This is a genomic window from Shewanella sp. ENK2 (genome assembly GCF_043568515.1).
Lineage (GTDB): Bacteria > Pseudomonadota > Gammaproteobacteria > Enterobacterales > Shewanellaceae > Shewanella > Shewanella japonica.
Window position 1 is genome coordinate 2,875,829 of sequence record NZ_CP171406.1, and the last position, 57,671, is coordinate 2,933,499.

48 protein-coding genes and 1 pseudogene (2 of these 49 running past the window's edge) are annotated in these 57,671 nt (G+C 41.3%); 17 read left to right on the forward strand and 32 right to left on the reverse strand.

What is annotated here, in order from left to right; genetic code table 11:
• The 6 genes from ACGEDC_RS12530 to ACGEDC_RS12555 form a co-directional block, all read right to left on the reverse strand.
• On the reverse strand, positions 1 to 385 hold the 5' portion of the coding sequence (locus tag ACGEDC_RS12530) for a DUF6765 family protein (protein ID WP_394493557.1). It extends 689 nt beyond the left edge of the window; the window shows 385 of its 1,074 coding nt (coding positions 1–385); it begins with the start codon at positions 383 to 385; its stop codon lies off the left edge, out of view.
• A 49-nt stretch (positions 386 to 434) separates the two neighbouring features.
• A complete protein-coding gene (locus tag ACGEDC_RS12535) occupies positions 435 to 734 on the reverse strand; it encodes a hypothetical protein (protein ID WP_394493559.1) in 300 nt (99 codons plus the stop codon).
• 285 nt (positions 735 to 1,019) lie between these two features.
• The gene (locus ACGEDC_RS12540; RefSeq protein ID WP_394493561.1) at positions 1,020 to 1,526 is read right to left on the reverse strand and encodes a DUF2726 domain-containing protein; all 507 of its coding nucleotides are present in this window, start codon (positions 1,524 to 1,526) and stop codon (positions 1,020 to 1,022) included.
• 124 nt (positions 1,527 to 1,650) lie between these two features.
• Entirely contained in the window at positions 1,651 to 1,839 is a 189-nt protein-coding gene (locus ACGEDC_RS12545; RefSeq protein WP_394493563.1) for a hypothetical protein, read from the reverse strand.
• A 13-nt stretch (positions 1,840 to 1,852) separates the two neighbouring features.
• Positions 1,853 to 2,287 carry a DUF6795 domain-containing protein gene (locus tag ACGEDC_RS12550; protein WP_394493565.1) on the reverse strand — a complete coding sequence of 145 codons (435 nt, stop codon included), beginning with the start codon at positions 2,285 to 2,287 and terminating at the stop codon, positions 1,853 to 1,855.
• A 533-nt stretch (positions 2,288 to 2,820) separates the two neighbouring features.
• On the reverse strand, positions 2,821 to 3,513 hold the full coding sequence (locus tag ACGEDC_RS12555) for a transposase (protein WP_394493567.1): 693 nt from the start codon (positions 3,511 to 3,513) through the stop codon (positions 2,821 to 2,823).
• A gap of 367 nt (positions 3,514 to 3,880) precedes the next feature.
• On the opposite strand from ACGEDC_RS12555, the gene ACGEDC_RS12560 reads away from it, so the two are divergent.
• On the forward strand, positions 3,881 to 4,447 hold the full coding sequence (locus tag ACGEDC_RS12560) for a hypothetical protein (RefSeq protein ID WP_394493569.1): 567 nt from the start codon (positions 3,881 to 3,883) through the stop codon (positions 4,445 to 4,447).
• A gap of 234 nt (positions 4,448 to 4,681) precedes the next feature.
• Here the strand turns inward: ACGEDC_RS12560 and ACGEDC_RS12565 are convergent, their stop codons facing one another.
• Positions 4,682 to 4,861 (reverse strand): hypothetical protein, encoded by a 180-nt coding sequence (locus ACGEDC_RS12565; protein WP_394493571.1) that lies wholly within the window; start codon positions 4,859 to 4,861, stop codon positions 4,682 to 4,684.
• Between the two features lie 162 nt (positions 4,862 to 5,023).
• A complete protein-coding gene (locus ACGEDC_RS12570; protein ID WP_394493573.1) occupies positions 5,024 to 5,458 on the reverse strand; it encodes a DUF6795 domain-containing protein in 435 nt (144 codons plus the stop codon).
• 1,088 nt (positions 5,459 to 6,546) lie between these two features.
• On the opposite strand from ACGEDC_RS12570, the gene ACGEDC_RS12575 reads away from it, so the two are divergent.
• Together ACGEDC_RS12575 and ACGEDC_RS12580 are read left to right on the forward strand one after the other, a co-directional pair.
• A complete protein-coding gene (locus tag ACGEDC_RS12575; RefSeq protein ID WP_394493575.1) occupies positions 6,547 to 7,005 on the forward strand; it encodes a hypothetical protein in 459 nt (152 codons plus the stop codon).
• Positions 7,006 to 7,305: 300 nt separating this feature from the next.
• Entirely contained in the window at positions 7,306 to 9,420 is a 2,115-nt protein-coding gene (locus ACGEDC_RS12580; protein ID WP_055022577.1) for a TonB-dependent siderophore receptor, read from the forward strand.
• A 539-nt stretch (positions 9,421 to 9,959) separates the two neighbouring features.
• On the opposite strand, the gene ACGEDC_RS12585 is transcribed toward ACGEDC_RS12580, so the two are convergent.
• From ACGEDC_RS12585 to ACGEDC_RS12665, 17 genes and pseudogenes are all read right to left on the reverse strand, one after another.
• Entirely contained in the window at positions 9,960 to 11,747 is a 1,788-nt protein-coding gene (locus ACGEDC_RS12585) for a tetratricopeptide repeat protein (RefSeq protein ID WP_394493578.1), read from the reverse strand.
• Positions 11,720 to 12,196, reverse strand: a complete 477-nt coding sequence (locus ACGEDC_RS12590) for a hypothetical protein (RefSeq protein WP_394493580.1) — start codon at positions 12,194 to 12,196, stop codon at positions 11,720 to 11,722. Before ACGEDC_RS12590 ends, ACGEDC_RS12585 begins: the two co-directional genes overlap by 28 nt.
• Before the next feature lie 9 nt (positions 12,197 to 12,205).
• Positions 12,206 to 12,844: a response regulator gene (locus ACGEDC_RS12595; RefSeq protein ID WP_394493582.1), complete on the reverse strand. Its 639-nt coding sequence runs from the start codon at positions 12,842 to 12,844 to the stop codon at positions 12,206 to 12,208.
• Positions 12,845 to 13,102: 258 nt separating this feature from the next.
• Positions 13,103 to 22,147: a PKD domain-containing protein gene (locus ACGEDC_RS12600; RefSeq protein ID WP_394493584.1), complete on the reverse strand. Its 9,045-nt coding sequence runs from the start codon at positions 22,145 to 22,147 to the stop codon at positions 13,103 to 13,105.
• Positions 22,148 to 22,640: 493 nt separating this feature from the next.
• A complete protein-coding gene (locus tag ACGEDC_RS12605) occupies positions 22,641 to 23,114 on the reverse strand; it encodes a Fur family transcriptional regulator (RefSeq protein ID WP_055022573.1) in 474 nt (157 codons plus the stop codon).
• Positions 23,115 to 23,420: 306 nt separating this feature from the next.
• Positions 23,421 to 25,121 carry a Na(+)/H(+) antiporter subunit D gene (locus ACGEDC_RS12610; protein WP_080914963.1) on the reverse strand — a complete coding sequence of 567 codons (1,701 nt, stop codon included), beginning with the start codon at positions 25,119 to 25,121 and terminating at the stop codon, positions 23,421 to 23,423.
• Complete coding sequence (locus tag ACGEDC_RS12615) at positions 25,108 to 25,458, reverse strand: hypothetical protein (protein ID WP_394493587.1); 351 nt, start codon at positions 25,456 to 25,458, stop codon at positions 25,108 to 25,110. The genes ACGEDC_RS12610 and ACGEDC_RS12615 overlap by 14 nt, the downstream gene beginning before the upstream one ends.
• Entirely contained in the window at positions 25,448 to 26,938 is a 1,491-nt protein-coding gene (locus tag ACGEDC_RS12620) for a proton-conducting transporter membrane subunit (protein ID WP_394493589.1), read from the reverse strand. Before ACGEDC_RS12620 ends, ACGEDC_RS12615 begins: the two co-directional genes overlap by 11 nt.
• Positions 26,935 to 28,413, reverse strand: coding sequence for a monovalent cation/H+ antiporter subunit D family protein (locus ACGEDC_RS12625; RefSeq protein ID WP_080914964.1), 1,479 nt, complete (start codon positions 28,411 to 28,413; stop codon positions 26,935 to 26,937). The genes ACGEDC_RS12620 and ACGEDC_RS12625 overlap by 4 nt, the downstream gene beginning before the upstream one ends.
• Positions 28,413 to 28,775: a cation:proton antiporter subunit C gene (locus ACGEDC_RS12630; protein WP_055022568.1), complete on the reverse strand. Its 363-nt coding sequence runs from the start codon at positions 28,773 to 28,775 to the stop codon at positions 28,413 to 28,415. The genes ACGEDC_RS12625 and ACGEDC_RS12630 overlap by 1 nt, the downstream gene beginning before the upstream one ends.
• Positions 28,756 to 29,751 carry a Na(+)/H(+) antiporter subunit B gene (locus ACGEDC_RS12635; RefSeq protein WP_269454733.1) on the reverse strand — a complete coding sequence of 332 codons (996 nt, stop codon included), beginning with the start codon at positions 29,749 to 29,751 and terminating at the stop codon, positions 28,756 to 28,758. The genes ACGEDC_RS12630 and ACGEDC_RS12635 overlap by 20 nt, the downstream gene beginning before the upstream one ends.
• A 26-nt stretch (positions 29,752 to 29,777) precedes the next feature.
• Positions 29,778 to 30,119: a monovalent cation/H(+) antiporter subunit G gene (gene mnhG, locus ACGEDC_RS12640; protein ID WP_055022567.1), complete on the reverse strand. Its 342-nt coding sequence runs from the start codon at positions 30,117 to 30,119 to the stop codon at positions 29,778 to 29,780.
• A complete protein-coding gene (locus ACGEDC_RS12645) occupies positions 30,116 to 30,412 on the reverse strand; it encodes a monovalent cation/H+ antiporter complex subunit F (RefSeq protein ID WP_055022566.1) in 297 nt (98 codons plus the stop codon). Before ACGEDC_RS12645 ends, mnhG begins: the two co-directional genes overlap by 4 nt.
• Complete coding sequence (locus ACGEDC_RS12650; protein ID WP_055022565.1) at positions 30,412 to 30,912, reverse strand: Na+/H+ antiporter subunit E; 501 nt, start codon at positions 30,910 to 30,912, stop codon at positions 30,412 to 30,414. The genes ACGEDC_RS12645 and ACGEDC_RS12650 overlap by 1 nt, the downstream gene beginning before the upstream one ends.
• 80 nt (positions 30,913 to 30,992) lie before the next feature.
• Positions 30,993 to 31,445, reverse strand: a complete 453-nt coding sequence (locus tag ACGEDC_RS12655) for a hypothetical protein (RefSeq protein WP_394493593.1) — start codon at positions 31,443 to 31,445, stop codon at positions 30,993 to 30,995.
• A gap of 486 nt (positions 31,446 to 31,931) precedes the next feature.
• Positions 31,932 to 33,454: pseudogene (locus tag ACGEDC_RS12660) on the reverse strand (DUF3360 family protein).
• 314 nt (positions 33,455 to 33,768) lie between these two features.
• A complete protein-coding gene (locus tag ACGEDC_RS12665) occupies positions 33,769 to 34,743 on the reverse strand; it encodes a methylenetetrahydrofolate reductase (protein WP_394493595.1) in 975 nt (324 codons plus the stop codon).
• Between the two features lie 486 nt (positions 34,744 to 35,229).
• Here ACGEDC_RS12665 and ACGEDC_RS12670 point away from each other — a divergent pair, with 486 nt between their 5' ends.
• The 5 genes from ACGEDC_RS12670 to ACGEDC_RS12690 all read left to right on the forward strand — a co-directional run bounded on the left by ACGEDC_RS12670 (position 35,230) and on the right by ACGEDC_RS12690 (position 39,311).
• Entirely contained in the window at positions 35,230 to 35,868 is a 639-nt protein-coding gene (locus ACGEDC_RS12670; RefSeq protein WP_055022561.1) for a trimeric intracellular cation channel family protein, read from the forward strand.
• Positions 35,869 to 36,248: 380 nt separating this feature from the next.
• Complete coding sequence (locus ACGEDC_RS12675) at positions 36,249 to 36,962, forward strand: YrhK family protein (protein WP_394493598.1); 714 nt, start codon at positions 36,249 to 36,251, stop codon at positions 36,960 to 36,962.
• 96 nt (positions 36,963 to 37,058) lie between these two features.
• Entirely contained in the window at positions 37,059 to 37,490 is a 432-nt protein-coding gene (locus tag ACGEDC_RS12680) for a CBS domain-containing protein (RefSeq protein WP_055022559.1), read from the forward strand.
• 73 nt (positions 37,491 to 37,563) lie between these two features.
• Complete coding sequence (locus tag ACGEDC_RS12685; RefSeq protein WP_282168054.1) at positions 37,564 to 37,932, forward strand: DUF333 domain-containing protein; 369 nt, start codon at positions 37,564 to 37,566, stop codon at positions 37,930 to 37,932.
• Between the two features lie 602 nt (positions 37,933 to 38,534).
• Positions 38,535 to 39,311 (forward strand): glycoside hydrolase family 11 protein, encoded by a 777-nt coding sequence (locus ACGEDC_RS12690; protein ID WP_080914968.1) that lies wholly within the window; start codon positions 38,535 to 38,537, stop codon positions 39,309 to 39,311.
• A gap of 178 nt (positions 39,312 to 39,489) precedes the next feature.
• Here ACGEDC_RS12690 and ACGEDC_RS12695 read toward each other — a convergent pair whose 3' ends face one another.
• From ACGEDC_RS12695 to ACGEDC_RS12715, 5 genes are all read right to left on the reverse strand, one after another.
• Positions 39,490 to 41,400, reverse strand: coding sequence for a methyl-accepting chemotaxis protein (locus tag ACGEDC_RS12695; protein WP_394493601.1), 1,911 nt, complete (start codon positions 41,398 to 41,400; stop codon positions 39,490 to 39,492).
• A gap of 576 nt (positions 41,401 to 41,976) precedes the next feature.
• Positions 41,977 to 42,789, reverse strand: coding sequence for a heavy metal-binding domain-containing protein (locus ACGEDC_RS12700; RefSeq protein ID WP_394493603.1), 813 nt, complete (start codon positions 42,787 to 42,789; stop codon positions 41,977 to 41,979).
• 114 nt (positions 42,790 to 42,903) lie between these two features.
• Positions 42,904 to 43,323 carry a hypothetical protein gene (locus ACGEDC_RS12705; RefSeq protein WP_394493605.1) on the reverse strand — a complete coding sequence of 140 codons (420 nt, stop codon included), beginning with the start codon at positions 43,321 to 43,323 and terminating at the stop codon, positions 42,904 to 42,906.
• A 242-nt stretch (positions 43,324 to 43,565) separates the two neighbouring features.
• On the reverse strand, positions 43,566 to 44,117 hold the full coding sequence (locus tag ACGEDC_RS12710) for a hypothetical protein (RefSeq protein ID WP_055022552.1): 552 nt from the start codon (positions 44,115 to 44,117) through the stop codon (positions 43,566 to 43,568).
• A 10-nt stretch (positions 44,118 to 44,127) separates the two neighbouring features.
• A complete protein-coding gene (locus ACGEDC_RS12715) occupies positions 44,128 to 44,952 on the reverse strand; it encodes a cytochrome c3 family protein (protein WP_055022551.1) in 825 nt (274 codons plus the stop codon).
• Between the two features lie 496 nt (positions 44,953 to 45,448).
• On the opposite strand from ACGEDC_RS12715, the gene ACGEDC_RS12720 reads away from it, so the two are divergent.
• From ACGEDC_RS12720 to ACGEDC_RS12735, 4 genes are all read left to right on the forward strand, one after another.
• The gene (locus tag ACGEDC_RS12720; RefSeq protein ID WP_394493608.1) at positions 45,449 to 46,198 is read left to right on the forward strand and encodes a winged helix-turn-helix domain-containing protein; all 750 of its coding nucleotides are present in this window, start codon (positions 45,449 to 45,451) and stop codon (positions 46,196 to 46,198) included.
• Positions 46,199 to 46,261: 63 nt separating this feature from the next.
• A complete protein-coding gene (locus tag ACGEDC_RS12725; RefSeq protein WP_394493610.1) occupies positions 46,262 to 46,780 on the forward strand; it encodes a hypothetical protein in 519 nt (172 codons plus the stop codon).
• 228 nt (positions 46,781 to 47,008) lie between these two features.
• A complete protein-coding gene (locus ACGEDC_RS12730) occupies positions 47,009 to 47,257 on the forward strand; it encodes a DUF3297 family protein (protein WP_055022548.1) in 249 nt (82 codons plus the stop codon).
• A 279-nt stretch (positions 47,258 to 47,536) separates the two neighbouring features.
• On the forward strand, positions 47,537 to 48,178 hold the full coding sequence (locus tag ACGEDC_RS12735) for a LysE family translocator (protein ID WP_394493612.1): 642 nt from the start codon (positions 47,537 to 47,539) through the stop codon (positions 48,176 to 48,178).
• A gap of 178 nt (positions 48,179 to 48,356) precedes the next feature.
• Here ACGEDC_RS12735 and ACGEDC_RS12740 read toward each other — a convergent pair whose 3' ends face one another.
• Together ACGEDC_RS12740 and ACGEDC_RS12745 are read right to left on the reverse strand one after the other, a co-directional pair.
• The gene (locus tag ACGEDC_RS12740; protein WP_055022546.1) at positions 48,357 to 49,409 is read right to left on the reverse strand and encodes a flavin-containing monooxygenase; all 1,053 of its coding nucleotides are present in this window, start codon (positions 49,407 to 49,409) and stop codon (positions 48,357 to 48,359) included.
• A gap of 177 nt (positions 49,410 to 49,586) precedes the next feature.
• The gene (locus ACGEDC_RS12745) at positions 49,587 to 50,195 is read right to left on the reverse strand and encodes a protein-disulfide isomerase (protein ID WP_394493615.1); all 609 of its coding nucleotides are present in this window, start codon (positions 50,193 to 50,195) and stop codon (positions 49,587 to 49,589) included.
• 154 nt (positions 50,196 to 50,349) lie between these two features.
• Here ACGEDC_RS12745 and ACGEDC_RS12750 point away from each other — a divergent pair, with 154 nt between their 5' ends.
• The 5 genes from ACGEDC_RS12750 to ACGEDC_RS12770 form a co-directional block, all read left to right on the forward strand.
• A complete protein-coding gene (locus tag ACGEDC_RS12750) occupies positions 50,350 to 51,750 on the forward strand; it encodes a TolC family protein (RefSeq protein ID WP_394493617.1) in 1,401 nt (466 codons plus the stop codon).
• Entirely contained in the window at positions 51,747 to 53,039 is a 1,293-nt protein-coding gene (locus ACGEDC_RS12755) for an efflux RND transporter periplasmic adaptor subunit (RefSeq protein WP_394493619.1), read from the forward strand. The genes ACGEDC_RS12750 and ACGEDC_RS12755 overlap by 4 nt, the downstream gene beginning before the upstream one ends.
• Positions 53,039 to 56,233, forward strand: coding sequence for an efflux RND transporter permease subunit (locus tag ACGEDC_RS12760; RefSeq protein ID WP_394493621.1), 3,195 nt, complete (start codon positions 53,039 to 53,041; stop codon positions 56,231 to 56,233). Before ACGEDC_RS12755 ends, ACGEDC_RS12760 begins: the two co-directional genes overlap by 1 nt.
• A gap of 164 nt (positions 56,234 to 56,397) precedes the next feature.
• Positions 56,398 to 57,105, forward strand: a complete 708-nt coding sequence (locus ACGEDC_RS12765; protein WP_394493624.1) for a response regulator transcription factor — start codon at positions 56,398 to 56,400, stop codon at positions 57,103 to 57,105.
• 117 nt (positions 57,106 to 57,222) lie between these two features.
• Positions 57,223 to 57,671 carry the start of a sensor histidine kinase gene (locus tag ACGEDC_RS12770; protein ID WP_394493626.1) on the forward strand. Its footprint extends 685 nt past the window's final position, so the window shows 449 of its 1,134 coding nt (coding positions 1–449); it begins with the start codon at positions 57,223 to 57,225; its stop codon lies off the right edge, out of view.

A 57,671-nucleotide genomic window follows, 5' to 3' on the forward strand; every position in this document is an offset into this window, starting at 1 on the left:
GATGCAATGCGTATGGTTTACTATGATCAGCTACGGCGAGTCTAAGCATATCGCGAGCTACGTAACTATCTGGTTGACAGATTAATTTATTAATGAAGCTTCCTGTAGGGTTTTGACCTGCTGGTAAGCCAGCATTACCTGGTAAGAAGTGAAATGGTGCCCAAACTTGGTGATTAGCTAATTCTTCTGAATTTCTATAATCCAGCATTTTATGTGCAGATGAGATTCTGGAGTACATTGCGCCATTAGTGAATTTTATTACACCAGAGTTCGTCGCGTCATCGACATATTGAGCACTATAAGCAATCACTTGTGCTTCATTGTCATTAAAACCAGCGAACCTTGCTGCTATGTAAGTTAGTGTATGGTGTCCGTCAATTTGCATATAACTTCCTTATTTACCATTAATGTTGTGATAGAACCCTATTAAATGGTTATTTATTGGAGTTGAGTTCATCGAGTATGTCGTAGCCATAACTTTTAAACCTACTTCCCAAAAATGCAGACATAGTTAATAGGATTAAAAGAAAATATATGGCAGCGTAATTAGTCTCTATAAATACAATTATTCCTGCGAATCCCACAATTTTAGATTCAACTAACTGTTGTGTAAGATAAATACTAGGTGCAACTAAAACAGTTATAATGATAGATGTATGAAGGTTTTCACCAATTTTTATCATCGATTCAGCATGACGTTTTTGAGATTCAGCACTTCTTTTTTCATTCATCATCTTCTCAATGAGTGAGGAGGAGTCAACTTTTCTCTTTGTGCTTGCGTGGTTCAAATGAACTGGCTTTTACAAGCGAATGATTGGCTTCTTCTTCCCTGAAAGGCGTTCTCTTATTGGATTAAGAGCTTGGCCTGCGTTTGTTTGTGTTGGCTCTACAATACGCCATTTTTTTAATCAATTGCAATGGGTTAGCGCACTGTTTTGCCCGAAAGTTTGAAATTAATTCATTTAAAAAGCAGGATGTTACAATATGTATCACTAATTGTGTTTTGGTGGTGCCGATTGCTAAAGACTACCTTTGATTTCAGGCGTTAAAGACTGCTCAATGACTTGTTTTACTTCTTGCACTGAATATCTCGCTTTGGCTGGAAATCGTATGAGTGGCAGTTGGGCGCTTTCACAAGCATCATTAATGAGTGCATCACGTTTTTGAGCTTGTTTACTGTTATGGCTTTTATCATCTAGCTCTATGGCTGCAACAAACTCCATGGTGTCGGGTTTACACAATATATAGTCGAAGTGCTTGGCTGAAATCCGATTAAATGCGGTTTGCCAGTTGCTACGGTTTAAGCCTTTTTCAGGGGTAAGCACATCGGCGACACGTACTTTTGCAAATACACGATATTCATTCGAACAGGCTGTATCAAGCACACCCAAGAATGAACGTTCAGCATGACTGAATAACTTGGTTTTACGGCGATAATTTAATTGCTGTGGGCGGCTAATAAGGGCGGTAAATAGCCTAATAAGCACCATAAACACCAATGCTAAAATAAGGTAGGTGAAATCCATTATTCATTCTTGAATTGACAATAGGTGAACAGTGTAACAAGAGTGAGCAGAGTAAACTTAATTTTTATCTTTAATAGGGGCGTATTACTGAGCAATCACTACTATCAAAAAAGCATCACGACTTTTAATTTTTTGCTTTAGCAACAAAACCGCCTGATGTACCGATAATCGCAGTTTTACAAATATTGAAAGTGAAGTGTTTATCTAAGCTTATACTCGTATCAAGTCTTAATTGGCCATTCATAAGTGGAGCCATTGCTTGGTATGCAACACTGGATAGTTCGGCTACCAATTTGGGGCTTAATGCTTTCATTTTAACATCTTTGTTATTTCAAATTACAAATAGAGAAAACCTTATAACTCTTTTCACCTTCAATATTCGTCTCAATTCTATAATCTTTTTCAGGATTAGTAATTTCAGCAATAAGGTTATTTAACTTAGGCTTAAATGCCTCAATGGTGCTAATACCATCTTGATACGCATACCAAAGTAAGTAATTATTTGACTCAACATCTAAGTATATTGCTTGTCTAACAACGGGTTCATGCAGAATATTACCTGGTAAGCGCGATTTGATAGATTTTGCTTCAAAGCTAAACTCACCATTAGCATTCGTTATGCAGTTATCTAGATATTCTTCGTCAGCGTAGGTTAGGCTGCGTTCTATAAGTAGGTTTTCAATAGGGGTACCATTATTAGAGATTTTGCCATTAACCTCTGGGCATAATTCGACAGTATATTTCTTAAGCATTCCTAGCATACTTTTGCTCCTTGCAAGTAAGGTGAACGATTATAATCTTCATATATAATAAGTAAACTACTTGAAGCAAAAGTCGAATTTGTGATTATAAGTTATTGATTTATTTGTTTTTAAGTGTGTATCTTTGCTTTTTGAGTAGTTAATTCTGGCGTGCAGGGAATAAGTGGGGGCAAACTTTGCCCTCAGTTATCCGTATTCAGCTCAAGTACGATATAGAGCGATTTAAAAATTAACCTTAAATAAGTGTACGTCGGGATGAATTGTTCGGTAATGTTATTCTTATAGGCTATATACAGCTTTAAAATTCTTTGAACACGATTAGGAAGAAAGTACCTAATATCTCAGGGAAAATGCAAATAAGTGGCAAATAAGTGGGGTCAGAGTAAACTTAATTTTTTGCTTTGTAGGGGCGTCCCATTGTCTTTGGTTTCATGCTGTTTCCTGTGAGTTTTTCTATCTCGTCTTTAAATTTATCATTCCCAATCGCCATGCCTTTGTTGGTTGCTTGGCGAATAAGTGCGGTCAGAGTAAACTTAATTTTTTGCTTTGTAGGGTCGTCCCATTTTCTTTGGTTTCATGCTTTTTCCTGTGAGTTCTTCTATCTCATCTTTAAATTTATCACTCCCAATTGCCATGCCTTTGTTGGTAGCTTGGCGAATATCCTCAATGAGTTTGCTATCTAGGTGATGCTTAAACAAAGCTCGGTAATTCGATAGTCTTTTTTCTGGTTCTAGATGAGTTGATAGATAAACCTGATGTGGGGTGCAAAGTTGTGAAGCTTTACCAAGTGCATTAATTCGATAGCTTGACCAAGGATATTCAGCTGGGTCATTCACCATATTTGCCCTAACAGGATTGAGTTCTATATAACGGTAGAGTTGAATTAAATAATCCTCACTTTGAACCAAGCAGGATTTAAACCTTCCCTCCCAAAGTGTGCCTGTTCGTTTATACGTGTGATTGAAGTATCGAACATATTGTCGGCCGAGTGCTTGCATCATCTGGCTTATGGAGTTTGGGTAAAGCGGGGTACATAACAGATGCACATGATTAGTCATGAATACCCAAGCGTGTATTTCTACATGAAATTTATTAGCATAATCTTTTAACCAACCACTATATGCTTTGAAATCCTGTTCTGATGTAAAACAAGCTTGGCGATTATTGCCACGTTGAATGACATGTTGAGGGATTCCGATTGGACTAACTCTAAGTTTTCTAGGCATGTGCAAGTTCCATTTGCAAAAGCGAATAAGCTACTGAGTATAGTTGATTCATTTAAGTTTACTCTGACCCCACTTATGTATGACCCCACTTATGTAAGTTTACTCTGACCCCACTTATGCACTTATGCAAGTATAGTTGATTCATTTAAGTTTACTCTGACCCCACTTATGTAACCCCACTTATGTATGACCCCACTTATGTAAGTTTACTCTGACCCCACTTATGCATATTATTGGCTATTACAGCCAAGTTAGGCCGCATCAATATAATGGCGGTTTAACACCAAACGAGTCAGAGAAAAGGTACTGGCTAAACTATAAAACCGTGGCCAATTTAACTTGACCACTACACTCGATGAGCAAAACATTGAAAGAGAATGAAATCAGAATTAGCCCTACGCAAGGCCTATTCTTTATTGCTGTATTACTGTTATTTATCCTTGGTTATTTCTACGGATTGATTCAAGAAATAAGTATGTTAAGCCGCATTGAGGAAGGGGCTGCCTTAGTTAAGGTTAGACCCTCAACACCGGCATTGTTGGTCATGGTACCTGCGTTGATGGTACTCATCGCAGGGATTGTTTTACGCTTATTAAATAAAATGACAGCGAAGCGTCAGAAGGTTGGGCTTGTCATCATTTTTGCTAGTTTCCCATTATTTCTAATGACTTGGTTTATTTTTTCACTACAACTCTCTGACAGACTCGAAACACATGGTTATAGCGAGTGTGGTTGGTATTCTGGAGCGTCTTTTGGTGCCCCCCAAGTCATGGTGTTAAACGAGCAGTTTTGTATTAAAGAAGGTTACCAAGTTCGTATCGATCTTTTAGATTGGTTTGAGCAACAATATCGAACTGGAACGGAAGTCTCAGTTGAAATGGTGTCGAAAAAACAACAGCAATTATTAGATGATTTTCAGCGAAAGTTTAATTGATTATTCCATCAAAGGTCTGGCTAATTATAAAGAGCAAACTGTTCATATTTGTGCCGTAAAAAAACAGTTTTTCATAGCCTAAAGGTAAATTTATCTGCTTGTTGTTTGCATTTTCAACAAACGCTCAGCAGGCTTTTTGTAAGCTCAAGCTCAACTAAATTAATATATTCACTTAACTCAGTTTTCATTGATTCAAATACAGAGTTAAAACCTGCATGTACTAAAGCACCGCGCTCAGTTTGATCTGGTAGAAGCTCGTGCGTCAGTAGATAAATCATTTAAGCTTGCAAAGTTAGTCCCACGAACGGCGATAACAATATCATTTTTATATTCTTGAATCTTGCCTTGGCCAACTAATGCAAAACCTGTTTGTTGATTTTTAGTTTTAGCAACAAAACCGCCAGATGTCCCCATTACAGGTTTAGAAAATGAATCAAAATTGAAGTGACGTGCTAAATTATTGCTTACATCAAAAATGCTTCTGTTTAAGATTGCTTTTTTTGTATGCAGTAAGCTGCAGAGGACAGTTCCCTAACCATAAACGGTGTTAATTTACTCATAAAATCATCCTTGAAATTATTTTAATAAACAGATAGAACTGGCTCTAAATGGTGAAGCTGAAAACTCAATATTTTCGAACTCGTAAACTTGTTCGTCGTTAGTCAGTTCACCTTCCAAATTACTCATTAATTGAATAAATATTTCAGGAGTATATATCTCTCTCTGATTTGCAAACCAAATAAGAAGCTCCTGATCCTGAAACTCAGTAAATATAATTTGTCTTATAACTGTTTCGTGTAAAACATTACCAGGAAGTCTCGATTTAATAGACTTAGCTGGAAATGTGAACGTTCCATCTAAACTCGTTACGCACTTTTCGACAATTTCGTCGTCATTGTATGTCAGGCTTCGAGTAACAGTTTTATTATGAAATGGTAGATTGTTATATGTTAATTTTCCATTAACCTCTGGGCATAATTCGATAGTGTATTTTTTAAGCATTCCTAGCATGCTTTTGCTCCTTGCAAGTAAGGGGAATGATTATAACTTCCGAAATAAATTAGTGAAATATTTCATTACTAAGTCCTTAATTATATTTTGCTGTTTTAGTGTTATCGGTTAAATAGTCTCAAGCTCTGCCAAACATACGTTTTAATCATTTGTGAAAAGCAGAATTGTCATAAAGTCAACAATGTTCCACTTTAACACTTTTCAATTTAACGTTATATATAGCTAATAGTGATGTAGTTGATTATTTTTAGCTGGTATAAGATAAGGCAATATCAACTGATAGTTAGATTGACACAATAAATGGGATTATTAATTAATATTCATCAGATTCCTTATTATTTACCTATGAGATAAAAATATGGAAGTTTTTATCTATTTGATAATTAAATTTTTTATGTTAAAAAAATCAAATGCAAAGATGAATTAGAAGCTCTGGCAGGTGTAATTTTATACCGTCACTTAACAAAAGAAGCAAAATACCAGTCTATGTTAATGATTCATCGTCTACAAAATCTTCCTTTAAAAGGGAGACTCATTGAGAAAATCACAGATGTAACTGTGAACCCACAATGGGGAGTTTGGTCATTCTCAAATACCGAACTATTAAAAGATCAAAAGTTTCATGACACAATTAATACATATGCAAGCACTCTAGGGGGATCAGCTTCAGCGCTCAGTAGCAAAGATTTTGCGGTTACATTGTGGAAGACGTGTAAGGTATCTAAAGGCGGGTGGGTAAGTTTGGTTATATGGGGTTCTGTCTATTTTAATGCTAGTGAATTAAGTAAGGCCAATAAGGAATTATCCAACAGAAGTCGACTTTTAGATTCGGCACATTATTAGTTATGAATATTTTTATAGCTTCAATCATATATATAATTAATTTCGCTGGATGTGCGTGGGTTTATTATTCTGCGAATGAATCTAATAGAGAAATATTCTTTTATGTAGTTTTGTTTTTTGCCAATGTTCAAGGGGTTTACCTTGGTTACAAAATTTCGAAGCTGGAAAAAGACTAAGTATATACTTGTACTTTTTTATTTTTTAGTTTGCTGTTTTCAATTTCACTTTCAGCTGCAAATGAGGAAATGTGCTCTAAAGATAACTTTAAGGACGTCTTTCATCACTTTGAGGTATCTAAAAACATTGATGGAACCAAATTAAAAGTTTCGGCTGAAAGCAGCAAGTTTTCTTGGAACTTTTCTGTGGCTCCCCTTAACAATGAAGACCCTTTGTTAGTTAATAAAAATCATATTAAACAGAATGCTATGCATAACCTTGTCGTAGATAATTTTGTATTTATGCTCGAGGATGAATTATTTTATACTACTGAAAAAATTGAAAAGTTTAACTTTGAAAATTGGCAAGGGGCGTTAATTTTTTCAAATGCAGGTATGACTGGTTCAGAAGTTATCTTTATTTTAGGAACCAAAAAGAAATTTGATACTTATTATTTTACTAAACAAGTGGTTATAGGTAGTGACGAACTTTCTTGGGAGCCAAACGATACCCATATTTATAAAGAATTTTTGAGGCTTTGTGCTTAGGTACTTAATGCTTAGTTTTTGTATTGATTCTATTCAACTTTTATGGGTTAAACTGCTAAATCCAAGACGACTTATTGCTCACTATTGTCCGCACCTTTCAAATATTATCTATTGAACCGCTAATTTTATCGTTATGCATTCTTTTTGAACATAAAAAACTTCAAGCCTTTTTAAAAGGTTTATTACCCAATATTGCGGTTGATCTTATTTTGACGATTTGTTGTGAGACTTGGCTTTGACGAAGATAATGATATGTTGTAACATTGCGTTTTTTTAATCAGCCCTCATCGAGAAAAGCACGTGAAAAAGCATTTTCTATACTCAATACTTATCATTTCTAATGGTGCAATTGCACAAGATAATATAACCCCAACGTCAGAAAACCAAGATGACATTGAGCGTATTGAGGTGAACAGATTATGGCAGCCTTACCGAGGTAATGTGCCATTGATTGAAACGCCGCAAGCCGTAGATAGAATTAATGCAGAAACCTTACAAAACGAGGGCATTACTCGTTTTATGGATGCCTTAGATTACTCGCCTAGTGTGGTAAGACAAAATAATTCTGGCGGTATGTTTGATAGTTTTGCTATCCGTGGTTTCTCTGGCGACGAGAATAACCCAACGGGTTATTTAGTGAATGGCTTTAATTCACGTGGCTACAACGGTAATCGAAACACGGCTAACATCGAAACTATTGAAGTGATGAAAGGGCCAGGGTCAGCGTTATATGGTCAAGGTGAGCCAGGTGGTACTGTCAATATTATTACCAAAAAGCCTCAGTTTGTTGAGCAGGGTTATATTCAAGGTACTTTAGGTAATTACAATACCAAGCAAGTTGAGTTCGACCATACGAAAGGGATAAGCGATGATGTTGCTTACCGTATTAATGGTTTCTATGAAGATTCAGAGACATTCCGTGACCATGTTGATGTTGAAAGCTTAAACTTAAGCCCATCTTTATTGTGGAATATTTCTGATGCGACAAGCCTAAGCTACGAAATGGAAATCTTAGATCAAAGCAAACCATTAGATCGCGGCGTGTATGTACTAGATAACGACTTTGATTCTGTTGATACATCGGCTTTTTATGGCGACACGCGTGACGGCGCTCATGAAGTGAAAGCCTTAGGTCATCAGTTATTGTTAAACCATCAATTTAATAACCAGTGGCATTTATTAACGGGCTTAGCGTACAGAGATTCATCTTTTAAAGGCCAATCGTCTGATACTGAGCTATCTGACGGTCGACAGCTGATTTATACCAACCCAGACCTGTTATCAAGACAGCGACGAGAGCGAGATTATCAAGCGCAGGATTTTTCAGCTCGCTTTGAAGTTAGCGGCGACGTTACGTTAGGCGGCGTTAAGAATAATCTATTAATCGGGTTAGATTACTATAACTTCCAACTTGATACTGATTACCGAGTGTGGAGAACGGCTTGGGGATCGGGTGATACGACTTATGCCATCGATCCGAATAATCCTGATTACACAATGGATCAACCTGAAACCTCACCAACTACATTGACCTCTGAAGAGCAAAAAGGCTTGGGCTTTTATGCACAAGATTTAATTGAGTTAACTGACAGAGCCAAACTGTTACTTGGCTTTAGGGTAGATAAATTTAACCAACATATTTTGAATAAGATTGATAACGAATCACAAGAACAAGATCAAACAGAAGTGTCTTCTCGTTTTGGCTTTGTCTATGAGTTAGATAACAATATCAACCTATATACAAGCTATGCAGAAGGTTTCAGACCCAATCCAGGTTTAGATTCAGACAGAAACCCATTCGAGCCAGAGCAAACCAAATCGTTTGAAGTGGGCCTTAAGTGGCAAGATGTGGCGGACAGGTTTTCAGGTAGCTTAGCGCTGTATGATGCGAGTAAAACCAACATGCTAACAGCTGAGCCAGACACTGGTTTATCTGCAACGCTAGGTGAAGTAGAAAGTCAGGGCGTTGAGTTTCAATTAACCACAGCACTCACCGCCGATACCAGCATTGAACTCGCCTATGCTTATACGGATGCAAGAACTGCCAAAGACTTAATTGATAACGATTGGGGCGTGCCTATTCCTAAAGGTTCTCGCTTAATTAACGTTGCAGAGCATGTCGGTCACGTTGCATTAAGACATTACACTGACATCATGGGTAAAGAAGCTTACTTTGGTGCGACGGTAAACTATGTTGGCGATCGTTTGGGTGAGACCACTGATCCAGACTACATTTTGCCAGCATACACATTAGTGAACTTGTCAGCAGCAGTCGATCTAACGAGCCGATTTAGTCTAATGATCGATGTGAACAACTTATTTAATGAGCAGTATTTTGAAAGCTCGTATCATAAGTTGTGGACTATGCCAGGTGAGCCGATTAACTTTACGGCGAGTGTTAAATATCAGTTCTAACTTATTGTATTAATTGCTGCTTAGGCTTGTTATTACATCGTTGAACCTCGACTCTAGTCCTCATTGACACCAGTCAACTCCGGGCTAGAGCCATCGGTTCGCCTTGTACTAACATCGCCAGCGACGCAATTTCAGGTGTATAGCTAGTAAGACTGCATCAGCCGCTACTTTTTGCATAGCTCGAAATAAGGAGTTTGACACCAGTCAACTCCGTGGCAAAAAGCAGCGGCTTTTTTGTCTTACTATCGGCAGTAACGCTACTCGGGTTAATTGGGTAGGCACCGGCGACGCAATTTCAGGTGTTTAGTTAGTCATACTGTATCAGCTGCAGTTTTTCGATACTCATTGACAGCAGTCAATATCGTGTCGAAAAACAGCGGCTTTTTTGTTTTACTTTCGGCATTAGCACTGCTTAGGGTTGGGTTTACCAGCGAAGCAATCAATGTAAAGTTATTAATAAGCGACTGTCGAGTCGCTTTTTTCTTGGCTGGAATTTTATAAAGCTTGAGTGGGTTTATTCAGTGATAATCTGAGTAAAATTATTGCTGACATAGTGGAATGCGAATAGTGACGGCTAGGCCGCCGAGGTCACTTTTGGAGGCGAAGATAGTGCCTTCGTGAGCTTCGATGATGTTTTGGCTGATAGACAAGCCAAGGCCTGAGCCGCCTGTGCGTCTATTGCGAGACTTCTCCACTCGATAGAGTCGTTCAAATATCTTTTCGAGTTCTTCATCTGGTACGCCAGGGGAACTGTCTTTTAATACTAGTATTAAGTTGTTTGAATTAACCGCTAGACTCAATGAAATTTGACCGGGTGCGTCCGTGTATTTAATGCTGTTAGTGAGCAAGTTAGATAGCACTTGTTTGATGCGGTCAGTGTCGATATTCACCAGCGCTGTATTGGCGTTAATAGCCAGATGCCACTCAAAGCCTTTGGCGCTAGCGTAGTGTTCAAATTCTTCGCCCCAGTTCATTAAGATAGGGACAAAGTCGACTTGGCTTGCTTCAAACGATAAACCATTGACATCAGACAAGGCGAGCTCGTATATATCGCTGATCAGGTGGTTTAAATCATCGATTTTAGTACCGAGTTTTTGATAACTTAAGTCAACATCATCAACCAGTTGATATTTTAGTGCATCTACCTGTAATTTGAGTGCGGTTAACGGGGTACGCAGCTCGTGAGAAACATCCGCTAGAATCTGATTTTTTTGATTTAAGGCATCTTGGTAAAGATTGGCTTTTAATATTGCCAATTTACGGCGTTGATAGAAAAAATAAATCAGAACCGTAAACAAAAAAAGCAACACCAAGGCGATAAATATCACGCCTTGAGAGATGGTTTTATGGACCTCAGCTTCCGCTTCAACCGCTATATTTTCTTCCTGTAATTTAGCGACTTTAATCTGTTCTTCGAGCAGGTCAATATCACGCTTATGTTTCTCGATTTCTCTAATTCTTTGCTCCGAGTGAAGCTGGAGTTTTATCTTAAACGCTGACTCTAGATGCTGGTGGGCATCATCGTATTCACCTAGTTCGTGGTGAATATTACTGAGTAATTCATTGTCACTGAGTTGATGATCTAGCAGGCCAAGTTTATTTGAGATAACGAGTGATTTTTCTAGATATTGTTTTGCTCTAGGGTAATCAAAGTTTTCTAAATAATAAGCGCCTAAGTCATGCCAGACCTGCCTTAATTGATGATCTGTTGGCGCCAGTTTGGCGGTATCTACCGCTATGGTTAAATGTTTAAATCGTTGAATATTGTCGTTAAGTTTGTTGTAGATTTTAGCCATTTGCAGGTGAGAGCGAGACAGCAATTGATTGGCAGACTCGCTTGTAAAAATAGCGATGGCTTTATCGGTGTAGTCAATTGCTTTATCAAAGTCATTGGTTTCAAGATAGATGCTGCCGATTCGGTGGTAATCAAATCCCATATCTTGAATGCTATTAAGTTGTTTATCGTAATCCAGCGCTTTGAGGTAAAAGCTCAGTGACTTGGTGTAGTCGTGAGCGCGGTAATATAATTCACCTAGGTTAAAATAGTTGCCAGCGAGTTCTTCAATGTCGTTTGTTCTTTCAAAATAGCGCATGGCTTTAATTTGATATTCTGCGGCTAACACTAAATCACCTTCTGATTCGTACAACACGCCTAGTTGGCTGAATATCTGGGCTTCACTGTTGTAGTCTTCGTTTTGCTGAAAAATCTCTAGTGCAATTAAGTAGTATTCTTTCGCTTCTTTAAGTTTCATTTGCAATCGAAGAAATACGCCAGCGAGTTGATATAAACGCCCTAGTTCTATGGCCTCGGGTAATGCGATAGGCAAGGCCTGATTGACGATGATATCAGCGGCTTTGGCATAGTTATTTTTGCGCCTTTCAAAAATGCTGCGCTGATCAGTACTTTGATTTTAAGTTCATCGTGATAAGTGGGAAGCGCTGTAACTAACTCATTTAGTAACTGTTCCGATTTGGCTTGTTGGCCGCTTTTACGATAAATGGAGACCAATTTTAATTGAGCGCGCACAAGATCATCGCCTGTCGCGGTTTTGATGATGTCTTTAACTTGCCACTCTGCCTTTTTAGATGATGACGTAATGTCATTTAGTTGAGCTTCGATATCAGAGGTGGAGATAGGCTGACCTTGTGCTTGCACAATACTGATACTGTGAATACAGCCAACAACCAGCAGCACTTTAATGAATAAACTTAAAGTGCTGCTGATGAGTTGGATAGTGCTTGTTTTAGCGAAGACAGAAGCGATAGCCTGCTCCATAAACCGATTCTATAGGATTTTCAGTAATGCCAGCCTCTTTAAACTTATTGCGAATTTTTTTACGTGACTGTCGATCGTTCTATCTGTGATATGACGATATTGAGGGTAGGCCAGATCTAATATTTCATCGCGTGAATAGATCCTGTCAGGTTTGTTATATAGCAGTGAAAATAAGCTTGCCTCAAGAGTAGATAGCTCGACCTTTTTGTCTTGATAAACCACTTTGCCTTTTTCTGGGTCGACGGTGAGCTTTGAAAAGCTAACCGTTCCGTGAGTGCGGGCTAACAGTGATTTTGAGCGGAGGATAAGTTCCATCGTGTCAAAAGGTTTGCACAGATAGTCATCAGCACCCGTGCTAAGGCCAATATTTTTATCAGATTGATTGACCTTGGCGGTGAGCATGATGATGGGCACATTGCTAAATTGCCTTATTTCTTCACAGCATTCTATCCCTGTTTTATTGGGTAGCATGATATCTAAGACGATAAGGTCAGGTTGGTATGTTGAAACCGCTTGAATCACATTAGCACCATCATCAATATGAAGCGTTTCTAAGTTATGGTGGTGATAAAATAATGCCAAGCTTTCGGCAATATCAAGATCATCTTCAACAATTAAAATTTTTTGTTTTTCTTGTGTTTCGTTCATGTGGTATACCGCAGCTGGTCGTTCCTTGTTCCAGCACTACCCCTTTTAGTTATTACAAAACAGCTAAGTATTGTAAAACGTCCATGGCTATTACAAGTTTAGATTTCATTCTCCCATAGTAAATAACTTATTGCTATCTTGTTGATTTGTTGTGTCACCATCTTCTTTTGCGGTAATAAAGAAGATGGCGACGTTGTTAAGGCGATCCGCTAGGTTTTATGCAGTACTGTCGGCTTGTCTACGCTTATTTGTACTTTCTTATTTGTACCTTCTGCGACTGAAGCTGATTAGCATCAATAACATGAACCAAATACCAAAGGCACCACCACTGCTCGAGTTTGACTCTGGTTCAGGCTGCGTAGGTTCTTCAGTTTCTACCTCAGTTTTATTGGTAACGGTTAAACTGGTCGTTACTGAATAACTGAGTTCGCCATCAGATACCGTCACTTGAACCTCAATCAATTCATCAGTGTTGACTTCTGGTGTTGTCAGAGTCAGTTGATTGGTTGTTTGATTTTCAAGTACAGCAGCGGGGCCTGATAACTGCTGCCATTGATAACTCAGTGAGTCATCCTCTGCATCACTACCGACAGCTATCAGGGTAATACTGCTGTTTTCTTCAACTTCACTGTTGTGGCTCTCAAGCACTAGTGATGGCGCAGTATTAACGGGTGGCGTACCGTTTTGCACCGTCACGACTCCTGGATCTTCAATCGAACCATTTGCGAGGCCATCAATATCGTTAGGGCCACCGTCTTCAATGAGTAATCGAATACAGTTGTTACCTTCAACTAATCCTTGCGCCGAGGCTTGAGCATAAGTTGCATCATTAACAAGTGGGCAGTTACCGTTTTCATCAGCCAATGCAGAGCTGATGTTGTTATTGGCATCAACAACAAAGCTATACCAGCCTAGTGATGGGTTGTACTTACGGTATATAGCATCAGCTGGTAATGTTTGACCTTCTGCTAATGGAATCACCACTGCAATAGATTCACCTTGCTCACTTAATCCATTAACGATGAAGTTATAAACAGGCGTGATAGTCTCAAAATACGAATCTTGAGGATCGGCATCGCCAGCTTGTAATAACGCGATTAAGTCTTCAATTGAAAAGCTTGCTGAATCTGCGGTAATACCGAGTCGAGACACAAATAATCCAAGCGTCATTGATAAGCCGTCTTCGGTGTGAGCTGGCTCTGCATCGTTCTGCGTCGGTAAGCGGGTGTCGTTAGCATCATTATCTAAATAATCAGCAATACCGTCACCGTCACTATCAGCATATCCTTCATCGCTATCTGGGATACCATCATTATCTGAGTCAACATCACTGCCTAACGTTGGCAAGTCGGCAATCACCAATTGCGCCGTGCGAGAGACAGAGAAGACATCAGAAGTATTGGTTTCAGTAGCAATAGCATTAACTTGATAAACACCAGACTGCAATAAGCTTGGGTCTATTTCGAATGTCATTAGGTTTTCGTCAATGGCTGCATCAACGAGTCCATCAATACTTGACCAGGTGAGGTTGTGAGTATCGTTTTGGTTAATATCACGCACATTTGCAGTGATGGTAACCATGCCATTATTGGCATCGATAACACTAATTACTCGGCCATTTTGACGCAGAGTGAGGTTCATTCTAGGCGCAACATTTCGTTCTATCAGGGTTAATTCAGTTATGTTGGCATCACCAATAAATGCATTTACACCATAATCTAACTGAAGCTGCAATTGATCTTCGTTAGTCACGCTTTCAGGAATCGCTATGTCGAGCTGCCCAACTTGACCTGCTTCAATATCTGCAACCAGTTGATTATTAACAAACCCATTAACGAGTAAGCTATATGAAATCTGCACTGGGTAGTTCGCCGCTTCACCATTTAAGTAAGCATTAATAGTGTATTCGCCGCCAGCTTCAACAGGGCGCTTAGAAGGCAAGGTTAGCATTGGCACAATGTCGAGATTAAATGACGATACAGCCATATTACCAAGGGCATCAGTTGCTTCTACTTCGACAATATGACTTCCTGAAGTCAGTAAAGTGTCACCCATAATATTTACACTTATGTCACCGTCGACCAAGTCAGTTGCAGATAGCGACACTAAGTTGGCAATATTAGTTAAACGCCCCTGAGCGTTAATTGACATATCGATTAAATCGTCAAAGCTTGGCGCTGTAGTGTCTACAATGGTGATAACTTGTTCAGCACTAGAATGATTGCCTGACATATCAGTCGCAGTCCAAGTGATGACATGCTCACCTAAGCTAAAGGTGAAGTTATCCGTATCCACTGTTAGTTCAGGTGAAGCATCGTTATCATCCACCACTGATGGCTGAGGTACTTGCACTTGAGTTAACTCACCTGTTGCTTCAAATGTCATACTTTCAACATGACTGATCACAGGTGCTTGTGTGTCTGAGTCATTAGGATCGAGCGGGTTAGGGTCATTCGCATCAATAACACCATCACCATCATCGTCATTATCAGCATTGTTACCAATACCGTCGTTATCCGTATCTACCGTTTCAGTTGGATCCGTTGGGAACGCATCCGTGTTATCACCCACGCCGTCATTGTCGGTATCAACGGTTTCAGTTGGATCCGTTGGGAAAGCATCAGCGTTGTCACCGACACCATCGTTATCTGAATCTGCCGTTTCAGATGCGTCATTCGGGAATACGTCTGCATTGTCACCGACACCGTCGTTGTCAGTATCTAAGGTTTCAGTTGCGTCATTCGGGAATGCATCTGCATTGTCACCGACACCGTCGTTATCTGAATCTACCGTTTCAGAGGCGTCATTTGGGAAAGCATCCGCGTTATCACCCACGCCGTCATTGTCGGTATCAACGGTTTCAGTTGGATCCGTTGGGAAAGCATCAGCGTTGTCACCGACACTATCGTTATCTGAATCTGCCGTTTCAGATGCGTCATTCGGGAATACGTCTGCATTGTCACCGACACCGTCGTTGTCAGTATCTAAGGTTTCAGTTGCGTCATTCGGGAATGCATCTGCATTGTCACCGACACCGTCGTTATCTGAATCTACCGTTTCAGAGGCGTCATTTGGGAAAGCATCCGCGTTGTCACCCACGCCGTCATTGTCGGTATCAACGGTTTCAGTTGGATCCGTTGGGAAAGCATCAGCGTTGTCACCGACACCATCGTTATCTGAATCTGCCGTTTCAGATGCGTCATTCGGGAATACGTCTGCATTGTCACCGACACCGTCATTATCTGAATCTAAGGCTTCAGAGTCGTCATTCGGGAAGGCATCAGCGTTATCACCGACACCGTCGTTATCCGTATCTACCGTTTCAGATGCGTCATTCGGGAAGGCGTCTGCATTGTCACCAACGCCGTCGTTATCTGAATCTAACCACTCATTACTGTCGTAAGGAAAGGCATCTGATTGGTCACCATAGCCATCGTTGTCAGAGTCGATACTTTCGTTTGAGTCAAATGGGAAAGCATCCGCGTTGTCACCGACACCGTCGTTATCTGAATCTAACGTTTCAGTTGGGTCAAGAGGGAAGGCATCGCTGGTGTCTTCAACGCCATCAGCGTCATCATCGAGATCATTAGCGTTGGTTAAGCCATCTCCATCTAGGTCATAATCGTTAAGCATGTTGACTAGGTGAATGCCAAAACCATTCCAGTCAGAACCGGCGATTAACAAGTTACCATCGTCTTGAAGGATTAATTTGATTGGGTCGTAATCTTGTACATCTAAGCGAACATAGCCTACGGTATTGAATTGACTATCTAATTCACCATTTTCAGTAAAGCGAACAACGTGGGCATAATCAGCCGTTACACCACTCAATACGAGTATACGGCCGTCACGTTGAATCTGAATATCTTGAACATTCCAGACGCTAACATCTTCGTCAAAATCGTTGGCCGAATAACCATTGTCTGCAAATGTGCTGTCAAGTTGGCCATCAACAATTTTCAGCACACTGAGTCGTTTAGCAACGTTTGATGTTGTACCCGCAGCGTAAACATTGCCTTCTGCGTCTTTAGCTAATTTAATAGAACGGGCAAACATATCGCTATCAAGTGCTAGCTCGCCATCCGTACCAAAGCTAGTATCAATGTTGCCATCAACGTCAATTTTGGTCAGATAGAAAGTGCGATCTTGTTTCTGCATTGCCAGCATCTGGCTATCGTCATCAAGTGCAATGGCATCTTCAACATAGATGTAGCTACCCATTGCAGGGTTGCCAATTGTCAGGCTGCCAGCATTACCAAAACTGGTATCAAGCGTGCCATCGGCGCTAAACTTATGACCAATGTTTTGATAGGTGTATTTGCCGAAAACTACCGTGCTTCCATCTGACAATGTTGAAGCAACATCAACACCACGAGTAATGAAGCCGTCTTCATTATCGTAAACACCAGTCTCGTTAAAGCGAGTATCTAAAGCACCAGTTGCATCATACTGAGCGATAAATACTTGATTATCTTTTTCACCGGCCACTTTAATGCCGCTATCACTTGTCAGTGCTAGTTTAAAGTGAGTTGCTAGACCTTGATTTAATGCATAAAGAACGCCGCTTTCAGCAAAATCGGTGTTAATGGCACCTGAATTATCCATATCAATGATCACACCGCTATCATCAGTATGGGCGTCGTAATATGCACTACCGACAAGGTACAGACCATTATCGTGAGCAATGGCGTCAGTAATATAAATTTCTCTATCGCCGTTATGCACATAAGCTGAAGCAATACCGTTTAAGCCATAAGTAGTGACTAAGTCACCGGCATCATCGTTATCAGTATTGTTACCAACACCATCTGCATCGGTATCGTATTGTTCATTACGATCATTAGGGAAGGCGTCTGCGTTATCACCTACGCCATCGTTATCAGTATCTAGCCATTCATTACTGTCATAAGGGAAGGCATCTGATTGGTCACCATAGCCGTCGTTGTCTGAGTCAACACTTTCGTTTGCATCTTCAGGGAAGGCATCTTCACTATCTGGCACACCATCAAAGTCATGATCGTAAGGATTCGCCATGGCTATCGTGGCGACAAGATGGTCAGTCTCATCATCGTCACCTGCAAAAATTACGCTATGGTTGTCTAGCTTGGTTGCAAAATCGATGGAAATATCTTCGCTATAAACGGCTCTTGCATAACCTGCGCTATAAAAGCGTGTATCAAGTTGACCATCATTGGTTACCTGTACAAGTTGTGTACCATAATTATTGCCCCTGTAATTAAATTTACTGGCAATTAATAATGTGCCATTAGCTTGTTCAAATACGTTAAGCGCTTCAAAGCTTGATAACTCTTCAGTGAAGCTAAAGTAGCCATTAAGACCAAAACTGGTATCTATTTCACCTTCTGGCGTATACATAACCAAATGAAGACCAGCTTCATCATTATAATTGCCGTCGAATAGGATGATATAGCGGCCATCGGCTAACTGGATAACGTCGTTATAGCTTACCTCTGGGTTTAATAAACCATCTTCGCCAAAGTCAGTATTCAATTCACCTGATGAGGTAATTTCAATGAAACGTAAATTACCACTTATGGAAAAAGCAATCAGAATATTGCCATTAGCTTGTTCGAAAAAATGCCTAACGGATTCAACTTTATAATTGCCTGCATAGTTGAAACTGAGCTTACCATTGATACCAAAAGTCTCATCTAAGGTGGCATCAGTGGTTAATTTTTCGATGTAAAATTGGGTGTTTATACCGTCGCTCTGGCTACCAATGTAGAATTCATTTTGACTTGTTTGGTATACGATGGGGGCATATCTTTTGCTGCCAGTTGCATAATAAAACCCAGGGTTAGCTTCAGTAGAGAAAACGCTAGTATCGAGCTGACCGTCAGAGGTGATAGCCGCGATGGTCGCATTGCTTCCGTAGTAGCTTACACCTGCTAAATAACCACCGTTGCTGATCTTAATGATATTTTCTATGTAGGTGCCAATTTCATCTTCACTACCGGAATAAATACCATCATCACTAAAGCTGTTATCTAGCTCACTGGTGGCGTTAATTCGACCAATTGCGCCATAATCTTCATCTGAGTATTCATCATAATAATAACCTGTCAGTAAAAACTGATTACCGTCTTGAGCAATACCATGTAGTTCAAAGTCATCAGTTGAGCCATCATTTAAGTCATAGTAGGACACTTCACCATGATTAAAGTTTTCATCTAAGACGTTAACATAATCGTCTGCATCATTAAGTTCGGTACCTTGTTGTAATTCATCAATATTGATAATACCGTCCCCGTCAAGATCAGCGAAAGCGTCGCTGTCATCTAGAGGATCTAATCCATAAAGAAGCTCATCGCTATCAGAAATGCCGTCGCCATCATCATCAAGATCGCTGTTGTTACCAACACCATCAGCATCGGTATCGTATTGTTCATTACGATCATTCGGGAAGGCGTCAGCGTTATCACCCACGCCATCGCTATCAGAATCTAGGTATTCAGATGCATCGTTATCAAATGCATCTTCAAATGCCCAGTAACCGTCAGCATCAGCATCGCGGTATAAATTGCCACTTAATAATAATGCTGGATATTGCTCGGACGTGCCGAAATCCCAGTTGGCTGAAGACCAGTCATTTGTATAAGCACTGCTGTTACAATTAACATCAACAGGTGTTGTAGGGCATTTTAGTTCTTCAGATGAATAACCCGCGCCTGAACTGTTGAATGTGCTCGATATGCCAGTTGCATCGGTATCCCAAAGGGCATACACAACAGATAATGTATTGGATGCGCTGTAACCTAAAAGGCCACCTGTATCAGTATTTTGATCATCATTGGTGTTAATAGCACCATATGCCAAGACACGCTCAAATGTTGAATCTGCATTTAAGTCACCTGAGATACCACCAATAATCGAGTCACCTAACAGTGAAACATTAGCGTATGAGTCAACCACCTCTGTCGCACCATCAATATCACCAATTAAACCACCTAGAATCTTGGGGGCAGTAATGCTGCCTTGGGCAAACACTCGAGTTAACACGCTTGTGCCTTCAACTTTACCGATAAGACCGCCTGCGACTTCAATATCTGTCTCAATGCCGGCTTCATCAATCAGGGTAATATCTACAATCGCGTAACTATCGTTAATAGTGACACTTTCAGCATCACCAATTAAGCCGCCTGCAGACGTCACGGCCTGAATATCGCCTTCAAAACTCACGTTATCTAATGTGTTGGTCCCTGATAATTGACCAAACAAACCACCGGTATCAGAACCTGCATCACCAGTAATAGAAATCGACGTGATATTACCTTGTGCATGAACTTGATCCGCATCTAAGTTATAAAGTCGACCTGCAACTAAACCGCTGTCATCATTACCAAGGATGGTACCTTGCACGTTAATATTGCTCAGCACCGCTGAATCAGCGCTGCTGTTTCGGGCAATTAAGAATGCTGAGTTATTCAAGCCTGTGACGCTAGTTAAATCACCGTCGATATTAATATTCGTGACACTAACCGTGGCTACATAACCAAATAGCGCTTGATAGTCTTCATCTGGGCGATTGATAAATAGGTTATGAATGGTGAAGCCATTACCGTTAAAGTTGGCGGCAAAGCGGTCATCGGAAGTACCAATAGGCTGCCAACCTTCACCTGCGTTGTAGTAGGTTTCATCTGACAGATCGCCGTCAGAATCAGTATCGAAGTCTAAATCTGTGGTTAATTCGTAACCTATGCAACCTGTACCGTCAGTTAAACCGGCACAACCTGCGGTAACACCACTTAAGCTATTACCGGCTAAGTCATCACGCATCGCGTGTAACTGGGCCAATGTTGAGATTTCAATTAAGCCATCATCGTCAATATCAACATCGTGCGCAGCAGTTGATCCTGTCGCATCAAATGGGTATAGATCTGATTCATTGGCAACGCCATCGTTGTCGGCGTCAGGATCTGAATTATCACCAATTAAATCGCCGTCAGTATCTGACCATTCTGTTGGATCATTAGGAAAAGCATCAGCATTGTCACCGACATTATCGTTATCAGTATCTGCCCATTCTGCGGCGTCATCAGGGAAAGCGTCTAATGAATCTGGAACGCCATCGTTATCTCTATCGTGAAAAGCAACACCGTTGATAATAGGTGAAGGGTACTGACTAGATGTACCAAAATCCCAATAGGCTTCATCCCAATTGGCATAGATACCAGCGTTAGTAACCGGCGCTTGTAACTCAGTTGTGGTATAGCCAGTACCTGAGCCACTTGTCGCGTTGCCACTGGCTTGGGTATCCCAGTATGAATCTGTCACAGTCCCAAGTGCAGAGCCTGTTAGTCCGCCTTTATTAAATGCTTGCTTAGCAGAGCCTGTTGAGAAGCTATTTGTGATGGTTGACGATGAAGAAGCAACGCTGCCAATTAAGCCGCCCACTGCATTATTCGCCTCGGCTTTAGCATGAGAGGCGACATTAGTGACGTCTGCACTTGAAAGGTTACCAATAAAACCGCCGCCGACTGTGCCAGAGGTAATGACAGAGCCATTGACTAGACAGTTTTCAACGCTACCATTTACGAGCTCTCCTGCAAATGCACCGGCATCACCTTGGCCTGTTACATCAACCGTGGCTAAACATTGCTTAACCGTTGCTTGACTCACACGAGCGGCAATACCGCCGGCATAAGCCCCAGATTGATTGCTTTGTACTGTTCCGGTAAACGAGATATTAGCCATGACACTTGGGCTGCTACCATAGATGTAACCAACAAGGCCGGCTACGTAATAACCGCTAGCTGTTACCTGACCATTAACATGAAGGTTTTCGATAGTGGTATTTTCAGCATGACCGAATAAGCCAAGACTGTCGTCATCGCCTGTTAAAGACGTATTGTTGATGTATAGGTTTGCAATCGTGAAATGATTACCGTTAAACGTACCAGTAAAAGGTGCAGCGAGGGTGCCAATAGGTGTCCAACCTTCACCCGTATTGTAGGTGTCGTTCTTAACACCATCATCATTTTCATCAAAATCTAAGTTAGTGGTTAACTCATAACCAAAACAAGCAATAATGTCGTCGTTATTACCACAACCTGTTGTGTTCTCACTAATACCGTTGTCATAAGCTGTGCCCGCTAAGTTATTACGGATATTGTTGAATTGCTCAAGGCTATTGATTTCGATTAAACCATCGCCATCAATGTCCACATCAACTGCGTCGGCTACACCATCATCGTCAGAGTCGATTCCACTGGCTTTTACTGGTGAGGTTAAACTAATAACACCAAAGAAAGTGGCTAACAGAAGGGATAATTTGAACTGCATAATTGACACCAAGGTTATAATTATTTTGAAAAAATGTTGGGTTATTTTGATTGTATTTAACAAATAAGGAAGAAATAAGGAACAAATATGCAAGTTGGTTGTATTTTAACTTTTTAACACCACATGAATCTGTGTTGTCGTTGGGAGCAAGCGCGTTTTTATAGGGAAGAGCAATTGTGACAGGAGTCGATGAACAGGAAAATATGAACGATGTTAAAGGGCAAAATCAGTTAAATAGAGGGGCAATTAAGTCAACGAAAGAAGGGAGATTTAGCTAGGCTTGGGTAAGCTCTAGTTACTTTTTTGTTTAGAAATTGCCAGCTTAAGGCTTGATTAGCTTAGATGTTTGTTTAATTTGGACGTTGACACAAGCGTTAAGCAATCGTTGGGCTCACGAGGTAAAAGCCTCGTTAACCGTTATACAGTTATTATCAATGTAACGAGGTCATCACTGTTTTTTAGTATGACTGGCAGAATGCTACCTTGTGAAGAATTAGCCTTTCTCGCTTGGATTAGCACAGTCATTACAGAGGCACTGTAATTCTATTTGAGAGTTAAGAAGCTGAAAGTCGGCTTGGTTAATACTTTCTTTTAATGCTTCGATTACACTGGTTTGAATGCCTTTTTCTGCAACTTTGCCACAGCTTTTACAGATTAAAAACTGCGGGACTTGATGCTCATGAGTACAAGTGATGTGTGAGCAAGCAAGGTATTTGTTTTCGGATGATAGTTTATGAACCAGTGCCAATTCACTCAATATATCCAGCATTCGGTAAACAGACATTGGCGCTAATGATTCATTATGAGTCGTGCGATATATATCGACAATTTCATAAGCAGATAATGGCTTACTAGAATCAAGTAACACACCTAATACATTTTTTCTTTTCGCTGTAAGTTTAACGCCTTTGTTGTGACATATTTGTTCTGCCTTAGCAAAAATTTCAGCGTTATTAGTAGTAGACATAGTTCAGCTCAAGAGAAATCATAATTGGCGTTATTATTTATTGTCGTGATGACATTGTAAATGATAAAGAGTGAAACATTGCTTCTAAAGCACAACCAGAATCGAAATTGTGTGAGCAGATTAACTGATATCGACTTAATCGGCGTAAGATCAATGTTCAAAACAGAGGCTAAAAATACGAAAGGCTTAAGGATATGCAAAGTGAAAAATGGCAAATGAAAAATGACAAGTGCGCTAGCCTGTATGTAACTCTTGTTAGCAAAACAGGCTAGCGTGTTCTTTTTTAAATCAACTCTAGCAGTTAGGTTAATTTACAAAGCCAATAAACAGATAGGTTGCAAGAATAACAGCAACCCAAAGCACCATGTTGCCAGACGGATAGTCGCTTGAGATAAAGCTACCACCTTCTTTGTATTGGCGGGCTAAAAATGCCTGACATTGACTTAGTTTGCCACGAACTGACTGACGTACATCAGCATCGACTTTCCAAATAACCGCAAACATACGTTGCAATATATTAGGGACTAAACGTCTATACACCCAATCGACATCAAGGTGAGTTGAGCGCAATTCTGGCGGATATTTACCTTTAAGATTTAACCACACAAAGGCCAGCGCCGAGAACAATAACAGCTGTGTTTGTGCGAGTACGTGGGTCGCATCATAAGGGTTATAACCCGTATCATATGGCAATAATGAGTAAAGCGCCGCTGGGTAAATACCAATCCCAATACACAGGCAGGCAGCAATGAACATTGCCAGTAGCATGTTGTTTGGCGGATCGTTTGCTCTAATGCCTGAATCATGGGCGAAGAAGGCAAAATAAGGAATTTTAATACCAGCATGATGGAACACACCTGCAGAGGCGAACAATAGCATTAACCAAACCCAATCATGGCCCGTTTCCATTGCTGCCGTCATCACCATCGATTTACTGACAAAGCCGCTAAACAGAGGGAATGCTGAAATAGAGGCCGCACCCACAATACACAGTATGGTGGTCTTAGGCATGGTTTTATATAGACCACCAAGATCAGAGCCGTTTATTCGCCCTGTCATATGCAGCACTGCGCCCATGCTCATAAACAGTAAGCCTTTGAATATCACATCATTAAAGGCATGTGATACCGCGCCATTTAGTGCAAGCGAGGTGCCGATACCAATACCGACCACCATAAAGCCCACTTGGTTAATCAAGCTATAAGCCAGTACGCGACGTAGGTCGTTTTCAATGACGGCAAAGAAAATTGGGAAGCAGGTCATCGCAGCGCCAATATATACAAGTAGCTCTGTGCCAGGATAGGCTCGAGCCAGTGCATAAACGGCTACCTTAGTGGTAAATGCACTAAGCAGTACAGTGCCTGTTGGTGTCGCTTCTGGATAAGCATCGGTAAGCCAAGTATGAGCAAAAGGAAAAGCACACTTGATGCCAAAAGCGATAAAGATAAGCCAGCCCGCTATGCTGTCTAAGCCGATAAAGTCAAAGGCGATACTGCCAGTCTCACTGATATAAAACAGTGCGCCAGCCAGTAAAATAACGCCCGAGAGAACTTGCATAATGAGGTAACGCATCCCAGCGCTATAGGCAGCAGGGGTTCTACGAGCCCAAATCAAAAAGACTGAAGTAAAGGCTAATAACTCCCAAAACACAAATAGGGTTAGCAAGTCACCGGCGAACACCGCGCCGATGGCGCTACCCGCATAAAGCATGGCGGCAACTTGCTGCACTGTGTCTTTAACGTGCAATGAGTAAACTATGCCAATAAATGCGGCGATATGGAAAATATAGCCAAACATCAGGCTTAATTTATCCGCTCGATAGGGGATGAGTTCATAGTCTAAAAACGTTAATTGCAGGTGGATGCCTTCTGGCACTGTCCATAAATGCAATCCACTGATGATTGGAATCGCAATCATCAATGCGCCACGAAGCTTTCCTCGCGTCGTTGCAGCGATTAATCCGCCAATCAAAAAGAGTACAAACGGCGGTAACTCAAGCATCCACATTGCGATCACCTTCATTGTTATTGTTAGCTTCTTTGGCATGGCCATCGCTGACGTCGATAATTTCTATCTTGCTGTTATCAGGCGCTTCAACGGGGCCATAATAGTCTTCAGGTCGCATCAAAAAGGTACGCATCCAGCTGGCGATTAATACCAAAATGACACAGCCGACAAAGCCATAAATAGGATAGAAAATGGGGAGGTTTTCCCAGCTATGATAAACGTGGCGATGGATCACAAAATCAAGCACCACAAGCACACCGCAGCATGCGTATAGCAGATATAAAATAAACTGAATGTTTTTGGGCTTATCGAAAAAATACTGCTTCTCATTGTCCATGGCTAACTCCAGATACAGTCAAGATAGCTTTCGCCAATTCATAAAAGGGCTGAGGATGGATAAACATAATCAAGCAGCCTAACGTAGTAATAGTTAATGCGATCAAAGAAGGTAAAGGCGCTTCTTTTATGCCGCGATGTTCAGGTGCCTCACCTTTACCAGGGAAAAATGCGTGATAAGGGATAGGCAGTAAATACGCGATATTGAGTAGAGAACTGAGCATTAAGGTTACCATCACGAACCAGTAACCTGTTTCGATGGTGCCCATTAGCAAGAACCATTTACTCCAGGTCCCTCCAGCGGGTGGCACACCAATAATACTCAAGCTAGCAATGAAAAAAGCGGCCATAGTGACAGGCATGGTAAAACCTAGCCCACGCATTTCACTGACTTTAGATTTATGACTGGCCACCAAAATGGCGCCAGCACAGAAGAATAAGGTGATTTTGCCAAAAGCGTGAGAGGCAATATGCATTGAGCTGCCGATCACTCCCGACTGTGTGGCAAGGAGTGCTCCTATGGTGATATAACCGAGTTGGCTCACCGTAGAGTAAGCTAGTCTGGCTTTTAAGTTGTCCTGCCTCATTGCTACGATTGAGGCTAACAATACTGAAATAGCCGCTAGATAAAGTAAAAATTCAGTGGTTGGCAATGTCGGTAGTAGGTCGAGACCAAAAATAAAGATACAAACTTTAAGTACAGTAAATACCCCAGCTTTTACCACAGCAACCGCATGGAGTAGTGCACTGACTGGGGTCGGAGCAACCATCGCTGCAGGTAACCAGCGATGAAACGGCATCATTGCAGCCTTACCAATTCCGAAAATAAACAACACTAAGATGGCGCCAGCAATTGTGGTATCTACATTGGCATCAAATACGCCGCCAGCAGTAAATTCAAGTGTGCCGCTGATTAACCAAGTTAATACAATAGCGAGCAAGAAGAAGGCGATAGAGGTACTGAGTAAGATCCCTAAATAAACACGACCACCTTGTTTAGCCTTATCTGTGCCAGCATGGGTCACTAACGGATAAGTTGATAGGGTTAACACTTCGTAGAAGATAAATAGAGTAAATAAGTTCGCAGAAAAAGCGAGCCCCATTACTGCGCTAATCGCCAAAGCAAAGCAGATATAAAAGCGGGTTTGGTTATCTTCATTATGACCACGCATATAACCAATGGCATAAATGGTGGTAATTAACCAAAGGAAGCTGGCAATCAGAGCGAATAGCATGCCAAGCGGCTCAATCATAAAGCTGACTTCTAAGCCAGGCATGAGCTCCCACCATGACACCTCAATGTTCGCACCAGCTTTAAGTGCTTGATAGAGGTTAACAACGCAGTAAAGCACCACAAGGCTGATACTGATGGTAACAGCCTCTCGAAGATTAGGTTTACTACCTGTTGCTGCAATAGCAAGTGTTGCCAGCAGAGGCAATAATATAGTTAGCTGTAACATCAGCGCCAAAGATGGATTCATGGGTTTATTCCAAACAAGCTTTGAGAAGCCGCCTGTGCAACTTGCACACTCAGGCGAGTATCGATACCGAAATAGATATTAGCGATGACAAGAGCCCAAATAGGACCAAGGAAAGTCCAAGGAGCTTCTTTAACCGTTTCACGTCCAGCTAATGGCGGCTTAAAGTAGGCCATTTCTACAATGCGCCAGATATACACAATGGCCAATAACGAACCTAAGAGGATCAGGGCGGCAACTGGCCACATACCTGCTTCAACACTGGCAATGAGCAAATACCACTTACTGACAAAACCGACCGTCAATGGCACACCAATAAGGCTTAATCCACCAATGACAATTGCAGACATGGTTAATGGCATTTGTCGGCCTAGCCCCTGAAATTGGCTTAGTTGAACACTACCAATGCGGTACATGACGGCGCCTAATGCTAAAAATAATGCACTTTTCATCAACGCATGGTTAAACAGGTGCAGTAAGCTTGCCATGACACCCGTGCTGGTATTGATGGAGTAACCGATAATCATATAACCGACTTGAGCAACACTTGAGTAAGCTAAAATGTGTTTGACGTTTTGCTGATAAATCGCAGTGATAGAAGCAACAAAAACACCTACGAGTCCAAGTACCATTAGAATGTCTTGTAAAGGCAAACTGGTAAATGAGAAGCTGATGCCAAATACGGTAAAGGTAAACCGAATTAATAAATACACTGCCACTTTGGTTGAGGTTGCTGCTAAAAAGGCGGTTACAATTGAAGGTGCATAGGCATATGCGTTTGGTAACCAAAGATGAAGCGGAAAAAGCGCCAGTTTTAAGCAGATGCCAACAATCAAGAAGGCAAAGGCGGCAAACACAGTACGGGTATGGCCAACATCAACTAAGCGAACTGCAAGGTCACTCATGTTTAAAGTGCCAGTCATTTGGTACAACATACCAATGCCAATCAAGATAAACGTGGCACCAATCGTCCCCATAATCAGGTATTGAAATGCAGCCCACAGTGCGCGTCTGTCTTTACCTAAAGCAATTAACGCATAGGCAGAGAGTGAAGAAATTTCTAAAAAGACAAAGACATTAAAAGCATCGCCGGTTGCAACAATCCCGAACATACCTGTTAGTGATAATAGGTAGAGGCTATAAAACAGGGTGTGGCGATCTTCGCTCAATTCTTTTTGTATGCTGGTATTAGCGGCAAACAGGACGACAGTGCCAATGGTTGAGATAATGAGCAACAATAAGGCATTCAGCTTATCTATGCGGTATTCAATCCCCCAAGGGGCTTCCCAACCTCCAAGTTCATAGATGATGGTCCCTGATTTCATCACTTCTATCAGCAATAGTATGCTGTTGACACAAGTTGCAGCACAGACCAATAAGGCAAATATCCACACCAGTTTTGAACGGTTTAAAAACCAACATAGTGGGGCCGCCATTAGCGGCAGCACGACTTGTAAAATAGGCAGGTGAGCTAGCACTATGATTTTTCCTCGTTTAGCTGATCTTGTTTTTGGATCTCATCTTCTTCAATACAGCCATACGACTCTTTGATTCTGATGACCAGCGCAAGCCCAAGTGCTGTGGTTGCAATACCAACCACAATCGCGGTTAGGATCAGAACATGGGGCAAAGGATTAGAGTAATCACTGATCCCTTCAGCTAGGATGGGGGCACTGCCTCGTTCGACAACGCCGACACTGATATAAAAGATAAACACCGAGGTTTGGAAAATAGTGAGTCCGACTAACTTCTTCACTAAGTTACCGTGGGCGATGACGATATAAAAACCAATCATCATCAACAGGACTACAATCCAGTAGTTATAGAGTCCGAGAAACATCTTGCTCCCCTTTTTGCTTGTTATTGTTTTGCTGGGCTTGTCTGCGGGCATCAAAATTAAAAAAGATACTCAGCATGACCGATGCAACCGTGATACCGACTCCTAGTTCAATCAATAGGATCCCGATATGTTGACCATCGAGCGGATTTTCGGCTAAAACGTTATAATCTAAGAAGTTTGCGCCATTAATCATTGAAACAACCCCAACGGAGGCGTAAAGCAATAGTCCAACAGCGGCAAGAAGTTGAATGAGGGCTGGATTAAATACCTTTTGAGCAGTTTCTAAGCCAAATAACATGGTGTATAGAATAATCGCAGCAGCAAAAATTACCCCCGCTTGGAAACCACCACCAGGGCCGAAATCACCATGGAACTGCACATAAAGGGCAAACAATAAGATGAAAGGAATGAGGGCTTTACTGACAATACGCACGACCATATGACGTTCGTGCATTTGCTCTTCAGTCGCTTCATCTGATTGAGGATTTTTACGACGACGTGGTAATCTGAGTAATGACAGCACACCAATACCAGCGGTAAAAATAACCGCAACTTCGCCTAAGGTATCAAAGGCACGGTAACTGCCTAACACTGAGGTCACAATATTAGGAACGCCGACTTCTTCCATAGAGTCATGGATATAGCGAGGGGCCACATGCTGGTGAACTGGAGCATCAACGGCGCCAAAGTAAGGCATATCCATTGTGCCATATATCAACATGCCACCTGTAACCAGTACGACAAATAATGATAAAAGAGGCTTATGACGCCTTGGCGCTTCTTTTCGGCCTGTCATTGTAATGGCCGCTAACATGAGTAACCCCGATATTCCCGCACCAACAGATGCTTCGGTAAAGGCCACATCTACTGCATCGAGTACAACAAAGAAACAGGCAGATAATAAGCCATAAATACCGCTTAACATGACAACGGCTAATAGGTCAGTCATGCGCACGATTGCAATGGCAATCACCACTAAAAATACTAATAGTATGATATCAACTAAAGCTTCGATGACTTGTTCCCTCCCAGATTTGCACGCTTAGCTTCCTTTGGTATTAAGCCATTATGTAGTGCCGCTTTTGCTAATGCATGACTGGCAGATGGGTTAATGAACAGCGTACAAATTAAAATCAATATCAGTTTAATTAAGACCATACCATTGGGGCTTTGCAGCATAAGGCCGATAAGAATTAAGCCTGCGCCTAATGTGTCGGTAACACTTGCAGCATGCATGCGGGTGTAAAAGTCTGGGAAACGTATAATTCCTATCCCACCCGAAAAGCATAAAAAACTTCCTATTAGCAGGCATATACCGCTGCTGATTTCGAGTAACAAGCTCATTCTTTAGTCTCCTTGGTTGGATGAGATTTATAAGGAGCGACTTTAAATTCGGCAGAATCTGAGTAACGTAATACGCCGATAACGCTGATAAAGTTAATGAGGGCGTAGACGAGGGCGATGTCGAGAAACTCTGGGCGACCCATTAAAAACCCTAAAACGGAAATCAACAAAATGGCTTTAGTGCCAAAAAAGTTGAACGCTAATATTCGATCGTAAAGGGTGGGGCCGACGATACAGCGAATTATCGCAAGTAACATAACAACTAGAATGGCGATTGTGGCTGCGGCTAACATTAGTTTTCAAGCTCCCTTACCCGGCGATCCATCTCTCCGGTTTTAAGTGTGTCAATATCAGCATTATCTAAAGCATGAACGGTGAGTTGGTCATCAATTAAGTCTATCGCTACGGTTCCTGGGGTTAAGGTGATAGAGTTAGCGTAGATCACTTTATTAATATCTGAGCATTGTTGCGTGTCTATGGTGGTCAGTACTGGGGTAATACTTTTATTACCCATCCAAATATGTTTAACCACACTGATATTCGACAAAATGACCTGTTTAACTAGCCATAGTGCGTAACTGGGCATGTGGGCATTAAGGCGAATAGGATGAGTTTCTTGATCGATTACATCCATTTTTTGCGCAATATAGAGCACCAGCATGATTGAACCAGCCCCTAAAGATAATAATAAAGGGTTGCTGTAATTGGAGTTAATCCACCAAAATAGCGCCAGTGTTAATATCAAGCTAAGCCGATGGCTTGGCACGACGCTGCGTTTAATTTCTTGTGTCATATTAATCAATACTTAGTGTGAGTTATTGCTAGCTAAAACTTAGCCTGCCGGTAAAAGTTATTTTTTAATTTCTGTTGCCGTTAATCTTGCTGCTCGCACGACGATTCGTTGGCGATTGCTTGATAAATCTGACTGTGCAGCCCTTGTAATGAATCTGTAGTCGGTGACAATTGCTCAATTGTTCTATCGACGATACGCCCAACTAACTGCTCTTTGGTTTCATTTGCAGGTATGCACACCTCAGTTGGAAGTATTTTTGATGTCTGTTTACCGACTCGGGTGCGATAGGCTCTATCGGTGAATCCTCCCGATGTGTTCTTTAGTTCATACTGTTGAATGGTGTTGAATGAGCCAGCAAGAAAGCCTTGAATATAGTAGGAACATGCTTGAGTCGACATCTCAGATGCGGTTTTATTAACTGATAAACAAGATGAAAGAACGAGCTGCTCTTCATTTTTAGCGTTACTCGAAACTGCTGATAGTGAAAAAGTGAGTGTGAACGTTAATAGCGCTAAGAGTTGGATGATCCTCATATGAACCCCTTTTTTATAATTCTATTGATTGCACATTCATAAATTGAACGGTATCAGCGCAATACGCTTTAGGTACCTTTGGTTTACTTTATATGGTTATTCTTTGCTCGTTTTAAGGCGATATATGCCGACACTATTCAAGCAAACCATAAAAGTTTGTGATTAACATTGATTTAACACAAAGATTTTTTAAATTAACATCGAATTGTTTTTTATTTAACCCTGTTATTCGTTTATAACACAGTTTGTTTTAATTTAAATACTAAGTAAGTGTAAATAGACTGTTTTTTTATAATGTCGAATATTTTTCAAGTTGGTGAGTAAGCTCGATAAGCAGGGGGATTGGCGGTTATTGTTAATATTTGGATCTGCAAAAGCAGTTTGGCGGCTTTATTCACAGAGGCTTGTAGGTTCAAGCCTCTGTCTATTTATTGCTCAGTTATGTCATTAGCGCTCAGCTAGCTTAATTTTTTGGCGAATGAACCGTTAGTTTAATCCTGAAATGATGGCTGGAATACCTGGTAGTAAGCCAACTAATGCCATCACCCCTGTAAGAATGATAAACATAACGCTAGGGGCTATCCAGCGGTTCATTTTGGTGAGTTTAGCACTGCGATCTTTACAGCCTATTAAACCTAAATTATCCAATAACATTGTCAGTGACCAACCAAAAGCAGGGTTAACTAATACAGACGAAAACACCACAATCGCAGCTGATTGAGTGGTTTTTCCTTCTCGGGTCATTTCCATACCAGCCTCAAGAAGTGGGATAAATACCCCAACGACTAAGGCAACACACAATACGGGCTCCCAAATGGCTAAATCCATTGGATAACCCCAAAGTGCGGCAATAACACAGAACAAGGCTGTCAGTAGCGCACCTGCAGGAATGGGGCGTTTAGCAATTGCCGCAGGAACTATGTATGTGCCCCAAGATGAAGTGAAGTTGGCCCCCCAAGCATTGAACCAAAGGTTTGACGAATTGAAGCGCTGGTCATCGTGTCATCTATATTCATATGCACTTTTTCAGTGCGCTGCGGGTAGTTAATCTTTTGAAATACTTGATGACCTAAAAAGTCTGGCGACCACATCGCGACAGCGAGCACAGCGAAGGGCAAAACCACGATAAAGCTTTCAAGAGTCGGTAAGCCAAGCATCCAACCTGAGCTTTCTCCCCACCAGTACATTGGGCTCATGTTCGGTAGACCTGGCGCAGTTTGAAACTCAAATGGCGCGCCGAGGGCAAAGGCTAACGTACCACCGAGTAAGCAACTTAATGGCACGGCTAGCCAACGTTTTCGCCAGTGCTCTAGTAAGGCATATAAAATAATGGTGCAGAAAATCACGATAAATGCGATGTGTTCCATACCGATACTGTTGGCCCATGCATACAGTTTTTTTACTTGTGATGCAGTACCAACAAACCCCAGATACAGCAAGAGTCCGCCACAAACCCCTTTACTGGTGAGGTTGGCGAGCATACTCCCGCCTTTACTGATGGCAAGAATTAAGCCTAAGGCGCCAATGAGTAGTCCAAATGCCATTGGGTGGCCGCCTGCTGCAACCACAATTGGAATAATGGGAATAAGCGGTCCGTGGGTGCCAGCTAAGTTTGCTGTTGGCAATAAAAATCCTGAAAAAATGACAATGAAGAAAGCGGCAATAATGAGTTCGTAACGGACATTTTCCAGAATAAAGCTTTCTTCAAGACCAAGTGAGGTTGCAAATGTGGTGGCAATGGCGCCGACCATGACCACTTTACCTATGGTTGCAGCCATTGCTGGAATGGTGTCTTCCAGTTCAAAGCGATAGTCTTTGCCTGGGAGATTAGGGCGCCAGCGCTTTGGATCCATAATCGTTAATTCATGCTCTAAATACTCATCTCGAGAGTTAAAGGCTGAACTGGGTTTATGTTGCTGTTGATATTGTTTGTTGGATGGATTCGCTTGCGATTGACTGGGGGTAGATTCACTTTTCTGTTCATGTATGGATTTTGAATTACTGCTCATATCATTCCTATTGCTCACTCACTAAAAGTGCTACTGCTTTAAATTAGAAGCACCTTATCTGAACACTATAGCCATAGCGAGTAATAATCGGCGTTTTAACCTCAGACATTAGTCGTAGGTAAATATTTGTTTACATTAGTAAAATAGGTTTCGGAGAAGTCAGTGTCGCTAGCGTTGTGAGGTAAAAAAGCGATATATAGGGGAGTTTGATGCTTTGTTAGCAAAAAGCCTGTTAATAAAGGTGTTAGCTAGATGAAACTTAAAGGAGTCTCTATGGCGCATCAGCACCATAGAGAATGATAGTTTCTGTGTGATCACTTATTCAGCACAAATTGATCAATTTGATTTTGTGCTAACGCTTGATCCATGGTGCCTTTCAGTAATTTATACATCAAAATAGATGCATCAATTTCAGTCTTGCGATTGGTTAAACTTTCAATGTTTAACCCTAACGGGATATTTAGCTGAATCACCGCATCTAAAATTTGCAGTAGATTACTGTGGTTTATTTTAATCGACTCATATAAAGGATCGGCTGCAGATAGAATACGCTCACTGGTTTCTTCTGGTACTGAGACCCCTAACCAGTTGATAAATTCTAGGGTTTTGGCGCTGCCACAAGGTGAGAAAGTTAAGATAACTCGATTGGGTTTAAGGTTGTTTAACTCACATTCTTGAGCATAGCTGGTTAGCATATCAATTGTCGCTTGGGCGTTATATACCGCTTGAGTAATGTAGTACTCGCAGCCTTGAGTCGACTTACCTAATAAACGAATGTGTTCATTCTTTTTGCTTAAGTGGCGCTCTGCAATGGCAACACCACCAAGATAGAAGTCCTGAGAGTGCGAAGCTAAGACCTTATAAGCATCATTAAGTGGTAATGAACTTTTTACCTGAGTAGAGGGGGAGCCCACCAAGACGAGATCTCTGACATTGTTTTGATACCAAGCGCGAGATAACCATTCATTAAACCCTCGCTCATCCAGCCCTGCAACACTCTTATAGGCTATAACAGGCTTACCTGACTTTTGGTTGATTAATTGTGCATAGGTGCCAGAGTCATGGGTGGCTTTGAATGGAAAAGGTCTAGGGGTGTCAGTACGACTGGTTTCATCTTGAATGTCATAAATGATCAAACCGTCAAAACTTATCTCATCAAGGCGAGCGAGTAACTTATCGGCAATAATGCTGACCGACTCAAAATCAGTATCGATTTTCGGTGGGGTAGTACCAATAAAGTATATTCCACGGTGATGATCGGACGATCGCTGTTTTAATGATTTTCTCATGTTTAGCCGTCTAGATGGATGTTATCTACATTGTGTCTTAAATCAGGGCGGTTGTTAAGGCTCAATAAGATAATTTTTAGATATAACTAAGGTCATCGTCATTCAGCGGCTAAATGATAAAAGCCTAATCGTTTTGTGTTGCCAACCCCTGACTGATATTACTGTCGACTCTGATACTAAATCAGTGTGTTGAATGGCGGCGGTTGGAATACACAACAAAATAATAATAGCGAATACGATAAGGTTAATGTAACTTTTGGTGTATATAGAGTCCTTATTTGTTTTAGTTGCATAAATACTGTGTTAGCTACTTTATTTATTACTAAATTTTAGTTTTAAATCTTTCAACTTTATAGCTGTAGGTGATTGTATAAATTTTCACTGTAAAAGCATTAGAAAATATAATGATGAAATTAGAAATTATATCTGTATTTTTAGCGGAGATGAGCGCAATATTTGCTTCCTTTTTATTTGTTAGTGCGTGTTATGTTAGAAGTTAAAGTGATCAGTGCCTTATGGCTAGTTGGTATCCTAGCTGAAGCGATGACAGGCGCGTTGGCCGCAGGTAAAAAACAAATGGATTTGTTTGGTGTCGTTATCATTGGTTGTGTTACTGCCATTGGTGGTGGCACATTACGAGACATGTTACTGGGAAATTATCCCATTATATGGATTGAAAACGTGCACTACTTGTTAGCCATCGCTACCGCATCTTTACTGACGGTGATGATAGCACCGTTAATGCGTTACCTTTCGCGCCTATTCTTGGCAATTGATGCTGTCGGGTTAGCGGTATTTTCTATTGTGGGTGCACAAAAAACCTTGATGCTTGGTTATGGTCCTGAAATTGCGATCGTTATGGGAGTTGTGACGGGGGTTTTTGGTGGCGTCATTCGAGATATTTTATGTAATCAGGTGCCGCTTATCTTCAAAAAAGAGCTCTATGCACTTGTCGCTCTCGCAACTGCTGCCTTGTATGTGGTGATGAAATTCAGCGGTGTTGTTGAATGGATAAGCTTATCAATTGCTGTGATGTTTGGCTTTAGTTTCAGAATGCTGGCGATTCGATATGAGTGGTCAATGCCCAAGTTTGATTACCAGACTCCTTCAGATAGCCTTCATTAGCAAGAGCCGTTATTGACAAGAGCTGTCATTAACAAGAGCTGCCATCTATAAGGGCCGTCATTTGCACGAACTGTCATTTACAAGGCCTATTATTTACAAGAGCTGTCATTGACAATAGCTGCCATCAACGAGAACAGTCATTCGTCATCAGTGGGGTGTATTTCACCCCATTTTGCTTTTTCTATTTCTTTTCAAACTACATCTCTGTTTGTGATTAAGCCAACGTTGTCTTAGTTGAGTGCTAATCAAATACGGTTATTTGTAGGGTTCGCTCCTTCATATAAGATTCGCACTAATCCTTATTATCGATGACGATAGCATTAATCACTGGCGTTAGTGCTGAATTGAGCAAAGACAAAACCTACTGAGATATCAAACCTATGCCACATGCTTTTTCAAATCGTCGCCGTATCTTAAATTTAACCGCGGATAAAAAAGCCTTAAGATCTCAGTTTCGCTGGGAAACGATCAATGCTATTGCCTATAAATTAGGTGGTATTTTATTTGTTATTGGCAGTTTCTTCTTTTTTCCTAGCCGAGCTGAATACGCTTATATTGGTGGGTGGATTTTTCTAGCTGCATCGTTAACTTATTTAGTGGTTAATATTCACGATATGGCTGAGATCCGGCGTTATTGGAAAAGTCATACATCCCACCAAGTTGACGAGGTTGTTGAGTATTTTGCTGGGGCGACATACTTGTTTGGCACCTTATGTTTTGTATTTGGTCGGTTAGCGAGTTTTCCTCAAGTGGATTGGCCGTTAATCAGCACCTGGTTGTTTATTATTGGTAGCACGTTATTTGTTGTTGGCGCAGCGGCTAACATATTTTTGATCGTCAAAGCAGACTCAGTGCAGTTACTTCAGTTGATGAACCTTACTTCGATTTGTTTCATCGTTGGTTCAGTTCTTTATGGCTTGGCTTCTGTGCCATATTTATGGGCTTTTGAGTCACCAAATGATCACTTACTTATTCTTAACTTTCTTGCTTGGCAGTACATGATTGGCAGCTTGTTATTCTTATTGGGTGGTGTATTTAACTACTGGCGAGCATATTTGTTGGTAGAAGGTGAAATAGCGAAAAAGCAGCTATAGTCATCATTGATATTTGGCTGATTTGCTTGTTAATTACTCGCTATTCATGACTGGTTTGATTAGAATTTATACATAATCTGTATAAGGAATAATACGATGAAAGTAAGCGATATCATGACCCCTAATCCTATTTGTATTAGTAATGAGGCCAGCCTGAAAGACGCTCACCAATTAATGCAAAGCCGTAATGTGCGTCATCTTCCTGTTATTTCTGAATCCGATGGCAAATTTGTTGGCATGTTGACCCATAAAAAAATGATTGCAACTGTGCTAAGTGTGCTCAATAAGTACGGCCAAGGGGCGTTAGATAGAAAAGAGCGCTATACCCCTATCGCCGATATTATGGATACCCAAGTCGATAAATTAGGATTAGATGAGCCGCTTCCTGTTGTCGTGCAATATTTTATCGACAATAAACTAGGTTGTTTGCCTGTTTTAGACAGAGATAACAGAGTGTTAGGGATTGTCACATCATCTGATTTTATTAAACTCTGTCAGCGCTTATTAGTCACTCAGCAGTTATCATGAGCGTTGAAAACCTTTGCTAAACGCTACTTAATCAACTTATGTGAACAAATTAATTTTCAAGGATGGAACAACAATGAAACGTTATCAAATCATAGGGCTGGTTGGCTTGTTCTGTATGATGTCTGCTTGCAGTGACAATAAACAAAGTCAGGTTGAATCAAGCCAGCAAAAACTTGCCAATCCTGCCGCTGTATTTTGTGCAGAGCGGGGTAAATATGATATTTCTTCTGGGCAATGTATGCTTGAAGACAATACCCAAGTGGATGCTTGGGAGTTTTATAGAAAATATCATGCAGAGCAATCTGTAGGGCTAGAAAATCCTGCTGCGGCCTATTGCATATCATCCCAAGGAGAATACGATATCAACACTAGCGAATGTAAGTTCGCTGATGGCCGTATTGTTAACGCTTGGGATTACTTTAAGCAGCAAAGCAGTAAATAAATAGCCGATGACAGATTAATCATGGTGAGTATAAAGCCTATTTATGTTCGCCAACTTTACTTACTTATTGACTCGCCATGTTTTACATCATTTTTTGTTGATTTCTAAGCGCTTTATTTTGGCGGGTTATCTCCCTTTCTATATTGCTTTATTTACCCTCTAAAACGTTATTTATTTCAACTTCTTAAGTTAATTTTGACGAGTGTTTGTAGCCTCGTTATTAACACAGCTTTAGCCGCCTACACCTAGCCAGTTGTATTCATACTTTTGATGTATATTCGTTATTACTTATATTGACATAGCTTATAGTCACATGTACTAATAGGTCGTCGAGTAATGAAGCAGGTCTATTTTGTTGTCTTAATTAAGTAAATAAATTCATTGGCGATAATCATCAATTTTTAGGTGGGCAAGGTAATGTAATTTTGCTTTTTAACAGACGAGATTAATACAATCTAGGTTGGCGTCATAGGTAAACCCTGTTTTCTGTTTGTAGAACACGGAGTCGTTATTAAGCATTGATTTATGAGGATAAATAACCTCATGCGGTACTTGAGATAACACCACCTTTTAATATATTTAGATATATAAATGGGGAAACTATGAACTCACATACAAATAGAAATACATATATAAGGGCATTGTTGGTTGCCGCAGCCTTTTGTGTCACCTCTGGGAGTATACAGGCCGCTGAAACGTTTCAAACTTCCGAAGCCAGATTTCCAAATACTGAGCAAGGGTACTTCACCAGCCACTATGAATTGAACAACGATCCAAATACTTATCTTTACACCACTAGCTATACCGCAAGTTATATAAAAATGTCTGGAAACTCGCAAAACGTGGTGTCAGGTCGAGGTTGGCAAACAGGGCATCAATGGCGCAAAGTCAACTTTAGTATTGAAAATTACTATCCTGATAACAGCAGCCAAAAGTCAGTTTTTGCTTTGTATGGTTGGACTAAAAGCAATAACACCAATTACGACGGTATGGCCGAATACTACATTATTGATAAGCACAATGGTTGGTATCCCGAGCATCAAAATGATGATGGCAAAGACAATGGTGCACGTTGGTTAGGAACTAAAAATGTAGATGGTGCTAAGTACGACTACTATGTTTCAACACGCACTGATAAGCCTCACGCCTATGGGCCTGGGCTAACAACATTTAAACAATACTGGGCAATTCGTGACTATTACAATCAGCGTGATAACGGTGAGATTAATGTCGGTCAGCATTTTCAAATGTGGATAAACCCGCAAGAATATAAGCATGAAAAATACCCGTATATTGGCAATTGGGGTTATCAAATTTTTGCGATTGAGCTGATTGGTGGCGGAGGTTCTGTCAATTTAAATGCTTGGTCAAATAACTAGGGCCTGTACATTAACAGGTTTGATAGCACTCGTTAGGTTAATCTGAACCCTTTTTGTGTGCTGAGTGATACTCAGCATAATAAGCAATTGATAGGTAGATAAATCAAGCGTTGTGCAACAAAAAAGCCAAACAATGTGTTTGGCTTTTTTATTTTCTTACTGTTAAATGGTGGCGAAGTTAGGTTAATTTAAATCGTCCCACAAGTCCGTCTAAATCATTTGCCATTGATTTTAGCTCATTGCTTGAGCTTTCAATGCTGGCTGAAGCTTGGGCGCTGCTTTGGCTGCTATCACCAATGTTGACCACATGCTGATTAATTTCGTTAATCACCACAGATTGCTCTTCAGTCGCAGTGGCTATTTGGGTATTGAGATCTGAGATATGCTGAACATTACCTGCAATCTCTTCCAGTGCCTGATGCGTTCGCATTGACGCTTTAACGCCTAGTTTTGCATGCTCACGTCCTTCGTGGACTGATGCTACGGCAGCTTTGGCGCCGTTTTGTAGCTCAGAAATCATAGCGTGAATTTCATCAGTTGATTCACTGGTGCGCTGGGCTAAGTTCCTCACTTCATCTGCAACAACGGCAAAACCACGGCCTTGTTCACCAGCACGAGCAGCTTCAATAGCGGCGTTTAATGCTAGCAAGTTCGTTTGTTCTGAAATCCCACGAATCACATCTAACACGCTCGATATTGAGTCACTTTTTTCTGCTAAAGTGACAATATTTTCTGAGACGTTTTCCATATTAGACGCCATATCTGTGATGGTCGTGTTTGACTCTTCAACCACGGTTTGCGCCCGTTGCGCTTTTATGGTCGCATCATTAGTGGCTTGAGCTGCAATGGAGGCACTGTTTGCTATTTCTGCAATTGTGCTGCCCATTTCGTTAATGGCTACAGAAACTTGATGCGCTCCATCACTTTGGATATCCGCAGATTTTTTAGAATGTTGGGCATCGCTATAGACATGTTGAGAAGCGTCATTCACCTTGTTTGAGGTTGCAGCAAGCTCTTGAACGACAGAGTGCAATTTACTAATAAAGGCATTAAACCCTTGAGCTAAACGGCGCATTTCTTCATTGCCATTTTCGTTAATACGCTGAGTTAAATCACCTTCACCTTCGCCGAGCTCTTTAAAGGTATCAGCTAATTGATTTAATGGACGCACTAAGCTGTTACCAAGGTAAATACTGATCGCAATGAAGAGTACGGCAATGACAAAGAACGTAATTAAGATATTATTACGTGAAGTATCTAAGCCAGCGTATAGCTCCTCTTGAGGGACTTCAGCGATGACATACCAGCCTAAACTTGAGATATAACTTGAAGCAATGAGTTGCTCATCAGCCATTGCAAAAGCATAGTTGTTTTGGTTTAACAATTGACGACTGTTAATGCTCGGATAAATATCAGCTAATGTTTTACCCGATTTATAATCGATACTGCGGTGAACTTTAATGACACCGTCACCATCAACGAGGTAAACAAAACCCGTTTGTTCGATTTGAAAACTGTTGAGGTAATCAACCATTTCATCAAAAGATTTAGACACACCGCTTAGGCCTTGGCCATTTTCTTGCTGATAATTGATGAAAATATCAGTTTGGCCAACACTGTCATGGTAAATACTCGTCGACTCGTTTTTGCCGCTTTCAGTGAAGCGAAAAAACCACTTATCATGGCCGGGATCTAGTACGCGTAAAAAGCCATTTTGATTCCAATATTTGTGACTGTTTTTATCGACAAATGAGGCATTACTAAAGCCGTTATCACTGGCTGTTTTTGCTAAGTAATCGATTAAGTACTGCTCACCTTCAACACTTTCACCTTGGTCTATCCAAAGTTGGATCATGCTGTTATTTGCGATAGCCCGAGTGACGACTTTCATCTGATTAATTTCGCCATCGATAGCATTACGAATACGCTGGACTAGGTTAGGCATATCCGACTGTTCTAATCGCTCTGATAATAAGGTTTTAGCGCTATTTTGGCCTACATAAGCAACAACGCTGGTGGATACAATGACAGCAAATAACATCGCAGTTATTAACTTATTCCGAATGGATAATGTAGATAAAAAGCTCATTAACATAACTCCTACACACCGATTAATTGGGTGTGTTGATACATCTAGGCAGCCTTTGGCTAACCTAATCAAGGGTGCTGACTGTAACGGCATTTATACTAAAAACATGAGGAAGTTTCACAATTAAATATAATAATCTAACAATGTGCGGTGTTTTTGCGCGCTGATTGGTTAGACTTTGTTCAGTTGGTGGCCGTGATACGATTTTTTAACGGTTACTTTTTGTTGAATAAAAAGCCGTTTTGTACGTTTAGTGACAATCATTTTATTGGTAAAAATAATAATTTGAATAAGTGTAAGATGATTTAAACAAAGTCCGTTGAGCAGGGGCTGTTGAATATAGTTCGTTGAAAATAGCCCGTTGAACATAGTCAGTTGTACATAGTCCGTTGAACAGAGTCAGTTGAAAAGAGTTAGTTGAAAAGAGTCCGTTGAACAGAATAAAGCAGAAGGCGTTGGGCGGAGAAAGTCATCAAAGCCTTACGATAGTCAGATGCTTATGTAAGGCTTTTAAAAAGTATCTACAGTCAAAATGTAAACCGCTAATTAATCGTTAATTAGCGGTATCAGATATTCCTAATGGTGAGCGTGTTCAGTTTTTTCGGCGCTCATTGGCATCAGTTTCATGCCGCATTTAGGACAGCTATCACCTTCAACACCTGTAATACTGGTATTCATTGGGCAAGCATGAGTATGTTGCTTGGTCTTATGATCTTTGTGTGCATGTTTTGCTGAACAGCATTTGCAGTTAGCTTTATCAGCACACTTTTTACAGTTATCACAGTTGGTTTTACCGTTACAGCCTTTGCAGTTTTCGCATTTGGTTTTACCATCACAGCCTTTACAGTTTTCGCACTTTTTACAGTTTTCGCATTTAGCTTTACCGTCACAGCCTTTGCAGTTTTCGCATAGCTTACAGTTTTCGCATTTAGATTTACCGTCACAGCCTTTGCAGTTTTCGCATTTCTTGCAGTTTTCGCATTTCTTGCAGTTTTCGCATTTGGCTTTACCGTCACAGCCTTTGCAGTTTTCGCACTTTTTACAGTTTTCGCATTTAGCTTTACCGTCACAGCCTTTGCAGTTTTCACATTTGGCTTTGCCATCACAGCCTTTGCAGTTTTCACATTGTTTACAGTTTTCGCATTTGGCTTTGCCATCACAACCTTTGCAGTGGCCTTTATTAGGGCAGTGATCACCGTCGGTTTTATGGGCTTGTTCTAAGTTCATTCCGCATTTAGGACAAGTATCTCCAGCGTTACCTGTGACTTCGGGATGCATAGGGCAAACATGTGATTGATGCTGCTCGCTAACGTGATGTGCGGCTGTGGCGACTTGCACAGTAGAGCTAATTAAAAAGAGGCTCAGTACGATATAGATAATATTTTTCATTGCTTAATTCCATGAAATAGTCGGACGATAACCTGCGTCGTTTCGTCCGTAAATTGTCGTTTGTGTAGATATAAAAGTGTTATTAGTCGTTGTTACTAAAACGGTTTTATAGCGTTAACTGATAGGCGGCTTAAATGCTTGCGACGCATCGATTGATTGAAAGTAAGGCAGGGTAGTGGCGATGAAATGCCCCAGATTTTGATTGAAATGCCAAGGCGTCTTAATGGATAAGGTATCTGCTAGGCTGATATATGAGCAGTTCTCACAATTGAATTGACAAGTATTATTGCTTTGGCAACTAACTGTTTGTTGGTTTTTTTCATGTTCATGCTGACAGTTTGAACAAGCTTGGCATGATGTGTCGCTTGCCTCTTGATGATGGCTAGACGTTATTACTGAAGTTGAAATTGATGATTGAGTTGATGGGGTATTGCCCTTAGGTGTCATTGCTGTTGGATTAGCAAATACCAGCTGACTGAAGAGCGTCAGTAAAGTAACAAGGTATATCAACGGATGACGTAAAAGGGTATGCATATCAATTCCATAAAAAAAGATGTTCGGAGCTTATCACCATTTTTTTACGTGGAATCTGACCCAATTCACAGTTACAAACACAGTGACAGTGAAGGTATAAACATCGATTCAATTTGTTACCTTGATCACTCTTATTGCAAAAAATCATCGCAAAAATCGTCACAAAAAAAGCCGTAGCAACACGCTACGGCTATAAATGCCTAATGCCTTTGTATGGGGATTGGTATCAGGCTGGGCGACGATTATTCTTCGGCTGTAATTAGCTCGAACTCATTACTCGCCTTAGCCCCATGAATCAAAATGGCCACTTTATATTGCTCGACAGCGCCGGCTGCAGCTTTACTATCAAGGTCTAAGTCAGTGGCATTAAAGGTATATTGCCCAGCAATATCTGTTTCGGTTAATACCCCATTACATGCATCTTCAGTACTCGTATCGCAGCTATAACTTTGACTCACATGCCAACGCTTCCATGCTTTAGCATTGTTAGACCCAGAAATAGGATAACCAAAATACATAATCTGATAATTAGAGGCATCGGTTATTGCTTTGTCTGCATCATTTGTCAAAGTAAAAGTGAGTGTGCCAGAGTCGGTGTCGAATGTTTCTAATGTTAACGTTACCGCTTCTGCTTCATCAATGGCTACAGATTCACTGACGGGTGGATCAACAGGATCAGTTACCGGTGGTTCAACTACCGGTGGATCGACAGGTTCCGTTGTATTGTCATCATCACTACAACCTATGAGTAGCAGTGAGCTCGTTAATAAGGCGCTCAAAAGTTTGCGTTTCATGATGGGCTCCTTAATTGAAATGTCCGGTATGACAAGTTTCACACTCTAAATCGCCTTTAACACTCGCTGCTGAGCCCATAGTGTCACTTGTGCCGTGGCAAGATTGACAACTTGCTGTTGCTTCTGATGCCATAGACTCTGGTAATACGCCAATATCTTCTCCTGCGTATGCACGATTGAGCAAATCGACGATGTAGTAGGCCATGCTCGCTGATAGACGTTTACAACGTTCGCCTTTTTCAACAAAAGGTTTGCCGCCATTGATTGCTGACCAGTTACTGATTGATGAGTGACATAATGGACTGTTGGCGATAGAAGTAAGGCCGACTAACAGGCTTTTTTCTGCAGTTGATCCAATACCAGCAACAAACTCATCAGAAGAAAGTGGAAGATCTTCTCTTTCGTAATATCTAAATGATGCGCTGATGACCGCTGAATTTTGATCGTTAATATCATCAAGGATATTAATCAGCATCCCAGCGGCATTTAAGTTGCCGCAAATGGTGCCTTGACCAACAATACCTGCCCAGCCGTAACCAGCTAATGCTGTTGGGATTGAGGCAAAGTTAGCCGCATCTGCACTTGATGACTCTGCAAGTTTAGTAATAATGGCGTGAAAAACTTGATGCATACAGCCCCCACCTGTTTCGTAGGCGAGTTTTGCTGTGGCCATGGCATCTAATGGTACATACTTTAATTTATCACCGAGTTCTAAACGGAAATTTCCATCGGCATCAGTGGCAGCAAATGCTGAAGTACCCACTAAAGTAGCACCTGCTGCGACACTACTGATTCCAATAATTTGGGTTAAGGCTTGACGTCTAGTTATGCTCATAATAATCACCCTATTTGCTGTTTTCTTATTGATTAAGTTCAAGCTTGTCATGCTTGTTTTGTTGTTAATTGTTCATCTCTTCGAGTCAGTGCCTTACTGGCTTTTATCATCTTGGTAGGCGTTGCTCGATAGAGCTAATGTAAGCAATGTGCAGATAAATTTTGTGATGATTAGCCAATTAATGTGGAGGTAAGAAAAACGGATTTTGGGAGCGTTAACTCCGTTACTCACTGATGATTTTTTGAGGCAACGTGCTACTTTTTGTGAGGGAGGTCACGCTATTAATGAGATTAATCAAGATTAACGGCACTATTAACGGTTAATTGGTTTTATTTACATTATGAATTTAAGTGACTTGCCTCTCACTTTGTTGTGCAAAGGTAAATAAAAGCCCTTTGGCTTGTTACAAAAAGGCCACTAAATTAATCAGGATCACAGAAAAATTTATACTTTCTTTCTACACTGTATTTATAGAAGTGTGGTTGGGAAAAGATGAATGCATTTAGGGCATTGCCGGTTTAATAAAGCTAAGGGTGAGCTAACTAACCAACAGACAGGAGATGTGTGGCATCTTCCTCGAGCTGAACGACAAGTGCTGAGCTTATTGATTGATTATCAAGGGCAAGTTGTGGCTAAACCTTTGCTGAAAAAAGGGGGCGAACAAGCGCCACCATTAAGCGATGCGTCAGTCACTCATGCGATTTTCACGCTTAGAGCTTTTTTAGGCCCGCAGTATGAAACGCTAATAGAAACAGTCAAAGGACAAGGGTATCTATTAAAACCTCACCGAAGTCGCAAACATCAATCTCAGCGCTTACCTTCTAATGTGATCATCTTGGCGACATGCATTGGCATCTTTGTCATCGTCTCCATAATGACAACGATCATATTATGGGGACAGTTTTCGAAAACAGCGACATCGCCAGCGCAGCCGTTTAGTGAATCTACGGTGACATTGGCCTCAGGCAAAACTGTTGATGTGATTTTGTACTCATCATCGAAAACAAATAATGCCTTACTAAAAGAGCAGGGCGCCCAATTAGAGCAAAGCTTAGCTGAGTGTAAGCAATCTTCATTGCAAAGTGTTTATTTGTCACTGTCACACGATGAGCAAGTACTTAATATTACGTTACGTGGTGAGCTTATTGGTCAATCTGTTATTCGTAACCTCAAAATAAGCGACCTGAGACAACCCAAAAAGTTTGTCAGCCAACAATGGCTAAAAGGGGTTGAGATTTGTGATTAACGTGATTGCTATGACTGACGTTTACCGATTCATGGCTTGGCTTCAAGAGCAGGAGGAACACCAATGAGTTTTTCATGGCGTTGGTTATTAGGCTTGGTGGCAATATTACTCTTCACAACGGGGATCGCTGGCGGGTATCAATTGAACAAAACTAGCCCAAGTTTTATGTTGAGCTGTAGTTCTGAGTTATACAATCGCAATAATGAAACACAAGACAGCAATCATTATCTTTTGGTGGATTTATTATCAAAAGATGGCCAAGTACAAGTGCATTATCGCTATTTTAATATCGATGGCACCACTGCGGGCACTGTCTCTATGCAAGGCCAAGTAAATCATATAGATAATCAAAATCGGATTTATGATATTTCGGTGAACACTAAGCAAGAAAGCCCACTGGCTGAAGATCAGCAACCGCCAGAGCATTATCGTTATCTTTCCTACGTTAGTAACTTAAATTTAAGCCGAGACGGTATGCATAATCTGAGCTTACAAGTTCTTGAACAAGATGATGCCAAAGACTTTGCTGTAGTCTTATTTCAGCCAAGTAATACCGTCTGTGGTTGCCGCTTAGTCAATTAGCCAACAATACAGCACTGTCGTTGCTATTCCCTAGTGGCTTAGTCATTACTTACCTGTAAACGTCGGCTTGGCATTAATCGTGTTATCGAATAGCAGAATGAGACTTGAATTTGGCGTTGTTAATGTCTCATTAACCGCAAATTGGGACACACCAAAAGATATATTCATTGAGCAAAGAGTTGGTATTGCCTACAATAGCACTAGATCTTATTACTACAGAGCATGACCATGAACGATACAACTTCACAACCCGCTTTACCTGATCGCTTATCTGTTAATCCACGCAGCCCACATCATGTTGAGGCGATTTTTCAATTTGATATTGGCATTAAGGTTAATGGCAAAGAACGTTTTGATGTTGAAGAATACTGTATCAGCGAAGGTTGGGTTAAAGTTCCAGCTGGTAAAGCATTAGACCGTCGTGGTCAACCTTTACTTATGACTGTTAAAGGTACTGTGGAAGCGTTCTACCGTTAAACACCTTGGTATAACTTGCTTAAAAAGGCTTAGTGATAATCACTAAGCCTTTTTGGGTTTACTAGGGTGTGTCTATGTTGAGTGAAGCGATAAGTTCCCCCTGCCTACAGATGCTGTTCTGGAGGTGGTAACGAGAGTTGAGTGTCACTTAGTAATGAGCACGTAGCTGGCGTAAACAAACTTTGCCGACTGTAGCTCACATTTAAAAACAACATGACTTTTATTCATGTTGGATAGCTGTAAAATCCGCGCCTTGTTTAATTACTTATCTAATCAATCATGATCGACTTGGCTTTACTCCCTGTTTATTTAACCACTGTGGTCGCTTTATTGTTGATCCCTGGGCCTGACATGCTGCTGATTGCCAGTTCAAGTCTGAGTTATGGCCGAAAAGTTGGCGTATATGCAAGCTTTGGTAATGCGACTTCAGGGTTAATTTTAACCTTACTTGCGGCAATGGGTGTATCAGCATTAGTGGCGATGAATCCAATAGCGTTAGAAGTATTAAGAGTTTTGGGCGGCGCTTACTTATTAAAGATGGGGTGGGACTGCATGCGCCGCAGTGCAGCGGATGCACCTGAAATTGAGCAGCAAAATAACTTAGCCAAGTTACTTTATCGCCGTGCGGTTTTTAGTAATCTACTTAATCCAAAAGCGCTGATCTTCTTTGTGCTGTTTTTACCTCAGTTTGTGTCTACTCAGCTTACAGCCAGCTCTGGCGAACAAATGCTAGCACTGGGATTATTGCTTAATGTGATGGGGCTGTTGTTCAACTTACTGCTGGTGGCACTCGTTGGCAGCTTAGGTAAGCCATTACTTAAAAATGAAAAGTTTCGCACTTACCAAAACAAGTTTATGGGGTTAATATTTTTCGCATTAGCGATTTGGCTTTTGGCTTCACAAGTGCAAAGCCTTAGCTAAACGATTTGGCTTTTCAGTTAGTAGCTCCCAAGTTAACTAGAGCTCAAGTTAAGTCAGTTGAGTTAATTCAAGTAAAGCGGTTATTGCTGATAAGGCATCATAGAGATTCAATAATAAAGCGAAATAAGGACTATCTTATTTCGCTTTATTTATGGGAAAGTCAGCAGCCAAGGTGATTTTACGCCGCTACCTTGTTGTTAGAAATGTATTTCATTAGGTAATCAGCATCCTTGTATACACCGCCAAGCGTAGCTGAACCCCGGGTGTAAAGCCAAGGTAGGCCGATGAAATATAAGCCCTCAACATCATTGCTGACGCCGCGATAATTACTGGGGTAATTCATTTCATCAAATGAGATACCATCAATCCAAAAGAAGTTAGGTTTAAAACCTGTAGCCCAGATAATGTTTTTAATCGTGCTGATGCTGCCTTTTTGAAACGTTATTGTCTCTTTTTCTGCTGATAAGGTTCGCCCCATGTGAATGACATTCTCTTTAGCGAGTAGGGACTTAACATCTGTACCAATAACGGGCTGAACCCCTTTACTTAACCATTGGCCAATTTTACTGTAGCGATTGACTGATAAAAATCCGATTTTAGTAAACCACCACCATAAGGTTTTACCCAAAAAAGTTTGCGGTATTGCCTTAATTTGATCGGTACCTGAAAAATATGCCGTTCGGCCGGTATCTGCAATTTCCGATAAAATTTGCACACCAGAATCACCCGCACCAACAACTAAACAATCACCGTCTTGAAGCTGTGAAGGATTTTTATAATTCTCGCTATGCAGTTGAGTTACCCCTTCAGCGATATCGACATGACATGGTGGCGTATAGGGCGTGTGAAAAGGCCCCGTGGCAATAATCACTTGTTTGGCTTTATATTTTGTCGTGGCACTGGTGATTTCAAAAATCCCATTTACTTTAGTGACGGCAGTGATTTTTTGATTAAACTCGATAGGGATAGTGTAGTGTTCTACATAGCTTTTCAAGTAGTCAGCGACTTCATATTTATTGGGGTAATAGCCCTTAGGGAAGGGGAATTTCATGCCGGGCAAATGGTTATATTCAGTGGGGGTAAACAGGGTTAACGAATCCCAACGTTTTAACCAAGGGGCACCAATACAATCATTAGCATCGAGAATCAGATAATCTTTATTTTGTTGGCTTAAATTGTAAGCCATAGATAGCCCAGATTGGCCAGCGCCAATGATGATAAATTCTTTCATGAAATCCAATCTACTGCGTTTTGATATTATTATGGGCGACATTCTAACAGAACCAGCCAGCGGTAATTGATTATTGGCTAAATCAATTACCGCTGGCTGTGTAAACCTGTGCAGAAAGCCGGTGTAATCGGCATAAAAAAACACGGTATAAACCGTGTTTTTTAATGGATATTGGCGTTATTTAAAAGCTGCAATTTCTTTTTTAACGGCATCAACAACCGCAAGTGGCGTGCTGATGTATTTTGAGTGGTCAATGAAAATCGCGTTGTCACCAACTGTCATCACTAACGCTGGAAAGTTTGCTGTGCCTAACATTTGTTGAATTTCTGCAATCGCTTCAATGACACATTCAGCATCGACACTTAGCTCATCTCTAAATATTTTGTTTGATGGAGACAGCTTATATTCGGCGACAATGTCCATAAAATCATGTTTGGTATCCAGTGGATTACCTTCAATAAAATGGGCTTTTTGCAATGCATTAAGTACAGGTAATTGCTTGTCGGCTTGTTTGCTTTGCAGCCAGCCCATTAAGTTTGCTGTTTTGACTGAATTTTTGGGACTATTCACATAACGAATGTGCTCACGACCAAATTTAAGGCCACTGGCTCTGGCTGCTGCTTCCATTTGCTCTTCGCCAGCACTGTCTTTGCCCATGTAATGTGCTGTGTGCAGCAGGTGTACCTTCATTTTAGGGTAGGCATCTTGTAAGGCATTGACTATCGGAGTGGTAGCATAGCTCCAAGGGCAGTGTGAGTCGTAGATAAAATAAAGCTCGGTGGTCATGAGTTACTTCTTAAATGAATGTTGATAGCAAGATCCTAAATAGTTTGAAGTCATTATTCAATCCTTGTCGTGTGTTACTTAGAACTTCTCGACGTTAACCCTGCCTTAACCCACACTTCATTATGCTTATCCCAATATTAGTGGGAGAGCATCAATGACGTTTCGACATTCCATCATTGCAATCGTGTTAACAAGCCTAGTCGGCTGCGCTGCCAATGACAGCGCAAACTTTGCGACTCAAGCATCAGACAATCGTACTCAAACTATTGAAAAGTTGATTAAAACAGTCAATAACAGTACGGGGAGTCATGCGGGTGTGCAACATACAACTAACGCCAATGTGTTATTGACTGATTTAGTCTGTGTACCCGCATTGAATACCTACCTTGAAGCGGCGTTAAACCATAGTCCAAGCTTACAACAAAGCATCATTGCCCTTAAGATTGCTTATGCACAACAAGGGGTAACCTCTGCTAGTCGCTTGCCAAGTGTGACTGCTGGATTTGATGCCCAAAACGCCGAAGACAGCGATGAATCTTATAGCGCTGATGTCACCGTCAGTTGGGAATTAGATATCTGGCAAAAGTTGGCTGATAGCTCTGCGGCAGCCACAAAAGATATTGCTGCGACTCAAGCCAGTGTAGATGCGGCTAAAAATCTACTTGCAGCTAATATCATGCGAGGTTGGCTTGAGATCAGTGTTAACCAACAATTATTAGATATTGAACAGCGCCGTTTAGCCATCCTTGCGCAAAATGAAACCTTAGTGCTTGAACGTTACCAAGCTGGCCTAGGCTCATTAGAAGAGCTGGATAATGCTAAAACGAGTACAGCTTCAACTCGCGCTACAGTGGTTCAATACCAAGAGAGTGTCGCCCAAAGCAAGCGAAGCTTGATGTTACTCACTGGTCAGTGGCAGCCAGAAAGTGAGATGCCAGCGCTTGATGTTGTCAGTGAGTTTCCCCATGTCATTAACCCGCTCGATGCTGTGCCTGTGCAAAATATGGCAGGCCGCCCCGATTTACAGCAAGCCTTCTTTAATATTGAAGCGGAAGCCTTGCGCACTGACGCAGCTTATAAAGCAATGTTGCCTTCATTTAGCTTGTCGGCAAGTTTAACTGATATTGCTCAAACCCCAAGTGAAGCATTACTGACTAACCCACTTTGGAGTGTGTTAGGACAAATGTCGGCACCGTTATTTCAAGGTGGTGAACTTAAATCACAAGCTGAAATAGCGCAACTGACGACAGAGCAAAGCTTTTGGGCTTATCAAGAAACCCTGTTGACTGCAGTCAACGAAGTTGAGAATACGATTGGCCAAGAAAGCGCTTTAACCTTGCAGCAAAGCCATCTTGACGATGCGTTTTTAAGTGCACAGCGCAGCATCGTCAGTTACCAGCAAAAGTATCGCCAAGGTTTAGTCGACATATTGGATTTATTGACTGTTCAGCAACAGGCATTCGATATCGAAGCGCAATTAACTAACACCACTTATCAAAGATTATTAAACCGAATTGAATTAGGTCTAGCACTAGGTTTAGGAGTATCAGCATGAAGCAAATCATTACCCGTAAATTAAAAAAGAATGCCTTAACGATTGCGATCACTTTAGCTGCTGCTGGTTCAATATTTGTCGTCGCGGCTTATAACGGCAGTCAAATGGGACCGGGACCTGGTGAGAAAGGGAAGGGGCCAGCGGCATCGACTCAAGCGCACCAACCTGAGCGCCCTGAAGGTAAACCTGCTTCATCGTCAAATACCACCTTGTTATCGCAAGTGGCGGTACAGCTGACGGCTGTGGAGTCTTATCAGGCGCAAGTCACCGGATATGGCGAAACCAAACCACGCTTTGAACTGACCTATACCAGCGAAATCAGTGGTCGAATTACATGGTTAGCTGACAGCTTTGAGTCTGGTCGAGTTGTCAAAAAAGGCGAACTGTTAGCAAGATTAGATGACACCAGCTTTCAGCAAGCTGTGTCACAGGCTAAAGCCGATGTCGCAACAGCAAGACTTGCACTTCTAGAAGAGCAACGTGAAGGCGAACAGGCAAGAAGTGAGTGGCAACGCTCAGGATTAAGTGGAGAACCTAGTTCACCGTTAGTGCTTAGAGAGCCGCAACTGGCAAGCGCTGAAGCTGCGTTAGATAATGCGCAAAAATCGTTAGAAAAAGCTGAGCGTGATCTTCACTATACAGAAATAAAAGCCCCGTTTGATGGGGTGATTGTCAGCCGTAATGTGCAATTAGGCAGCTTTATTAATGTCGGTGGTGAAGTCGCAATGTTGTATAGCGTTGACCGCATAGAGATTGAGATCCCGTTATCCGAAAAGCAATGGGCTAACTTACCGCAAGCTGTAATAAATGCGGGTAATGGCACTAATGCTGCCACTGCTAATACTGATAGTGCGCAGCAATGGCATGCAACAATAAAAGCAACAGGCAGCGACACCACACAAGGGCAACAGTGGTCTGCCTATGTTGAACGTACTCATCAATATGTTGCCAAGGACACACGTCAACGTTCATTAGTGTTAGTGGTCGAGAAACCACTTGAGCAAGGTGCGCCGCTTTATCCTGGCACCTTTGTTGAAGCAACCATTGAAGGGATGACACTAGATTATCTATGGGAACTGCCCTCATCAGCTCGTTCACAGCAAGGAGAAATTTGGACGGTTGATGCCCAAGGATTATTGCAAAAATCAACAGCACATACCTTGTTCGAACGCCAGAATAAAATCTATGTCACCCCAACAGAAGAGGCTGAATTAGCCCAAGTGGTTAAGCGTCCACTAAGCAACTTTAAAGCGGGTATGAAAGTTGTACCAACAACTGAGGAGCTATAATGAGTCAGCATGTAAATGACAAAGCGCCATTGCCATCAGGCATTATTTCTTGGTTCGCTCAAAACTCAGTAGCGGCAAACTTATTAATGATGGGCGTGATCATTGTCGGCCTGTTTTCATTCAATGATATTCGCAAAGAAGCTTTTCCAAGCCTTGAACCAGACTTAGTAACAGTATCGGTGAGTTACGACAGTGGTGACCCTATTCGTGCTGAAGAAAGTATCGCAATGAAGATTGAAGAAGCGCTTGAAACCATTTCGGGTGTTAAGCGTATTACTTCAACTTCTAATGCATCAGGCAGTAATGTTTCAATCGAAAAAGAAACTAACTATGACCTAGATACGTTGCTAACTGACGTTAAAACCAAAGTTGATGCGATCAATAACTTACCAACCGATGCTGACAATCCGGTTATTGATAAAGCCCGTCGTCAAGAGCATGCCATATGGGTGCAACTATACGGTGATGCTGACCGCAAAACCCTACAAGATTTAGCAGAGCAGCTTAAATCAGATTTGTTAAGTCAAAGTGCTATTCGTGACTTATCGATTAGCGCCAAACTTGATCCAATGATTTCAGTTGAGGTGAATGAGGTCAAACTACAGGCATATGGCCTGACTTTGACCGATGTCTCTAATGCGATTAATGCTGAATCATCAAGCAGTATCGTGACTAGTTTACGTAATGCCGATAAAACCGTGCGCCTAAAAGTGTCTGAGCAAGCTTATGAAGTTGAAGACTTTAAAAATATCTCAGTATTAACCTATGCCGATGGTAGTCATATTCTACTGTCTGACATTGCCGTGGTTACCGATACGTTTGAAGAAGATACATTCAGTTTATCTCGTTATAACCAACAAAACGCGATGGGTATTCAGGTCGTCATGGATGAATACAGTGATGTGGTTGATATCGTTGAACAAGCAAAACAGGTTATCGAAACATGGCGTAGCAGCAACCTATTACCTGAAAATATTGAGATTGAAAGCTGGTATGACAAGAGTGATCTGATCACTGAACGGCTATCGCTGTTAGCGAAAAATGCATTAAGTGGAATTGCGTTAGTTTTTATCATTTTGGCGTTATTCTTAAATATCCGTGTCGCATTTTGGGTGGCAGCCAGCTTACCGTTTGTCTTCAGCGGCACGTTATTCTTTATGACGGACACCTTTGCTGGGTTTACCCTAAATGAAATGACCACTTTTGGTTTTATCATGGCCCTTGGGATCGTGGTTGATGATGCGGTAGTGATCGGTGAAAGTATCTATACCACGCGTAAGCAACAAGGCGACTCAATCCGAAGCACTATTATCGGTACCCATAAAGTTGCCGCACCGACGATTTTTGGGGTACTCACAACGGTTGTGGCCTTTATGTCGATAGCCGCAATTGAAGGTAAGCTAGGGGAAATTTACGCACAGTTTGGCACGATTGTGACCATCTGTTTGTTGCTGTCTTTGGTGGAATCTAAATTGATTTTGCCTGCCCATTTAGCGCATGTGAATACACAGCGCAGTGATAAAAAAACGTTTTGGAATACGATTCAACAAGGCGCTGATAATAGCCTGGATTGGTTTAACAACCATGTTTATAAAAAGGTCATTAGCCAAGCCCTTAAGTTGCGTTATGCGGTGGTGATGGTATTTATCGCACTGTTTTTGTTAGTGATTGGTATGCCATTTACCGGTGGCGTTCGCGTGGCCTTTTTCCCTGAAATTGCAGGCGATACAGTGCGAGCTGAAATACGCATGGTTAACGACAGCAGCTACGGCCAAACTCAAACCAACTTGATGACACTGGAAGCCAATGCCATTGAGCTTGATAAAACCTTGCGTTTAGCCGCAGGCGAGACGGAGTTTTCAAGTGATTTTGGTGCTGATTCACACTCTGATATTAGTAGCATTCAGGTTACCGCTAGCGCCGATAAGTCAGGTTCGGTGATCATCGAATTAGACAGTGATGCCGCTTATACCGCTCGTGATTTTGCCAATGCATGGTCAGATATGTCAGCGCAAATGGAAGGGGTAAGTAAGCTTAAAGTACTGTCGATGAAGGAAATGGTCGACAACTTTAAAGTTGAGCTTAAAGCCAATGATGATGGTTTATTAACTGAAGCGGCCAATAAACTCAAGCAAACACTGCAAACCATAGATGGCGTGAGTGGCATCGATGATAACCTTGACTTAGGTGAGCCGCAGTACCGTTTTGAGTTAACACCTCAAGGGCGCGCTTTAGGGATGGATACCGCTGACTTAGCCAAGCAAGTATTGCAAGCGTTTGGTGGTGATATTGTCCAGCGTTTTCAACGTGGTAAAGATGAAGTGAAAGTGCGAGTTCGTTACCCTGAGGAAAATCGTCAGACGTTTGCTGATGTCACGACGGCCAACGTCAGAACGGCTGATGGTACTGTTGTGCCGTTAATTTCGGTCGCCAACGTTTACTCTGATTATCAGCAGTCAGAAATCACCCGTATTGATAACCAGCGCGCGGTATACATTACCGCAGTAGTTGATAAAGAAGTGATTGCGTCAAATGAGTTGGTCACGCAATTGCAACAAAGCATGGTGCCACAATTAAATGCTGACTACCCAACGGTAAAAATTGACTTTACAGGTGAAGCTGAGCAGCAAAAAGAGTCCACCGACTCAATGCAAGCGACCTTTGTATTAGCGCTAATATTAATTTTTGCGCTGTTGGCGATACCGCTTAAATCGTACGTGCAGCCAATGATCATTATGATAGCGATTCCATTTGGTATTGTGGGGGCGATTTTAGGGCACTGGTGGAATGATTTAACTATCAGTATCTTATCGCTAAATGGTATTTTGGCATTAAGTGGCGTGGTGGTGAATGACAGTCTACTACTGGTATCACGCTTTAATGAGTTAGTACGTGATAAGTCGATGCCGATTGGCGATGCTATTGAGCAAGCTTGTACAGGACGTTTACGTGCTGTGTTACTGACCTCGATTACCACATTTGCAGGTCTTGCTCCGCTATTAAGTGAAACCTCAATGCAAGCGCAGTTCTTAATTCCTGCTGCAGCGGCATTAGGTTACGGAATCCTATTTGCTACAGTGATAACCTTAGTATTAACACCGTCGTTGCTGATGATTCAATTCGATGCTGAAAGCGGCATTAAAAGGTTAAAGCAACGTTTGTTTGGCTCAGCTAACACTTTGCAAACGCAATGATAGCAGAATGAAATGTAACGCATCATTCGATTCAGTTAGACTGAGTATGTGATCTTATTGCTCAGTGAATGATGCTCGTTTTGTGCAGCGTAACGGCTATTGAATACACAATTATTCGCGGGCGATAAAGCTTCGCATTGATATGGAATCTAAGAGGGAAAACAATGTCTGATCATTTGCAGTTACTTCTGGTTGAAGATGATATTGACCTAGCAACAGCGATTATTGATTACCTTGAACTGGAAGATATTCAGTGCGATCACGCAGCCAATGGCGCTGTCGGCGTTAATTTAATTGAAACCAATCAATACGATGTTGTGGTGTTGGATTTAAACCTGCCGAAAATGAATGGCCTTGAAGTGTGTGAACGTATACGCGCTCAAGGCATTGATGTACCAGTGTTAATGCTTACCGCCCGAGATACCTTAGATGATAAGTTAGTTGGCTTTTCAAAAGGGGCAGATGATTACCTCATTAAACCCTTTGCGATGGAAGAGTTAATTGTACGATCGCAAGTGCTATCACGCAGGCGCAGCGGCGAGGTAAGTAAGCTTATGGTAGCGGATTTAGCATTAGATCTGCACTGTAAAACGGTTACACGAAAACTACAGCCGCTTAAATTATCACCCACAGCGACTAAAATACTTGAGTGTTTATTACGAGAAAGCCCTAAAGTCGTTTCACGAGAAAAGCTCATGCAAAGTGTGTGGGGAGATGAGCAGCCAGACAGTAATAGTCTTAAAGTGCACATGTTTAACTTACGTAAAGCGGTGGATGGAAACTGCGAAGAAGCGCATAAGTTAATTCATACGGTAACAGGCCAAGGCTTTGTTCTTAAAGTTGAATCTGAAAAGAGTGTGCCCACATTATGAAGATAAGACCCAGCATAAAAATATACTTTTTACTTGCCATGTTACTCACTGGCACTGTTATCGTTGTCGGCATGTCAGCTGTTGCGGTCAGTTATTTTTTCTGGGTTAGATGTTGCGATGATGAACTTTGTTCGCTCTCAAGCGAATGAAATAACATTAGAGGGCGACAAGCCCTTAACGATAGGGGAACTTACCGTCGCGACTCGTTGGGAGTCATTGCCCCAAGTGATCCAAGATAACATTGATGTTAATGACCTAGAGCCTAATCAGTTAACCAAAAAAATCGATGGGTTACCGATAATCGATCAACCCAAAAGAGCCTTGTTTGCAATGAAGGTAATATCTGGCGATACAGTGCGATATGCCTCTGTCATGCTAGATAAGCAAGACAAACAAAAGCGCAGTAATAAACCGCCGCAATTTATCTATATTTTACTTGTCGGATTGATTGCGATTATGTTGTTTTCATTAGTGCTTTTTTTAGTACTGCGTAAAGTCGCCAATCCCGTTGAACAGTTAAAAGAGTGGGCTAAATCGCTTGATAAAGACAAGCTAACTCAGCCTCG

Coding starts and splice junctions, on each gene's coding strand:
- ACGEDC_RS12620 (WP_394493589.1), bottom strand. CDS start 26,938: ATGAATCCATCTTTGGCGCTGATGTTACAGCTAACTATATTATTGCCT.
- ACGEDC_RS12655 (WP_394493593.1), bottom strand. CDS start 31,445: ATGAGGATCATCCAACTCTTAGCGCTATTAACGTTCACACTCACTTTT.
- ACGEDC_RS12535 (WP_394493559.1), bottom strand. CDS start 734: ATGATGAATGAAAAAAGAAGTGCTGAATCTCAAAAACGTCATGCTGAA.
- ACGEDC_RS12645 (WP_055022566.1), bottom strand. CDS start 30,412: ATGTTAGCCGCAGCCACAATCGCCATTCTAGTTGTTATGTTACTTGCG.
- ACGEDC_RS12715 (WP_055022551.1), bottom strand. CDS start 44,952: ATGAGCATAACTAGACGTCAAGCCTTAACCCAAATTATTGGAATCAGT.
- ACGEDC_RS12565 (WP_394493571.1), bottom strand. CDS start 4,861: ATGGGGACATCTGGCGGTTTTGTTGCTAAAACTAAAAATCAACAAACA.
- ACGEDC_RS12705 (WP_394493605.1), bottom strand. CDS start 43,323: ATGCATACCCTTTTACGTCATCCGTTGATATACCTTGTTACTTTACTG.
- ACGEDC_RS12735 (WP_394493612.1), top strand. CDS start 47,537: ATGATCGACTTGGCTTTACTCCCTGTTTATTTAACCACTGTGGTCGCT.
- ACGEDC_RS12570 (WP_394493573.1), bottom strand. CDS start 5,458: ATGCTAGGAATGCTTAAAAAATACACTATCGAATTATGCCCAGAGGTT.
- ACGEDC_RS12750 (WP_394493617.1), top strand. CDS start 50,350: ATGACGTTTCGACATTCCATCATTGCAATCGTGTTAACAAGCCTAGTC.
- ACGEDC_RS12545 (WP_394493563.1), bottom strand. CDS start 1,839: ATGAAAGCATTAAGCCCCAAATTGGTAGCCGAACTATCCAGTGTTGCA.
- ACGEDC_RS12595 (WP_394493582.1), bottom strand. CDS start 12,844: ATGAACGAAACACAAGAAAAACAAAAAATTTTAATTGTTGAAGATGAT.
- ACGEDC_RS12675 (WP_394493598.1), top strand. CDS start 36,249: ATGCCACATGCTTTTTCAAATCGTCGCCGTATCTTAAATTTAACCGCG.
- ACGEDC_RS12725 (WP_394493610.1), top strand. CDS start 46,262: ATGAGTTTTTCATGGCGTTGGTTATTAGGCTTGGTGGCAATATTACTC.
- ACGEDC_RS12685 (WP_282168054.1), top strand. CDS start 37,564: ATGAAACGTTATCAAATCATAGGGCTGGTTGGCTTGTTCTGTATGATG.
- ACGEDC_RS12670 (WP_055022561.1), top strand. CDS start 35,230: ATGTTAGAAGTTAAAGTGATCAGTGCCTTATGGCTAGTTGGTATCCTA.
- ACGEDC_RS12710 (WP_055022552.1), bottom strand. CDS start 44,117: ATGAAACGCAAACTTTTGAGCGCCTTATTAACGAGCTCACTGCTACTC.
- ACGEDC_RS12730 (WP_055022548.1), top strand. CDS start 47,009: ATGAACGATACAACTTCACAACCCGCTTTACCTGATCGCTTATCTGTT.
- ACGEDC_RS12760 (WP_394493621.1), top strand. CDS start 53,039: ATGAGTCAGCATGTAAATGACAAAGCGCCATTGCCATCAGGCATTATT.
- ACGEDC_RS12650 (WP_055022565.1), bottom strand. CDS start 30,912: ATGACACAAGAAATTAAACGCAGCGTCGTGCCAAGCCATCGGCTTAGC.
- ACGEDC_RS12700 (WP_394493603.1), bottom strand. CDS start 42,789: ATGAAAAATATTATCTATATCGTACTGAGCCTCTTTTTAATTAGCTCT.
- ACGEDC_RS12600 (WP_394493584.1), bottom strand. CDS start 22,147: ATGCAGTTCAAATTATCCCTTCTGTTAGCCACTTTCTTTGGTGTTATT.
- ACGEDC_RS12765 (WP_394493624.1), top strand. CDS start 56,398: ATGTCTGATCATTTGCAGTTACTTCTGGTTGAAGATGATATTGACCTA.
- ACGEDC_RS12540 (WP_394493561.1), bottom strand. CDS start 1,526: ATGGATTTCACCTACCTTATTTTAGCATTGGTGTTTATGGTGCTTATT.
- ACGEDC_RS12575 (WP_394493575.1), top strand. CDS start 6,547: ATGTGCTCTAAAGATAACTTTAAGGACGTCTTTCATCACTTTGAGGTA.
- ACGEDC_RS12740 (WP_055022546.1), bottom strand. CDS start 49,409: ATGAAAGAATTTATCATCATTGGCGCTGGCCAATCTGGGCTATCTATG.
- ACGEDC_RS12690 (WP_080914968.1), top strand. CDS start 38,535: ATGAACTCACATACAAATAGAAATACATATATAAGGGCATTGTTGGTT.
- ACGEDC_RS12555 (WP_394493567.1), bottom strand. CDS start 3,513: ATGCCTAGAAAACTTAGAGTTAGTCCAATCGGAATCCCTCAACATGTC.
- ACGEDC_RS12680 (WP_055022559.1), top strand. CDS start 37,059: ATGAAAGTAAGCGATATCATGACCCCTAATCCTATTTGTATTAGTAAT.
- ACGEDC_RS12615 (WP_394493587.1), bottom strand. CDS start 25,458: ATGGACAATGAGAAGCAGTATTTTTTCGATAAGCCCAAAAACATTCAG.
- ACGEDC_RS12550 (WP_394493565.1), bottom strand. CDS start 2,287: ATGCTAGGAATGCTTAAGAAATATACTGTCGAATTATGCCCAGAGGTT.
- ACGEDC_RS12755 (WP_394493619.1), top strand. CDS start 51,747: ATGAAGCAAATCATTACCCGTAAATTAAAAAAGAATGCCTTAACGATT.
- ACGEDC_RS12720 (WP_394493608.1), top strand. CDS start 45,449: ATGCATTTAGGGCATTGCCGGTTTAATAAAGCTAAGGGTGAGCTAACT.
- ACGEDC_RS12590 (WP_394493580.1), bottom strand. CDS start 12,196: ATGGAGCAGGCTATCGCTTCTGTCTTCGCTAAAACAAGCACTATCCAA.
- ACGEDC_RS12745 (WP_394493615.1), bottom strand. CDS start 50,195: ATGACCACCGAGCTTTATTTTATCTACGACTCACACTGCCCTTGGAGC.
- ACGEDC_RS12695 (WP_394493601.1), bottom strand. CDS start 41,400: ATGAGCTTTTTATCTACATTATCCATTCGGAATAAGTTAATAACTGCG.
- ACGEDC_RS12665 (WP_394493595.1), bottom strand. CDS start 34,743: ATGAGAAAATCATTAAAACAGCGATCGTCCGATCATCACCGTGGAATA.
- ACGEDC_RS12630 (WP_055022568.1), bottom strand. CDS start 28,775: ATGTTTCTCGGACTCTATAACTACTGGATTGTAGTCCTGTTGATGATG.
- ACGEDC_RS12605 (WP_055022573.1), bottom strand. CDS start 23,114: ATGTCTACTACTAATAACGCTGAAATTTTTGCTAAGGCAGAACAAATA.
- mnhG (WP_055022567.1), bottom strand. CDS start 30,119: ATGAGCTTGTTACTCGAAATCAGCAGCGGTATATGCCTGCTAATAGGA.
- ACGEDC_RS12610 (WP_080914963.1), bottom strand. CDS start 25,121: ATGTGGATGCTTGAGTTACCGCCGTTTGTACTCTTTTTGATTGGCGGA.